The 57,671-nt window shown below is 43.2% G+C and carries 48 protein-coding genes (2 of these 48 cut by a window edge); 28 read left to right on the top strand and 20 right to left on the bottom strand.

Translation table 11 applies throughout. From position 1 onward, the window contains the following. Both DCO56_RS18180 and DCO56_RS18185 read right to left on the bottom strand, forming a co-directional pair. Positions 1-832 carry the 5' portion of a helix-turn-helix domain-containing protein gene (locus DCO56_RS18180; RefSeq protein ID WP_108635184.1) on the bottom strand. Its footprint begins 2 nt before the window's first position, so only the first 832 of its 834 coding nucleotides appear in the window; the start codon lies at positions 830-832; the stop codon is cut by the window's left edge — 1 of its three bases falls inside, at position 1. Continuing rightward, complete coding sequence (locus DCO56_RS18185; protein ID WP_108635185.1) at positions 819-1,262, bottom strand: response regulator; 444 nt, start codon at positions 1,260-1,262, stop codon at positions 819-821. Before DCO56_RS18185 ends, DCO56_RS18180 begins: the two co-directional genes overlap by 14 nt. Positions 1,263-1,793: 531 nt before the next feature. Here DCO56_RS18185 and DCO56_RS18190 point away from each other — a divergent pair. Beyond that, positions 1,794-3,035, top strand: coding sequence for a tyrosine-type recombinase/integrase (locus tag DCO56_RS18190; RefSeq protein WP_108635186.1), 1,242 nt, complete (start codon positions 1,794-1,796; stop codon positions 3,033-3,035). Positions 3,036-3,156: 121 nt separating this feature from the next. Here DCO56_RS18190 and DCO56_RS18195 read toward each other — a convergent pair whose 3' ends face one another. Together DCO56_RS18195 and DCO56_RS18200 are read right to left on the bottom strand one after the other, a co-directional pair. Beyond that, positions 3,157-3,945, bottom strand: a complete 789-nt coding sequence (locus tag DCO56_RS18195) for an HAEPLYID family protein (protein ID WP_108635187.1) — start codon at positions 3,943-3,945, stop codon at positions 3,157-3,159. Between the two features lie 48 nt (positions 3,946-3,993). Then, positions 3,994-4,446 (bottom strand): hypothetical protein, encoded by a 453-nt coding sequence (locus DCO56_RS18200; RefSeq protein ID WP_108635188.1) that lies wholly within the window; start codon positions 4,444-4,446, stop codon positions 3,994-3,996. A gap of 188 nt (positions 4,447-4,634) precedes the next feature. On the opposite strand from DCO56_RS18200, the gene DCO56_RS18205 reads away from it, so the two are divergent. From DCO56_RS18205 to DCO56_RS18220, 4 genes are all read left to right on the top strand, one after another. Next, positions 4,635-5,303: a hypothetical protein gene (locus DCO56_RS18205; protein WP_108635189.1), complete on the top strand. Its 669-nt coding sequence runs from the start codon at positions 4,635-4,637 to the stop codon at positions 5,301-5,303. A gap of 70 nt (positions 5,304-5,373) precedes the next feature. After that, complete coding sequence (locus DCO56_RS18210; RefSeq protein WP_108635190.1) at positions 5,374-5,847, top strand: lipocalin-like domain-containing protein; 474 nt, start codon at positions 5,374-5,376, stop codon at positions 5,845-5,847. Positions 5,848-6,134: 287 nt separating this feature from the next. Next, complete coding sequence (locus tag DCO56_RS18215) at positions 6,135-6,899, top strand: LuxR C-terminal-related transcriptional regulator (RefSeq protein WP_108635191.1); 765 nt, start codon at positions 6,135-6,137, stop codon at positions 6,897-6,899. A 55-nt stretch (positions 6,900-6,954) separates the two neighbouring features. Continuing rightward, entirely contained in the window at positions 6,955-7,770 is an 816-nt protein-coding gene (locus DCO56_RS18220; protein WP_108635192.1) for a LuxR C-terminal-related transcriptional regulator, read from the top strand. Between the two features lie 144 nt (positions 7,771-7,914). Here the strand turns inward: DCO56_RS18220 and DCO56_RS18225 are convergent, their stop codons facing one another. From DCO56_RS18225 to DCO56_RS18235, 3 genes are all read right to left on the bottom strand, one after another. Further along, on the bottom strand, positions 7,915-10,251 hold the full coding sequence (locus DCO56_RS18225) for an Ig-like domain-containing protein (protein WP_146191079.1): 2,337 nt from the start codon (positions 10,249-10,251) through the stop codon (positions 7,915-7,917). Positions 10,252-10,382: 131 nt separating this feature from the next. After that, on the bottom strand, positions 10,383-11,570 hold the full coding sequence (locus tag DCO56_RS18230; RefSeq protein ID WP_108635194.1) for a C1 family peptidase: 1,188 nt from the start codon (positions 11,568-11,570) through the stop codon (positions 10,383-10,385). A gap of 9 nt (positions 11,571-11,579) precedes the next feature. Continuing rightward, positions 11,580-12,707 carry an acyltransferase family protein gene (locus DCO56_RS18235; RefSeq protein ID WP_219929417.1) on the bottom strand — a complete coding sequence of 376 codons (1,128 nt, stop codon included), beginning with the start codon at positions 12,705-12,707 and terminating at the stop codon, positions 11,580-11,582. 297 nt (positions 12,708-13,004) lie between these two features. On the opposite strand from DCO56_RS18235, the gene DCO56_RS18240 reads away from it, so the two are divergent. Continuing rightward, the gene (locus tag DCO56_RS18240) at positions 13,005-15,326 is read left to right on the top strand and encodes a TonB-dependent receptor (protein ID WP_108635195.1); all 2,322 of its coding nucleotides are present in this window, start codon (positions 13,005-13,007) and stop codon (positions 15,324-15,326) included. Between the two features lie 5 nt (positions 15,327-15,331). Next, entirely contained in the window at positions 15,332-16,114 is a 783-nt protein-coding gene (locus DCO56_RS18245) for a DUF4249 domain-containing protein (RefSeq protein ID WP_108635196.1), read from the top strand. 25 nt (positions 16,115-16,139) lie between these two features. On the opposite strand, the gene DCO56_RS18250 is transcribed toward DCO56_RS18245, so the two are convergent. Both DCO56_RS18250 and DCO56_RS18255 read right to left on the bottom strand, forming a co-directional pair. Next, complete coding sequence (locus DCO56_RS18250) at positions 16,140-17,210, bottom strand: endonuclease/exonuclease/phosphatase family protein (protein ID WP_108635197.1); 1,071 nt, start codon at positions 17,208-17,210, stop codon at positions 16,140-16,142. A 91-nt stretch (positions 17,211-17,301) separates the two neighbouring features. Next, the gene (locus tag DCO56_RS18255; RefSeq protein WP_108635198.1) at positions 17,302-18,381 is read right to left on the bottom strand and encodes a mechanosensitive ion channel family protein; all 1,080 of its coding nucleotides are present in this window, start codon (positions 18,379-18,381) and stop codon (positions 17,302-17,304) included. Between the two features lie 305 nt (positions 18,382-18,686). Here DCO56_RS18255 and porL point away from each other — a divergent pair, with 305 nt between their 5' ends. From porL to DCO56_RS18325, 14 genes are all read left to right on the top strand, one after another. Continuing rightward, complete coding sequence (gene porL, locus DCO56_RS18260) at positions 18,687-19,499, top strand: type IX secretion system motor protein PorL/GldL (RefSeq protein WP_108635199.1); 813 nt, start codon at positions 18,687-18,689, stop codon at positions 19,497-19,499. Positions 19,500-19,529: 30 nt separating this feature from the next. Beyond that, positions 19,530-21,065 (top strand): type IX secretion system motor protein PorM/GldM, encoded by a 1,536-nt coding sequence (gene porM, locus DCO56_RS18265; RefSeq protein ID WP_108635200.1) that lies wholly within the window; start codon positions 19,530-19,532, stop codon positions 21,063-21,065. A 262-nt stretch (positions 21,066-21,327) separates the two neighbouring features. Next, positions 21,328-24,522, top strand: coding sequence for a SusC/RagA family TonB-linked outer membrane protein (locus DCO56_RS18270; protein WP_108635201.1), 3,195 nt, complete (start codon positions 21,328-21,330; stop codon positions 24,520-24,522). A gap of 11 nt (positions 24,523-24,533) precedes the next feature. Then, positions 24,534-26,396, top strand: a complete 1,863-nt coding sequence (locus DCO56_RS18275; protein WP_108635202.1) for a RagB/SusD family nutrient uptake outer membrane protein — start codon at positions 24,534-24,536, stop codon at positions 26,394-26,396. Positions 26,397-26,398: 2 nt separating this feature from the next. Continuing rightward, on the top strand, positions 26,399-27,370 hold the full coding sequence (locus tag DCO56_RS18280; RefSeq protein WP_108635203.1) for a hypothetical protein: 972 nt from the start codon (positions 26,399-26,401) through the stop codon (positions 27,368-27,370). A gap of 185 nt (positions 27,371-27,555) precedes the next feature. Continuing rightward, a complete protein-coding gene (locus DCO56_RS30100) occupies positions 27,556-27,861 on the top strand; it encodes a helix-turn-helix domain-containing protein (protein WP_108635204.1) in 306 nt (101 codons plus the stop codon). 1 nt (position 27,862) lies between these two features. Next, entirely contained in the window at positions 27,863-29,020 is a 1,158-nt protein-coding gene (locus tag DCO56_RS18290) for a homing endonuclease associated repeat-containing protein (protein WP_108635205.1), read from the top strand. A 175-nt stretch (positions 29,021-29,195) separates the two neighbouring features. Continuing rightward, on the top strand, positions 29,196-30,194 hold the full coding sequence (locus DCO56_RS18295; protein WP_108635206.1) for an OmpA family protein: 999 nt from the start codon (positions 29,196-29,198) through the stop codon (positions 30,192-30,194). Positions 30,195-31,206: 1,012 nt separating this feature from the next. Continuing rightward, the gene (locus DCO56_RS18300) at positions 31,207-32,385 is read left to right on the top strand and encodes a glycoside hydrolase family 88/105 protein (RefSeq protein ID WP_108635207.1); all 1,179 of its coding nucleotides are present in this window, start codon (positions 31,207-31,209) and stop codon (positions 32,383-32,385) included. Positions 32,386-32,443: 58 nt separating this feature from the next. Further along, the gene (locus DCO56_RS18305) at positions 32,444-33,835 is read left to right on the top strand and encodes an IPT/TIG domain-containing protein (RefSeq protein ID WP_108635208.1); all 1,392 of its coding nucleotides are present in this window, start codon (positions 32,444-32,446) and stop codon (positions 33,833-33,835) included. Between the two features lie 88 nt (positions 33,836-33,923). Then, positions 33,924-36,992, top strand: coding sequence for a SusC/RagA family TonB-linked outer membrane protein (locus DCO56_RS18310; RefSeq protein WP_108635209.1), 3,069 nt, complete (start codon positions 33,924-33,926; stop codon positions 36,990-36,992). Positions 36,993-37,003: 11 nt separating this feature from the next. Then, positions 37,004-39,022, top strand: coding sequence for a RagB/SusD family nutrient uptake outer membrane protein (locus DCO56_RS18315; RefSeq protein WP_108635210.1), 2,019 nt, complete (start codon positions 37,004-37,006; stop codon positions 39,020-39,022). 80 nt (positions 39,023-39,102) lie between these two features. Then, positions 39,103-40,104, top strand: a complete 1,002-nt coding sequence (locus DCO56_RS18320; RefSeq protein ID WP_108635211.1) for a DUF4973 domain-containing protein — start codon at positions 39,103-39,105, stop codon at positions 40,102-40,104. A 52-nt stretch (positions 40,105-40,156) separates the two neighbouring features. Then, complete coding sequence (locus DCO56_RS18325; RefSeq protein ID WP_206531852.1) at positions 40,157-41,695, top strand: family 43 glycosylhydrolase; 1,539 nt, start codon at positions 40,157-40,159, stop codon at positions 41,693-41,695. A 122-nt stretch (positions 41,696-41,817) separates the two neighbouring features. Here the strand turns inward: DCO56_RS18325 and DCO56_RS18330 are convergent, their stop codons facing one another. Next, positions 41,818-42,582: a response regulator transcription factor gene (locus tag DCO56_RS18330; protein WP_108635213.1), complete on the bottom strand. Its 765-nt coding sequence runs from the start codon at positions 42,580-42,582 to the stop codon at positions 41,818-41,820. A gap of 2 nt (positions 42,583-42,584) precedes the next feature. Then, positions 42,585-45,761 (bottom strand): ligand-binding sensor domain-containing protein, encoded by a 3,177-nt coding sequence (locus DCO56_RS18335; RefSeq protein WP_108635214.1) that lies wholly within the window; start codon positions 45,759-45,761, stop codon positions 42,585-42,587. A gap of 236 nt (positions 45,762-45,997) precedes the next feature. Between DCO56_RS18335 and DCO56_RS18340 the strand changes: the two genes are divergently transcribed. Both DCO56_RS18340 and DCO56_RS18345 read left to right on the top strand, forming a co-directional pair. Next, on the top strand, positions 45,998-47,068 hold the full coding sequence (locus tag DCO56_RS18340; protein WP_108635215.1) for a glycoside hydrolase family 43 protein: 1,071 nt from the start codon (positions 45,998-46,000) through the stop codon (positions 47,066-47,068). Between the two features lie 255 nt (positions 47,069-47,323). Further along, positions 47,324-47,989 (top strand): TetR/AcrR family transcriptional regulator, encoded by a 666-nt coding sequence (locus DCO56_RS18345; RefSeq protein WP_108635216.1) that lies wholly within the window; start codon positions 47,324-47,326, stop codon positions 47,987-47,989. Positions 47,990-48,099: 110 nt separating this feature from the next. On the opposite strand, the gene DCO56_RS18350 is transcribed toward DCO56_RS18345, so the two are convergent. From DCO56_RS18350 to DCO56_RS18385, 9 genes are all read right to left on the bottom strand, one after another. Further along, positions 48,100-49,413: an aminotransferase class I/II-fold pyridoxal phosphate-dependent enzyme gene (locus DCO56_RS18350; RefSeq protein ID WP_108635217.1), complete on the bottom strand. Its 1,314-nt coding sequence runs from the start codon at positions 49,411-49,413 to the stop codon at positions 48,100-48,102. Positions 49,414-49,670: 257 nt separating this feature from the next. Further along, positions 49,671-49,856 (bottom strand): CsbD family protein, encoded by a 186-nt coding sequence (locus DCO56_RS18355; protein WP_108635218.1) that lies wholly within the window; start codon positions 49,854-49,856, stop codon positions 49,671-49,673. A 108-nt stretch (positions 49,857-49,964) separates the two neighbouring features. Beyond that, positions 49,965-50,135: a hypothetical protein gene (locus DCO56_RS29335; RefSeq protein WP_181390601.1), complete on the bottom strand. Its 171-nt coding sequence runs from the start codon at positions 50,133-50,135 to the stop codon at positions 49,965-49,967. Further along, a complete protein-coding gene (locus DCO56_RS18360; protein WP_108635219.1) occupies positions 50,125-50,394 on the bottom strand; it encodes a hypothetical protein in 270 nt (89 codons plus the stop codon). The genes DCO56_RS29335 and DCO56_RS18360 overlap by 11 nt, the downstream gene beginning before the upstream one ends. Positions 50,395-50,410: 16 nt before the next feature. Continuing rightward, a complete protein-coding gene (locus DCO56_RS18365) occupies positions 50,411-50,899 on the bottom strand; it encodes a DUF5675 family protein (RefSeq protein ID WP_108635220.1) in 489 nt (162 codons plus the stop codon). Next, a complete protein-coding gene (locus tag DCO56_RS18370) occupies positions 50,899-51,555 on the bottom strand; it encodes a fibronectin type III domain-containing protein (RefSeq protein ID WP_146191080.1) in 657 nt (218 codons plus the stop codon). Before DCO56_RS18370 ends, DCO56_RS18365 begins: the two co-directional genes overlap by 1 nt. A 531-nt stretch (positions 51,556-52,086) precedes the next feature. Continuing rightward, positions 52,087-52,404: a hypothetical protein gene (locus DCO56_RS18375; protein WP_108635222.1), complete on the bottom strand. Its 318-nt coding sequence runs from the start codon at positions 52,402-52,404 to the stop codon at positions 52,087-52,089. A 147-nt stretch (positions 52,405-52,551) separates the two neighbouring features. Continuing rightward, positions 52,552-53,628 (bottom strand): histidine kinase, encoded by a 1,077-nt coding sequence (locus tag DCO56_RS18380; protein WP_108635223.1) that lies wholly within the window; start codon positions 53,626-53,628, stop codon positions 52,552-52,554. 4 nt (positions 53,629-53,632) lie between these two features. Then, positions 53,633-54,460 carry a LytR/AlgR family response regulator transcription factor gene (locus tag DCO56_RS18385; protein ID WP_181390602.1) on the bottom strand — a complete coding sequence of 276 codons (828 nt, stop codon included), beginning with the start codon at positions 54,458-54,460 and terminating at the stop codon, positions 53,633-53,635. A gap of 139 nt (positions 54,461-54,599) precedes the next feature. Between DCO56_RS18385 and DCO56_RS18390 the strand changes: the two genes are divergently transcribed. The 5 genes from DCO56_RS18390 to DCO56_RS18410 form a co-directional block, all read left to right on the top strand. Then, entirely contained in the window at positions 54,600-54,812 is a 213-nt protein-coding gene (locus tag DCO56_RS18390) for a hypothetical protein (protein ID WP_108635225.1), read from the top strand. Between the two features lie 22 nt (positions 54,813-54,834). Next, on the top strand, positions 54,835-55,338 hold the full coding sequence (locus DCO56_RS18395) for a hypothetical protein (protein ID WP_146191081.1): 504 nt from the start codon (positions 54,835-54,837) through the stop codon (positions 55,336-55,338). Further along, positions 55,319-56,290: a hypothetical protein gene (locus DCO56_RS18400; RefSeq protein ID WP_146191082.1), complete on the top strand. Its 972-nt coding sequence runs from the start codon at positions 55,319-55,321 to the stop codon at positions 56,288-56,290. The genes DCO56_RS18395 and DCO56_RS18400 overlap by 20 nt, the downstream gene beginning before the upstream one ends. A gap of 17 nt (positions 56,291-56,307) precedes the next feature. Beyond that, complete coding sequence (locus DCO56_RS18405) at positions 56,308-57,303, top strand: helix-turn-helix transcriptional regulator (protein ID WP_108635228.1); 996 nt, start codon at positions 56,308-56,310, stop codon at positions 57,301-57,303. A 194-nt stretch (positions 57,304-57,497) separates the two neighbouring features. Further along, positions 57,498-57,671, top strand: the beginning of a protein-coding gene (locus DCO56_RS18410) for a hypothetical protein (protein ID WP_108635229.1). Its footprint extends 240 nt past the window's final position; the window shows 174 of its 414 coding nt (coding positions 1-174); its start codon is at positions 57,498-57,500; its stop codon lies off the right edge, out of view.

A 57,671-nucleotide genomic window follows, 5' to 3' on the forward strand; every position in this document is an offset into this window, starting at 1 on the left:
AACTTTGCCTCAACGCACGTGGAATATGGCCTGTCTGCTTTTTCACAAAATTCCGGAAGTTGGATTCATCGTTGAACCCCATTTCATAGGATATCTGTGAAATAGATAGACTGGTATGCTTGATATATTTTACAGCCTGCTGAACTAAAACGGACAAAATCAACGATTTGGCGGTTTTGCCAGTCACCGATAAACATATATCTGTTAGCTTGCGCGCAGTAACGTGAAGCTGATCTGCATAGAATTGTACATAGGTATGTTCCCTGCAATGTTTATGAATCAACATCGAAAAATGATTTACCAGCGCAATATCGCTTGCGCTCTTTAGCTGCGACATGTGATCGCCTGCCGCTATATCATGATACGCATCCAATAAAAGCGATTCCACACAGTGGTGTGCAACACGATCAAATATATGCCCCTGCATACGCACCCTAAAGAGGCGGCTCGTAATCTGTTGATTAAAAACCTGTTCGCCAAAGCGAGAGTCATGATACAGAACCGGGCTTTCTCCAAAAAATAATGGTGAATGAATTGTAGCGGTATCTTCGAGTGAACGTTCATAAAATGCGGCAGTGAAACAAAGCAGATAACCTTTGCCCAAACGCACATTTGACATGTCAATAAACCTACCGGGACCAACAAAAATCATCTGATTTGTGGCAAGACGATACTTTTCTTTCTCAACTACGATATCAATCGGCTCGAAAGTCTTGATTATCGTAAAAAAATCCCGTCTGTTCTGTCCGAAGTCCTGATCAGGAATACTCCGAAAACTAAAAAACTCAAAGCCGCCAGTCGTAATATCGCCAAGTTTATCAGGAGTTGTCATACGAAACGATTGAAATGTTTTTTCTAATAATTACGGGCCGCTCATATTGTATCCCCATCTTTCCATAACCGAAAATTGCCTCCAACATCTGTTTCGGATTGCGTTTTGAAAAAATCTGCAGCGCTCCATTACGTCTGAAATCATTTACTTCAATCAGACAATCAGTAGCCGTATACCCGAATACTTTAATGGATGGAAATCGACTGCTCATTTCACGCACGGTATCTATCCCATTCATCACAGGCATGTGCAGATCCAAAATACAGATCTGGGGAAGTATTTTGCAAGAAGAAAGATGCCGAAGCAATTCGCTCCCGTTATCCGCCGTAAATTGCAGGTCAAACAGATCAAGCTGCGCTGAAAGCAGCTCAATAATCTTTTGCTGGAGCCTGCAGTCATCTGCAAAGATCAACTTAATCTTGTTTTCCATGTATGCTTATTTTTCATTAAACTATAGTACCCCATCAGCAAACCATCAAAAGATTAAGACGGAAGTATTTTCGTTTCCAACAATTTAATTTTCGAGACTTTGTTACAATCATGTTTTATTTTTTCCCCGTCTATCTCAGGAGAAATTTTATCGAAAGAATTCTCCGATTCGACAAGTATTACCTCAACTTTTGGTTGTATATAATTACGTTTCGATTTCATCATTATGCTATGATTAGTTTTTTAAACATTTTCTAAATAACCACTTGGGGTAATAATGTTAGTCTAATTCAGACTAGAAAAAATATATTAACATCTGATTTTCAGCTATATAAATTTTATCTATTTTAATACGATACGCATTCAGCTATTAATTTGGTATTTTTTTAATTCCATGGTTATTTTAGCATAATGGTTTGCACGCTTTTAAAATAAAAATGGTATATTTGAGTAAGTGAAATTGTAGTCTGAATTAGACTAATTCGTATATACTATTATCTTTATACTCAGATATTAGTAAAAAGTGTACGCGATGATTTTCAATTTTACCCTGTTGAGTACAGGCTCGACATCCCTGATTGCCCTAAAATTTATCGATGAACAACAAAAAGAGTTTGTCGTAAAAACATCCTTAAAAATCATTCCTAACCGTTGGAATCAAGACAAACAGCGTCCGGACAACATTTATTTAAAAATTTATAAAAAGCTTAACGCAAAATTAGACGCGATCAAAATTGCCATATCAAATTACCTGAAGGAGGTAGCATTTAAACAACGTAAATTCTCACTCAATGTTTTAACCCAGCTCATAAAAAAATGCTGCATTTTAAAAGAAAGCCCTTTCGAAGCCGGAAGTCTATTGGAAGCGACAGACAACTTTATCCAGAGCCGTCTGCACCTCATTTCCGACAATACACATCGGCGGTACAAAGTCTTTTTTAATATGTTAAGGCGTTTCGAAGGTTTCCAGCGTAAAAATCTGATGATCAATGAAGTAAACAGCGACTTTGTAAAAGAATTTATAAAATTCGGAGAATTGGAAGCCTATAGTTCAAGCACCATTTATCGCACCATATATTTTGTTCGTACTGTCCTCAATTTCTTGGAAAAAAGAGGGATACGTACTTTAGTTTATGAACTGGAACTTCCAAAAATCAAAAAACACAACCGTGTCATCAGCCTCACCGAAGACGAACTCATTCGAATAAAAGATACTGTTGTCCCTCCAGAACTGAAGGCAGCCAAAGACTGGTTGGTCATTAGCTGCTATACGGGTCAACGCGTTTCGGATTTTATGAATTTTAATCTTGATATGGTGGAAATCCTCGACGGAAAACCCTGTCTTTCGTTTACGCAGCAGAAGACACAAAAGACAATACTGCTACCCTTGCATCCGACAGCCATAAACATTATGTCTGACAATGGAAACAACTTCCCTTCAAAACTCTCTGCTCAGAAATACAATGAACAGATTAAGGAAATCGCACGCCTTGCCGGTATAAATAGCCTGATCAAAGTTCGTACCCGAAGTGGTTTCAGATCGACAGAAAAGCTGATACAGAAGTGGGAAGCGATTACCAGCCATATCGGCCGACGTAGCTTTGCCTCTAATTTCTACGGCAAGATCCCAACACCGTTGCTTATGCAAGCAACAGGGCATAGTACTGAGCTGATGTTTCAGCGCTATATTAGCAATACGGATACCGAACGGACACGCTCACTTGGGGTTTATCTTGATGAACTGTACAAAAGTAAATTTTTAGTATCCGGATAAATTTAAATTTTTATTTCATGAATTATTGCGCCATAAAAGCTCAAACAAAACAATTGTATCAACAACTAAAACAAGAAAATTAGCACATTACGAATGCTTTTTCTTCGAATTAAAAGCATTTTTAAAGTTGGTAAATCAGGCGGAAAAATGAGCTGATCGCGTTTTCCTTCCCTCCAATCGGAAAGCCGACGGCCATTCCAACAGCTAATTTATCATTCAGCCCCAATTTCACCTGTGGCCGCAATGTTGTTTCCAATAGGCCACGGGCAACTTCCTGATTTACCTCCAGTCCGATAAAATGATCAGTCTGTGGTAATGTATAGTGAAAGGATGTATTGATTTGCCAATTCATTTTGGTGGTATGTGATTTATAATGATAGGCAATTTCCGGCCCGGTATAAATTAATGTATGCCAGTTGGTATGCCAACTCTTTGCAGCGACGAAAAAGGGATTGAACGCTGTCCCCCCCGCAATGAAATTAAATAGCTGTGTATACCCCACCGCTAATGTTGTCGCCTGTTTTTTTGAGACATAAAAAGAATATTGTGACGACAGTCGCAAGCGTTCGAGTTCATTGCTTGACTTTACATGCTCCATTTTACTTTTTGAATACATAAAATCGGTTTCCACTTCCAGCCCCAGACGGTCAATGGGCGCGAACTCATACTCCATTAAATATCCGTATTCATCCACGCTACGCATTCTTTTAATATCTGCCCCCACATTAAACTCCTTCTCCCCCTTTCTTGCACCGAGGTCCCGAACAAGATCATTGTATAACGGTTCCGCATGATGTACTTTATCGGGTAGGACTTTATTTTCTTGTGCATTGACCGAAAAAGAACACAGCAGGATACAAATTGTAAAGACTGTACCTAAAAGCTTTAGAAGTGATTTGTTGTTTTTCATACGACAAACCTCCAAGCGAATTATGGAAACAATTGGGAATTTTATCTCTTATCCCATTTTTTTTATTACCCAGATAAAAGCAATCATCTGCCCTAAAAAACAACTTAGCCAAAGCGGTAATAAAGCCAAATACCACTGGCATTTCTTTCGTCCCCGACTGTAAGCTTCAGACCAAAATACAATAGACTTAAACGCAACAAAAATGGTTGTAAAGACAAAGCCCAAGATTGCAATTACTACCCCAATCCACAAAATATCAGCAGAAAGATAGTTCCCAAAGAATTCGTCTGTTAGACAAGAATTTATAACCAGTACTGCAATAGCAGTAAACATAATTATATAGCAAATGAGCACTCTTTCCAATAGCAATTTTGTATTGAACGTATATTTAGCTGCAGGTACACGGCCAAACCAATATATCCCCATTCCCAATCCAACAAGGGTGGTGATCATGCTTGGCAAATAAAATAAAAACAATATATAGTCTGTGTCAAATAACATTACTTTTCATTTCATAGGTTATTTTGGAACGCCCTTAAATAATATGGAACGAAGAGCATATCAATATCCAAAGTAAAGCTATACAAAATGGGAATCGTGTAAAATACCCCAAACGCGGTATTTTATTATCCTTTGGGAGGGGCTAGTTTTGGAAAAGTATATTACAACAACTTATTATCCCAAAAGCTATGAAAAAAGTATTACTATTATTTGCCTGTTTCAGTTTGCTGTATTACACAGCGGATGCTCAATCCAAACCTGGAAAAAAATATCTGAACATTGGTTATGTTTCTCAACATCTTAAAGCTGTAGATGACCTTGATGGTGAATCCAAGATCAAAAGTAAGTTTGGCGCCTCACTCAGCAGTGGCCGTACATTCTTCCTGAATCAGGAACCGATTGCCAAAGTGCTCTATTTTGGCATCGACTGGACTTATCTTGATTTAAATTATGCCCAATTTAAACAAACTGAGACCTATTCCATTGAAGACGGAAATGGCGGCATGATTACCGAGACAGATAACTATGTTACCCATAAAGGAGAAATCGGCATGCAGGTTGGTCCATCCGTCCATGTAGGTCTGACAGATGGGTTTACAGTATCAGCTCATGTCCGCTATGCTCCCTCCTACTCTTTACTTTATGCTGATGAAGAATTTTCCGGTGGGTTTGGCAACTTTTTCACGACAGGCCTATCAGCCAACTATGGTGCATTTGGACTAGGTTTTGAAACACGCTGGGGATCAGCTAAACATAGTTTCAATATTGACATTGACGAGCTTGAAGAACAGGAAGTAACCGTAAAAGAGAAAATAAAACTGAACGGAAGCCGTATATTTTTGGCATTCAGATTTTAAACTTTCTAGAAAAACAGCAATAATGGCAGATATAATTTCTGCTATATAAACCTTGTAAAAGAGAAATATTATGAAAACACTTCACGTAAAACATAAACCTCATTCCCTGTGGTTGACAATGTGCTTCTTCATCCTGTTATTTACAGGATGTAGTAAAGACAATGACTTCATTGATGAAAACGATGCAAAAAAAACGGCGGAAAGCATTGTTGGCAAATGGAACCTGGAAAAATTAGTCAATCAGGAAATACCAGGAACCACTGACACCTATACTGGTAAAAATGGCGAATGGGCCGAGTTTAAAAAAGACGGAACTGGATCCCAGCGCTGGGATGAAGGTGATGGGAGTTTCGATCTCGAACCCTTTACCTGGAAGGTAAGAGCGGATAAGTTAATCTTTAAAGAAAATGGTGATGATGATGAAGAAGCATTCACCATTATCAAACTGACAACACAGGAGCTGGTATTCAAAGGCGAAGGAACATATAAAAATGGAGATGGGAAGGATATCAAATGGATCGAAACATACTATCTCAAAAAGTAACATTTACACCTCCAAATACGCTGGTAGCCTCAAGACTGAGGCTGCCTTTTTTTGATTTATGCAAGGTCCAACAATGAAAGACCAGAAACTCTTTTCTTATCTCATAAATTAACTCCGTTATTAGTAGCGATTTTGTACAGTTTCCTTCCCACCTTATTTGACATTTTACCATTTTTTCACTATTTTTAGGGGATCTCAGCCGTATATGAAAAACAAGGATACCTAGCCAGTATCATTGTACACGTTCTTGCTATTTTCTAGTAACAGTATATTTAACCGATTGGAAGATGAAAAAACAGCAACATCTACTCTCTAACCTTTGGGACAGTTATCCTGATGCCATTTCTAATCAATACTCAATTCCCAAAAAAGTGAACATTGGTCGATTTTTAACCGAGCTTTTGGCCATTGGCCCTTTTTATTATTATGTTATCAATATCGCAGATAATAGCCTGTATCATATTCATGAGAATCTACTTTCTTTACATGGCTCAAAAACTTACCCAAGCGCCGTGCAGGAAATTATTGACTATATCCATCCAGATGATCTCAACTTTGTTTTTGAAGCTGAAAAGACCACTTTGGATAAAATGGAAGAAATGGGATTCGGTAAAGGTGTGTTTTACCGCACATCTTATTGCTTTAGAATGAAAGTAGCGGATGGAACGTATCACCTTTTTCATCATCAAGGGATTCATTTGAGCCAAGATCAAGAAGGGCGTTTTACGACAGCATTGAATATTCATACAGACATCAATCACATTACCACCATTAACAACCATATTGTTCTTGTAAAAGCCGTAGGTGATCGCAATTACTGTCAACTAGATCTCTCAGCAGGACCGCCCGAACTTAACCTGCCAAAACTTTCTAAACGTGAAATGGAAGTACTCCGTTTATTAACGCAGGGACTGTCGAGCCAACAGATTGCTGACAAACTTTTTATTTCCCCATTGACCGTTCGTGTACACCGGAAAAACCTTCTTAAAAAGACGGCATGTTCCAATAGTGGTTGCTTGATTAAAAAATGTATTGAACTTGGCTTAATCTAAAAATACTCCAAATGGGGTATTTTCCCCTAACGGTCCTATTGCTAATATTGTAAGGATGAAAAACAAGGAACATAGCCTGATTCCTATTTGGGAAAAATATCCGGAGATCTTTTCTTCAGAAGATACCGTTATAGATGCTGCGGCTATCGTTGAATTAATTTCAGAAATATTTATTACAGGTGATTATTACTACTATCTTATTGATATACTCAAACAGCAGCTCAGTCATCAACATCCACAGCTCTGTATTATACACGGTTTGGCAACAGTACCAAGCCACTTGCAGGAGATTATAGACCTAATCCACTCTGATGATCTTCCCTTTGTCCTTGAAGCCGAAGAACATTGTTACTATAAAGTATTGGAAATAGGTATTGAGCATATTAAAGACCTCAAGACCTGTTATTGTTTTCGCATGCGTGTCGCAGACGGTTCTTACCGCCTGTTTCATCATCAAGCTATAGCCTTGATCACAGATAAAGAAAATAAAATAGTCCGTAGTCTCAATATTCATACCGATATTTCCCATCTGACGCGGACCAATAATTATATTGCGACAGTGATGGGCATTAATGGCCGCACTGACTTCTATCAAATAGACCTATCGGCCAAACCAAAAAAGGATTATAGCAACTGCCCATTGACCAAACGTGAACTTGAGCTGCTGCCATTTATCGCCCAAGGGATGTCGAGCATTGAAATTGCAAAACAACTTGAAATATCCCAGTTGACGGTGCGCGTACACCGGAAAAATATACTCCGCAAAACCAATACCTGCAACAGCAGCTCACTCATCAAACGCTGTATAGAATTGGGCCTTCTTCTGCATGCACAGATTATCAATCTCCCTCTTCCTGACGTACTATTCTAGCTCAAGTTTCATTGCAAAGAAAACATGCATTGCAAATTAGCTGTTATACTATTCAAAAAAAAGACTATTCATGCGAATAGCCTTTCTACTTATTTAAATTAAATGGAAATATATCGTTCCTAAACAAAACATATTAACATTTCCTTATTGGAGCTTTATACTACTCCAAAACTGATTAAATGTACAGGCGTCAAAACCTGTCATCATCGTATTGGGCCTAATGGTACCATCAGCAAATAAAATGAAGGTGGCACTCATGCCGTACACCATCGGCGGTTGAGCAGGCGATGTAATCACGCCAATTACCCGTTTCATGGTATAAGGAATAACACTATTTTTATCTGGGCAACCATAGACCGGCGTATAACTATTAATATGAGCTGTTTCAAAAGTTGTTATAACACCATTTTTCGGATATTTGACACTTTTCATATCTACTTTACCATCGCTCCTATAAGTAAACGTCAGCACTTCATCGCTATTCCCATTTATTGGGTCTCCACCTCCTTCTATCTGGAGCGTCTTGCCCACAAATGTTCTATAAAGTTGATTGCTGATCGTTAGATCTATAACAATACTATCCATGCGTCCAGTAACAGGATCGGAGAATTTCACCGCCCAATTTTTTAAAACAATATCATTGGATTGAAATGTCCGGTTGGCATATCTTGAAGTAGCAATCAGACCTTTCGTAGATTGTATAAAATGCGCTATGGATCCATCTGAATAATTCAACAGCTTCCCATCTTCCTTAATATTAAACGTAATCAGTTCATTTTCCATTATTGTAACCGCATCGCCGTTTTTCCATTCCCGCATCACACTTACTTTAGTCATATCAGAATTATCCGTCTCATGTTTCATCTGGACAAGAGTAAAATTCCTACGTTTCTGCTTATAGCTAAATATTGTTTCCACCTTTGGGACAGGCTGTCCATTGCTGCCAATTACCTGTACCTTTACCGTTTCGGGTTTCTCCTGCTGCTTTCCGACCGTATAATAAGTCTTCGCTAATCCCTGATCATCTGTCTGCAGTTGTGTCTCGCTCAATGTGCCCACGATGATCCCCCAGGAGACCGACTGCACCGTCCAGCTGACACCAATATTCTTTAGCGGCTGTCCCGCTTTGTTGGTCACTTTTACAACCAATGGTGCTTTCAGTTTTTCTTCCCAGTCCACTTCTTGCCCCGCACCACTGACAATGGTAATCCGCGCAGGCTCCCGGTCAGCGATAGCAACTTCCTGTTTCGCAAAAACAGTCCCTTCATGCGCACTGAACCTATAAAACACATTTAACTTACTTCCAAGCTTGGGTTTCACCATCGCCTGATGCAGATTATATACAAGTTCCACGATCCCTTTTTCTTTATCCGAGCTCAGGGTTTGTTCTGATAAAACATGAACTTTTCCTTCCTGCTCCAATTCCACCCTGAAGTCAACAAACACCGGATTTCCAATCAACGCTTTCTTGTTCTTGTCCTCTACCTGCATGACTAGTTTTAACCGTCCCGCCAGATCGGTCTCATCGTATACTAGCGTGGAGTTTTTCAATAGAGGTATCAACTGTATATTTTTTAGGTTGACTGCAGCCTGTCCTTGGCCAAAATACCAGTTGAAAGTCGACAAAGGATCGGTTTTGTCTAAAGGATCTGTATGAAAAGAACCAAATAACAGGCCTGCCTTCGCGAGCATTGTACTCATCGTCCCCATATCATACCATAGTGCGCTAAAGGCATCCGCTGTTACGGAAGATTGCTCCAGCTTACTTGATAAGGTTCCCATACCTTCATTGGAAAGATCGACCAATGGTCCCAATACCGTATTTACATACTGTAAAACTACGCCAGTTGTCGCAGTGACTGAGGACTGTTTTGCAGGCCTTTTTATCCCCGGGAAACCTAATGTGTCTTTAGCAGTGGTATCGGTCGCTCTATTGGCTGCACGGGCAGCCATTTTGTATGTTCCCACAGGTTTACCATTCCGCAGATAAACGCTATTAACGAGTTCCTCTACTTTTTTATCCCAATCGACCCGATAAAGCTGGAATTCAAATTCCTTCAGGCTGTGCTGGCTGATTTTCAATATAATCGGTAAACGCTTCCCTTCACGTTCAGTATACATACGTAAGATTTGATGCTCTTCATCCATCTCTACGATACATTGATCACCTTTATTTGCACTGAAAACGATGCGATGATCCGACCCGAGATCACTGGCCGACTCTGGAGAAATATAATACGCAAGGTATCCATTTTGATAGTCAGCTTTAGCGTATAACTCCTGCTTACTACCCGCTCCAGCACTTCCTGACACATACACATTACCAATTCCTGGCATTTGTTTGCTGTTGTAGGCCGCCCGCTCTTTTTTTTCTAGCTGTCCGGTATTATCTTCATCTATTTCGCGTTCTTTTTTCGCACAGCTAATGGCTAAAAAATATCCCATGCACAGCATAAGAATATATAGGCTTATTCTTTTCATAATTTCACCCCTTTCTTTAGGCGTAAAATTAATGGAGCATCTTAATCTATAAAATACCTCATTTGGGGTATTTTACAACTATTTCTATTGAATTACAGGAAAGAACAAACCTTTCTGCCTTTATACTAGACTTACAACGCTTTCAAATTAATCTTAGCCGACAGTACTGGATTAAGCGCCGCCTTATGTAACATCAGGGAAATCGTTTTGTATTTCACGAATTCTTTGGTTACGTACATATACCCTTTAAAATCGTTGGCCTTTCCCCATGAATTTTTAACAAGGTAGTATTCCTTATGCAGCTGATCCCTGGCCAGCCCGACGATATGCATCGCATGATCATCGGTGGTCTCCCAATTGTCGAAAGCCATCTGCCGCTCTTCGGCAGTAACTTTCCTTTCGGGCATCGGTTTGACAAACATGGCTTTTTTCTCTTCGCTGGACATGCTATCAAAAGGCTTTTCGGGAACATAAGCAATACCATAAGGCCATGAGAACCCCTTCTCAGACACATCCGTTGTCCAGGCAATGGTAAAGCCCTGCTGCAATGCCGTATCAATAATCCCGGTTAGCTCTTGCATCGGTACATTATAAAAACGATCAAAAGACCAATTGTCTGGCACCATTAGCACAAAAGGCTTATAGTACGGCTGATCTGTTACAGAAGCAAAACCAATGTAATCATCAGGATCGATGCCGATCACCTGATCCGCAAATGATCGTGCCGTATAGGTTTTGCCCTTAAAGTCAAATTTTTCAGGCACCTTCCCAAGATGAGCATCAAGTGCAGCGCGGTAAGCCTGTTCCCAATTGGGCGTCAGTGGCCTGTTTTTCACAAGCACTTTGAGCATGCTGTTCAGCATGGGTGTCATTTTTTTAAAATCATTGTAGGTCTGGTTGCCGCGCAAGCCTGTGTAAACAGCCCCGGGCATCGCACCGTACTTGCGAAATACATTGAGCACATCATGTAATTGCCCCCCTTCGCCCATCGTCAGTCCTCCGTGGAGACGCACAAAATTATGCGCTTTGTCCACATAGGCCTGTCGGGCTGTATAAACCTGTGAAATTTCAACAGGCTCTTTTCCCATGCGGATCATCTCCGACTCCAAAAATGAATTGCCGGTATAGGACCAACAGGTATTCGATGCGCCCTGTTGTTTCACCGGAGTACAGCCAAGATTGATGACATCTGTAAATACATATTCCGTCCGGATCCGCTTGTACTTGTTTTTAATCAGTATTTTGCGGCCATAGTTGACCAGCAATGCCCCGATAACCAGTACAAGTAGAATAATGACAGGCCTTTTATATCTTTTCATAATTTCTTGTTAACGTCCGCCACTGACAATTGCCGTAAACCGAGGCCATAACTGCTTAAAAAAACTGTAAATCATCAGACCAAAAACAATGATAATAACGGGACAGAGAAAATACAGGAACAGCAATAAGACTTCAGACTGTGGCTTGAGCAACTTAAATAAAAATTTAATAACAAACACCAAAGGTAAACGATGGTAGGCAAAAATAAAAAAGCTGCCGTTGGCCAGGAACAGATTTGGGCGCCAGCTTTCTTTTCCTATAAAGTGAGCAACGACTGACACCGTAGCAATAAGACCTATGCTAATTCCCGCACAGTATAAATCAACCCACCAGCTTTTGTTCAGAAATAATAACTGTGCCACAACAAGCAGGACATACAATGGTAAAGCTATCGATAGCATCGGCCGCATACCACTGACAAAGTTTTTATTGTTGATACTAAAATACGCCCCTGCAGTGAAGAAAAAGAAAGAAACCGTACTCAGCCCCGGCAAATAAAAAAAGGGATTAAACATCCAGAGCAATCCCAATATAATCACGGCATAGGTCCGCAGTTTTTTGATCAGGATATAGACTATTGGTGAAAACAGCACGACAACCATCAGATCACGGATAAACCAAAAGGGTGAATTAACAGGTAACGATTTCTTTGAATGCGGGTTAATTTGAGAGGTATCCCAAAAGGACCAGAACCAGTCCAGCAGGCTATAATCCGTTATTAATTTGTTCCTTCCCGAAACTAAGCTGCCCGACAAAAATGTCTGTGCAAGCAAAAGGAATATGATGACCAACAGATTCCAGAAAACATAAGGAACCAACAGCGACCGGACCCGATTTTTCAACTTCTGCAGGTAGATTTCCATAGAAAAACCGGCTGTTTTATAGAAGAATAAAAAACCTGAAATAAAAAAGAAAAGCGGTACACAAACCTCGAAAATAACTTTGGAAAATAAGAAAAAGGTATGCGAGAACAAGGGATAGTTAACAAAGCTGATTTGCTTTACGCCCTTCATAACGATATCTGAAAAATCCGTATGGATAAATACCACACCCACAATCAGTGGGAATCGCAAAAAATCAATGGTCTTCGACTGCAATTCATCGCCAGACATTTTATAATGATAATCTTTACCCATTAGTTAGATTTACAGTATACATTTGTGCCATTAAATTACACATTTCAAAGTAAAAATCAGGCATTTGGTTTTCGGTTAGACAAATCTACCCGCTGATCAAAAGCAAATCTAACATTCAAATAACGCATTTAAGACAATATTCCATGTACCAAAAGCGTTACATAATAACTAAACCACATCAATAAAGTAGACTACTATGCAGCTAAAATCACTTAAACTATAGCAATAAATATTAATAAAGGATTAATACGTCATTCCGTTTTTTATTGTTCAGAAATCAACCAGACCAGCGTTAAAATGAGCTCGATTATTTCCTATTTTCTTCCGATTTCAATTGTGCTATCCCCTTTCCTTGCCTCCGCACAAGACGCACTCCTAAGTGGCTCCATTCGCGATTCCGTTAGTCAAACACCGCTTCGCGGAGCCATTATTACCATAAAGGACGGCATAGGCACGACCACCGACCTGCACGGACATTATCAGATCACAGTTCCTAAAGGTATTCACCTGGTAACTGTAAGTTATACGGGCTATCGGCAACAGGTCGCAACGGTCGAATTACGGCAGGCACTTAAAAAAAACTTTGCGTTACAGCCCCTAACCAAGCGAATTGACGAGGTCGTCGTATCAGCCAAGGAAAAGGGCGAAGCCATTGATGATCCACAGATGAGCACGGTTCATCTCCATATGAAAGATATTAAAGATGTCCCTGTCATCTTTGGCGAGAAAGACCTCGTTAAAACCATACAGTTGCTGCCCGGTGTACAAAGCGGCGGTGAAGGCTCTACCAATTTTCATGTGCGTGGTGGTGACGGTGGGCAAAACTTGATTCTCCTTGATCAGGCTACTGTATATAATGCATCGCATCTCCTCGGATTTTTCTCTACCTTTAATTCGGATGCGATCAAGGACGTACAGCTCTATAAGGGCGGCATACCGGCCCAGTTTAACGGCCGGATATCCTCCGTACTAGATATCTCCATGTTGGACGGTAACAAAAAGCAGTTCTCCGGCGAAGGCGGCCTGGGTATAGTTGCTTCGCGGCTCAAACTTGAGGGCCCCATTGTAAAAGATAAGAGCTCCTTTCTATTCAGTGCCCGCCGTTCCTATGCGGATTCATTTTTAAAACTGGCGAAAAGTAAAGATATGGATAAGAATAGCCTGTATTTTTATGATCTGAATGCCAAGCTCAGTTTTAGTCTGGGGAAGAAAACCAACCTATACCTATCGGGCTATCATGGCAAAGACAGATTAAAGTACAATGACCTATTTCATCTTTTTTGGGGGAATACCACAGCGACGGCACGCTTGAACCACCGCTTTAACAATAAAATATCCAGCAACACCTCACTTATCTACAGTGGATTCAATTATCAGGCCGGTGTTTCCAGCGAGCAAATCGATTTTCAGGTGGCCTCCAACATCCGGAACGTCAATGCCAAGCAGGATTTTTCCTATTATGCGAATGTCAATCATACCATCCGGTTGGGGGTAAGCGCACTGGCACAGTCCATCCGGCCAGCTAATCTCGCTTCGGGCAAAAATCAGTCTATCAATCCGACGGCCATTGAAAGCCAGCGCGGAGTTGATCTTGGTGGTTATATCTCCCACGAATGGAAAGCTACCAACAGGCTGTCGTTACAGTACGGCATCCATGTCCATGATTTTATGGTCCTGGGCAAACGGACCTTTTATCAATTTGACAAAAATGGAATGCCTATTTCCGAAAAACGGGATAACAGCCGGATTGCCAAACACTATATCAATCTGGAACCACGTCTGTCCGCCAGTCTAATGCTTGATGAACGCAGCAGCTTAAAAGCTTCTTACAATCGCATCGTGCAGAACCTGCATCAATTGACCAATACTACCGCCAGCCTGCCCACCGATCAGTATGTACTCAGTAGTCTCCGTATCAAGCCACAGCGTGTAGACCAGGCTGTCCTTGGTTACTTTCGTACTTTTTCGGACAAGCAATACAATTTTTCGGCCGAGGTCTATTATAAACGTCTGGGCAATCAGATCGATGTACGTAATGGGGCCACCTTACAGGCAGATGCCTATTTCGAAGGGGAGCTGCTCTTTGGCATCGGGCGGGCTTACGGACTGGAGGGGCACTTGCGTAAGAACAGCGGTCGTCTTAAAGGCTGGATCAGCTATACCCTTTCCAAAAGCCGACGTAAATTTAACGGGATCAATGACGGAAAATGGTTCAATGCACGACAGGATCGTACACACGACCTCGCAATTGTGGCCAATTACGTCCTTTCGGACAGCTGGACAGTCAGCGGGACATTTGTCTTCAATACCGGAAATGCCGTTACCTTTCCGAGCGGAAAATACCTTGTCAACGGCAAATCCATGTTCTACTACACCGAGCGGAACGGTTACCGCATGCCTGATTATCACCGCCTGGACCTGTCAGCGACTTACGCCCCCAATAAAACCGGCAAACGCTTTCATTCAAGCTGGACAATTGGCATATACAATGCCTACAACCGCAAAAATGCTTATACCATTGACTTTCGGGAAAACAAGGACAATCCCAATCTGACCGAAGCTTATAAAATTGTTTTATTCGGAATCATTCCTTCCGTCACCTGGAACTTTAAATTTTAGACCTTATGAATGCTAAACTGTCTTTTATCCTATCCAGTCTGTTGTTGCTGATTTCTTCCTGTGAAGAAAAAGTGGACCTTAATCTCAATGACGCTACGGCACGCATTGTTATTGATGCCCAGCTATCCGATGCCAGTCCAGTCCAGCGAATACGCATTTCACGATCCGTCGGATTCGACGATCCCATCAATACTTCCGGGATTAAAGGTGCAACGGTATGGGTCAAAGACAATGAAAATAGAAACTACTCTTTTCAATATGAGAAAGATGGCTATTATATCCATCGTACCTTTAAGCCCCTTTCCGGCCGGACCTATACGTTGCATGTTGACGTCCAAAAGCAGCAATATGGTTCTACCTGCCGGATGCCCGCTTATGTTGCCGTGGAGTCAACCCATATTTCCGAAAAAAATCTCGGCGGAGAAAATTATTTTTTTGCGGCACTGACCTTTAAAGATCCCGCTAAAATTTCCAATTATTATATTTATACCCTCTCCACCAATGGCGGCCCCTTTCGTTTTGCACGAGCAGAGTCCGACCAATTTAACGACGGACTGAAAGTAACCCATTATATCACCGACCAGGAGAAAGACCTATCCCCCGGTGACACAATTACTGTACGCCGCTATTGTGTGGACCAGAAAACCTATCAATATTGGAACGAGTACCAAAGCAACAATCTCAGCAACGCCGCACCCGGGAATCCGAAATCCAATATTTCCAATAATGCGCTGGGCTATTTCTCAGTAGCTCCGGTCATGGAATATAAGCTGAAGATCACACAATGACCAAGGAGCCCATCGCATGCGCAGACTATTCACGGTTGTCACTCTCCTCCTTACGTCCCTCCGCGATCAGTTCATTAACTTCGTTCATTTCTCCCTTTTCAAGCTCTTCGATATCTTCCGCCTGCTCATCCGAATAGCGGTCTATAAAGAAGGTACAGCCCATGGGAAAGTGATCAGAACCTACCGAAGGATAAATAAAAAGCTTGTCTATAAATACATTTGGGCTATGAAAAAGCAGATCCAGCGGAACCCTGAAAAACCAATAATTGGCATGAAAGGTCGATAAGATGCCACGCCCGATCCGTGCATCGATCAGCTTGCTTGTTTTTTTAAACAGGACCGAAGATCTTGCCCAGGCCACATTGTTAAAATCACCCGTCACCACCACCGGCATTTTATAATCGCGTACTTTTTTTGCCACACTGAGCAGATCACCATCCCGTTCTTTGGAATTTTCTTCCTCCGTAGGACTTGGAGGCGGTGGATGCACCGCAAAAAATTTAAAACGGTGACCGTCTTCTGTCTCCAATTCAGCCTCGATACTCGGAATGTCATCAGCCACAAAGTAATGTACCTGACTTTTATTGACCTTGAGCTTGGTGTAAAAATGCATGCCGTAGGTATTATCCAAGGTCACTTTGACCACATTTGGATAGTCTGATTCCAATTCCCGCAGGGCATTTTCCCAAACCGCATCGCTTTCCATTGTCAAAAAAATCTGCGGCTGCTCTTTCCGGATCAGCTCTATAAAACGGTCGTGCTCTTTATTGAACTGCAAGACATTACAGGAGATAATTTTGATGCTATCCGAGGCATCTTTTCCCTTTTCATATATTTCTTTCCGCCAAAATTTAGTATAGCGGACCAAGATAAATACATGATAGCCAATCAATAGCGCCTGAAGGATCTGTATGCTCCATATCCAGGGAGCATCCGCAACCAGGTAAAAGCCCCAGGCCAACAATGGCACCTGAAAGACCAGCAGCTGCAGCTTCACAAACTCAGCCACACGAAACACCCAGTGCTGGCACCTGATAAAAGGCAGCAGACTAAGGACAATCAAGAGCCCCGATAAAACAAAAAATAAAATCTGCATATTGCTTTCAAAATTACTTCACAAAGATATGGCTTGAACAAGACATTTCCGTATCCAATCACTGACTGGCAGGAAGATCCCCTAAAAAGGGTTACGCTTTAATTTCTTTCGCAGTATAATCAACTCGTGTTTTGGACAGGGCATCCGGAAAATTGAACTTGATATAATCGATCATCTGTTCACGTATGTAACAGCGGAGATCAAAAGCCTGCCCTGAATTACGGCAGCTCATCAAACAGCGTATCTCCATGGTATGCTCCTTAAGATCAGTGACCTGCAATACATTTACTTGACCATCCCATAGGGGATGTCCAGTGAGTAAATCCGTCAGCTTTTCCCGAAGCTGCTGCACGGGGATGGTAAAATCGGTGTAGATAAAAACCGTTCCCAATATCTCTGCTGTAGTCCGCGTCCAGTTCTGAAAAGGTTTCTCGATAAAATAGGTAATCGGCAGTACCAGACGACGCTTGTCCCAGATATTGACCACCACATAAGTGAGGTTGATTTCCTCAACCTTTCCCCACTCCCCCTCTACCACCAGCACATCGTCCATTCGTATGGGCTGTGTAAATGCGATCTGAAAACCCGCCAGCAGATTCCCTAGTGATTTCTGTGCCGCAAAGCCAATGATAATACCGCCGACACCCACACCGGTCAGCAATCCTGCACCGATCTTTTGCATGCTTTCAAAACTTAATAATACAATCGCCAGTGCGACCACAATAATGATGGTCACCACCACTTTGCGGATAAAAACGATTTGTGTCCTGACCTTCCGCTCACGTAAGTTATTCTCCTTGTTGACATCAAATCGATGGTACAGATAATCTTCAAATACTTTGATCGCCTGAATCAAAGCCAAGGCGAAAAAGCTGACTAACAATATCTCGTTGATTTTGGTCACCACCTGTAATGTTCTGGCATTAAAATGCGCAAAAGGAAGTAAACTGTTAAAGACCAGCAATGGAATAAAAATACTCAATATCCTGTTAAATCGGCGAATGAATGAACGAAACAGGGAATAAGAAGACTGCTCGATCGCCTGCCTTCGCAACAGGGGTATAAACAATATTTTTATGAGCATACCAATCAGGAATGAAAATAGGATTAATGCCATATTCCAGAGCCACGCAGGCCAGTTCTGTGAAAGTTGGATTAATACTTCGGTCATAAAGTTATTTTTCTATTGCACTACATATAAATTACTACTATGTATAACTGTTGGGCAGAGCTAACGTTTGTTTTATTTTGAGAAAATACTATTTGCTATCACAAATGGATCACCTAAGAGCATAAAATTAGATCAAGATTCATCTTTGGTATATTTTTTGAACAAAGCTGGTCGTTTCAACTAGACACTAAATCCGCTTGCGATATACGGCAAGTATATACTATTAAACAGACAAATCCGTTTTATACAAAAAACTGAATTAAAACTATCCAAAAATAGAATTAAACCAAACACACATAAAAACTATGAGCAAGAAAAAAGACAATTCAAGATGGCTAAATGTGGCCATATCCTGGGGCGCGAGTATCGTCATCATCGGGGTACTGTTCAAGATCCTTCACATTGGCGGCAGCACAGCCAACTACATGATCGGTATCGGACTTGGTGTTGAGGCACTTCTCTTCTTTCTGATGGGTTTCAATCCCCCACCGCCTGAGCCTGACTGGAGCAGGGTCTACCCTGAATTGGACGATAATTTCAATGGCGAGCTTCCTGTTCGTGGTAAAACAGTGGTTGCACAGCCCGCAGGCCCATCGGCGACAGCCGCCTTAGACAAAATGTTTGCCGACGCCCATATTGAGCCTGCAAGCATCGAAAACCTCGGCCGTGGATTACGTGATTTCAGCGAAAAAGTATCTGCTATCAACAAATTGTCTGATGTCTCGCTAGCGACAGATGAATTCACACAAAAATTGCGGACAGCAACCTCCAAGTTTGACAACTTAAGCTTAGCCTTTGAAAAAGCATCACAAAACCTCGTAGCGATGTCAAATACCTCCGGTGATACGGCAAACTACCACGACCAGGTGAAAAATCTGACCACTAATCTTGGTCAGCTCAATGCCATGTATGAGCGTGAATTACGAGACTCTGCATCACACCTGCAGTCCATGAATAAGTTTTATGAGAACTTAAGCTATACCATGCAAAACTTCAACGAATCACTGGATGACTCCAAAGCATTTAAAGAAGAAGTGGGCAAACTGGCGAAAAATCTGAATGCATTAAATGCCATTTACGGTAATATGCTCAGTGCCATGAACCAGCCTCGCGTATAATTTATCCTTGTATTACTTAAATTAGAAAAAATGGCATTAGGAAGAGAAACGCCAAGACAGCGGATGATCGGCATCCTCTATCTGGTCTTGCTTGCTTTACTGGCACTCAATGTACCGGATTCAATCTTGGATGCATTCAAAAATATCAACAACAGTCTCGAAACATCCAAGTCAAATGTCAACACGGCTGTACAACAGCTATTCGCTGCATTTGAAAACACCAAATTAAAGGAGGAGCCCGCAAGGGCCAAACCCATTTACGATAAAGCAAAAAAAGCACAGGCTATTATTGGCGAGCTCGATAAATATATTCTGTCCCTGAAAGAAGAGTTTGTCAAACAGGGCGGTGGATACGATGAAGAAAAGGGAGATCTTGTCAAACGGGAAAATGAAGATATCTCTCCCAATCTGATGATCAATGAGAAAAAAGGAACGATTCTAAAGGACAAGATTAATGAAACCCGGTCCAAGTTATTGGCATTATTGACACCTGAAGAGCAAAAAATGGTTTCTTTTTCCCTTGAAGCCAAGAATCCGGAGAAGTCGGTGAATGGCAAAAGATCCTGGGAAGAGATCAATTTCGGCAGTGGCACGCCATTGACCGCGGCGATGACCATTCTGACAAAGATCCAGACCGATGCACAAAATGCAGAGTCTGATGTGGTGAAGATCATTCTGGGCAAAATGGATCAGGCCGTGGTCAATCTGGACAAGTTTGCTGCAGTAGCCGTTGCTCCCACGTCCTACTTGGTACAGGGACAACCTTACAAAGCAGAAGTCTTTTTAACTGCATCCGATTCCAAGTCCGAGCCGGCGATCTCTGTCAACGGTTCAGCATTACAGATTGTGGACGGTAAAGGTGTATACTCCGTACCGACCAACCGGGAAGGTATTTTTAGCTGGACTGGCGTGATTAAAGTCAAACAGACTGATGGATCCTTTAAGGAATATCGCACACCCCAGCAGACCTATCAGGTGGCCCGTCCTTCGGCCGTGGTATCACCGGATAAAATGAATGTCCTGTATATCGGCGTCAATAATCCGATTTCCGTTTCAGCTCCAGGCACACCTACCGATAAAGTCCGTGTAAGCATGAGTGGCGGGAGCATATCCAGTGCCGGCGGTGGCAAATATAATGTACGCGTAAGTTCACCGGGAACTGCCCGCATTGCCGTATCCGCCGAAGTGGCACCAGGCAAGACACAAACCTTGAGTTCGACCGAATTCCGTGTCAAAAGAATCCCGGATCCGATTGCCAAATTTGCCGGTAAAACAGGCGGTTCCATGGCGACAGTAGCGCTGAAAGCACAAAATGCGCTATTTGCGAAACTGGATAACTTTGACTTTGACGCTACCTTTAAAGTGACCAAGTTTACGATGATTATTGCCAAACCCCGTGCAGACGCAATCGTACTGTCCACTTCGGGCGGCCAGTTAAGTTCAAGCATGGCATCTGCTTTAAATGGCATTGTTCCGGGTACACGCGTGATCTTCGACAATATCGTTGCTGTCGGTCCTGACGGGACGTCCAGACAACTCAATGCCGTCGCATTAACGGCAAACTAGCAAAAAAAATCACCCCTACTTTTATACATAAGGCCTTCTCCTTTGCTGGAGAAGGCTTTTTTTGTGTGTTACCAACAGTTCAGGACAGTGGAATAAAAGTTTAATTGCATTATTGCAACGTAGTTCTTTCAGATCCCATTTTCTGCCTAAGATTACCTATCCATCACATGGATCATGCCGTAACCTGAAAGAGTCTGCTAACCAATAACTAAAGTAATTATTTACTTTTCTTGAAACACCAATTATTAAACAATTGAACTGTATGAATTACCAATTTTTCACGAGAACACTACTGAAAAGTAGTATTAAGTTACTTTGTCCTTTGATGGCGCTCGCCCCCATCTCGCTTTATCCCCACAGCTTAACCGAAAGGCCTATTTTATTGACCACAAAATTTGCGGGTATAACCGGACGTGTATTAGACCCCGACGGGAAACCGGTCCATGGTGCGACCATCCTGGTCAAAGGCAGTAAAGCCGGGGTCAAGACCGGCGAAGATGGGGTATTCCACATCAATCTCCCTACCGATAATCAAGTCATTATTGTCAGCTACATCGGTTATAAAGTGCAGGAGATAGACATGACCGGAAAAACAAGCATCACCATTCGGCTTGAATCCAATACAAGTATTGATGAAGTCGTCGTCGTGGGTTATGGTACAAAAAAACGCGGTGAAGTACTGGGTGCTGTGGCTTCGGTCGATCCCAAAGAAATCCAGGATATTCCCGCAGCAAATATTGCTGCAGCCCTACGTGACCGTGTCGCGGGCCTAGGTGTCAGCGAATCATCCGGCCGACCAGGTGCCGCCGTTACCCTCAATGTCCGGAATGCCTTTGCCTCAGATCAGGCAAAATTACAGGGTGTTACCAACGAGCCGCTATATGTCATTGATGGGATCATCTCTACTTCGGATGTATTTGAAAACCTAGACGCTTCTATGGTCGAAAATATATCGATCTTAAAAGATGCTTCAGCAGCTATTTATGGAGCTTCGGGCGCAAAGGGAGTTATCCTTGTCACGACCAAGAGAGGACAAGCCGGCAAGCCCCAATTGAGCTACAACGGCTATATCGGTATTTCAGATGCCACCGTCAAACCCAAAATGCTCTCAGCCTATCAGCATGCCAAATTGTTGAATGAAACCTATGCATTGAACAATGCGCAGCCCACTTCGTTCTTTTCGGATGAAGATCTTGCCTACCTCAAAACCAATCCCTACAAAAGCTGGTATGACGAACTGTGGAAATCCTCCAAAATGGAAAGGCATAATCTATCTATTTCCGGAGGGAGTGAAAAAGTCACCTTTTTTGCCGGCGGCAGTTACCAAAAAGAAGATGGCAATTATGCAGGCATGAACCAGCAAAAATATTCATTCCGATCGGGCTTCAATGCCGAAATCATCGATGGACTGAAGGCAGATGTAGCTTTTAACGTCAATAATACCAAAACCAACAGCCAAAATAGTCTGTCCGATGACCGCGACCAGAATTTCTACCAGACCCTGATTACCACCCCGCAATGGGTACCTATCCAGATCGATGGTCTGCCTGTCAACTTTAACAACATCAATGCCAATAGTAACACCAATCCATTGGCCATTATAAATTCAGGTTATTATCAAAAGCAAAACAATTCAAACTATAGCATCAATGCTTCGCTAAATTATGCCCCAAAAGCACTGAAAGGTTTTAATGCACGTATCCAAGTGTCACATTCCGGCACATCATCCAGTGGTCAGGAATACCTTCCAGCCTATGATCTATACGACTTTGTACGCAGGGGCAATAACAACTTACTCTATACCAATACTGTCAACAGCACCTTTCGTATGGATGGCAACAAAACAAAAATTGCTCCGTCACTGGGCAAGGGAAGCAGTTACCAAGGTAATCTTGTGTTACAATATGCCAATACCTTTGGCGATCACAATATGGCTGTGATGCTTGGCGCTGAGCAATCGGCATCCAATTCCGAGGGCTTATCGGCCTATTGGACCAACCAACAGCTATTGAATTTGGATGAATATTGGGCTTTCGACCAATCTACTTTTACGAATAATGGCCGCAGTATTGAAGAGGCCGTAAAACGATCTGTCTTCGGCCGCTTCAATTATGACTATAAGAAAAAATACCTCGTGGAGGTGATCACCCGTCTGGACGCATCCTCCCGCTTTGCCAAGGGCAATATCTGGGGCTTGTTTCCCACAGTCGCGACAGGCTGGGTAGTCAGCGAAGAAAACTTCTTTAAAGAGCTGAACTATATCAGCTATCTAAAAGTGCGGGCCAACTACGGTCTTGTGGGCGAGGATCGCGTCAACGCCCGTCTTTGGCAGGACCGCTTTAGTGTAGACCTGGTCAATACTGGTTACCTCTATGGCGAGACCCCAGTGGCATCCCTCAACCCGACAATTATTGCAAATCCAGATATCTCCTGGGAAAAACACCGTACGTTTAACTTTGGTATTGAATCGCGTTGGTTTGATAATGAATTGAGTTTCGGATTCGAGTATTACTTCCGTGATTCTTACGATGTATTTGACAAAGGCAATGATGAAAATTTCCCCATGTATGCCGGATTCAAAGCACCGGTGGTAAATTACCAAAAACGCAAAGGCTGGGGGACTGAATTCTCCCTGGGTTACCAAAATACATTTTCCAACGGGCTTAAGCTATCCACCAACATGAACTTTGGCTACTCGGGCAGCTATACCACACAGATGTTTTTCAACAAATTCCAGCTCTATGATTTCTCCTATCCCGACTGGAAGGTCGAAATGGGTACCGACTCCCGCAAATACAATACCGGCAATTATGGACTGATCTATGTGGATATGCTGCGTACACAGCAGGATGTGGATAATTTTCTGGCTAAAAACCCCAACTATACCATCGATGGTAAAGTGCCACAGGTTGGCTGGACAGTATACGAAGATACCAATGGCGACGGAAAAATTACCGAGAAAGATCTCACCACCATGTTTGAGAATACATCGCCTATTTTCTCTACGGGTGTTACCATTGGTTTAGCCTATAAATCTTTTTCATTGAACACCAACTTCCGAGCAGTTTTTGGCGGCAAAGCATTTTATGAATCACAGGCCATGACTGCCCCTACCGATAAAGTCAATGTACCCAGCTTCTGGGAAGACCATTGGTCATTGGATAATCCCGATGGCAGATTCCCCCGTTACGATGATGCAGCCATGATGAGAAAATGGAACTCGACATTCTGGGCGAAGGACGGGACGACGATCCGGATCAACAATATGGTGTTTAACTGGAGTGTACCCAAAAATTTTACCGATAAGATCAATGTACGTTCACTCAAGCTGATGCTATCCGGCAATAACTTATGGACGATCGTAGCCCCCTTTAAACACCGAGATCCCTATTCCTCATCCTTATATAACTATCCGACCATCCGGACGATATCCTTTGGTTTAAACTTTGGCATTTAATATACAAAGACATGAAAAGACATTTTAATTATATCATAGCCCTACTCATGGCATCCAGTACCGTCCTTATGACCCAAAGCTGTAAAGATGATTTTTTTGAACTGGTCGATCACGGAGGTCTTGACGCCCGTATCTGGGACAACGAAGGCGCAATAGAATTTTATCTGGCGGGCACTTATGCCATGATTATGCCGACCCATCCCCATGAGATCACCACCAATGACATGCAGATGCACTATGCCAGTGACGAAAACTATTTCTCGGGAACCAATGGCCCTAGCAAAAAAGTATTGGGATTAAGTGGTGAAATTATGCTCAATGATGTCAAATACATTGCAAGCAAATATCAGGGTACCAATGTCGGTGACAACCGCTATTTTGACATCGCCCGTTGCAACAATGCCATTGCGTATATCCCAACAGGCACGCTTACGACTGATGTAAAGAAAAAATTTTTAGGCCAGTTTTATGCGCTACGTGCTATGGTTTATTTTGAGCTCACCCGGCTGTACGGCGGTGTACCTTTGGTTCTTGAACCTCAAAATCCCGATAACCTGAAACTGGAGGGCCGAGCTTCGGCAAAGGCTTGCTTTGGGCAGATCGTAAACGATCTGGATTCGGCCATGGTCAATCTCGATGGTGTGTTGTGGGACGATGCCACAGGTCGCGGAAAAATAACAAAAGCCGCGGCGGCAGCACTGAAAGCCAAAGCACTATTGTACTGGGCAAGCCCGCAGTTCAATCCTACGGATAACCCCACGCACCCCTATGAGGCGCAACGTTGGGAGACAGCGCTGCAGGCAAGCAAAGAAGCCTATGAGCTATGCAAAACCGCCGGCCATGCACTGCTGCCCAATTATAACGAGATCTTTCTAAAAGAAGGCATTGCAAATACCGAGGCCGTGATTGTCCGTTCCTATTCAGCGACATCACCAAAGCGGTTCACGGTTGTTGAGCGCGCTTCACGTCCTGCATCCGAGGGCGGGTCACCAGCGGATTATTATGTCCCTACGACCCTATTGTTAGGCGCTTACCCCATGCAGGACGGCACCCCGGCCAACAGCAGCAATACAAGCTATGACGACGCACTGTTTTGGAAAAACCGCGATCCCAGATTTAAACATACCATTGTCTATAACGGTGCCGAATGGCCTTTAAGTGGTAAGAGTGGAAGAAAACAATGGAATTACAGTAATGCCGAAGATGAATTCTCCATTAAATCTTTTTATTGTAAAAAATTTGTCAATCCGGCACTTTCGTCTGCAGCTGTTGGGATTGCCAACGATATGGGCGGCAATGGCATGGACTGGATCGAAATCCGTTTTGCTGAGGTAATGTTGAATTATGCTGAATCAGCCAATGAAACGGGCAACCTCTCCCTTGCCAAGGAACTTGTCCGCAGCATCCGCCAGCGCGCCGGAATAGCACAGGGAAACTTTGACTATGGCTTATCGCTGGCATCCAACAAAGAGCAGATGCGCGATCTTATGATGAACGAGCGGCAGATTGAATTTGCCTTTGAAGGCAAACGCTATCACGACCTACGCCGGACACGGCGTATGCATACCTTGCAGGGGACTATTCAGACTTATTTATTTGAAGCAAAATCTGGGGCAGCAAAAACGTATCTCGAATCGGTAAACGCGGCGGCCGGTATCCGCCATCGCGAAAGTCTGGATATGAACAACCGCGATACGGTACTGACCTATTTTAAATATCCTTACAACCTGCGTGCAGAGAGTTCCAATGGTGCCTTTGCCTTCCGTGACTATTATTATTTCTATCCCCTTCCCAATACCTTTATGAACTCCTCCCCTTTGTTGGAGCAGACTATCGGATATGAAGGCGGTACATTTGACCCTTTAAATGATTAGTTATGAATCGTTCCTATTTAACAGCTATTATACCTCATTATTTACAGATGAAAGCAAACTATTTATTCGTTGTGCTCCTATTGGGTACATTACTTTCCTGTAAACGTGAAGGCGACAATATTTTCAATCTATTTGAAGATGTATCCGTCACGCTTCATATGGAAAACGAACACAATATCGGCACCTATAAGGATGTTGCCGTAGGTGACTCCATCTTCGTTGATTTTACCATCAGCTCCAAATCCAAAGATATGCACCAGGTCTGGATCTTTTATAATGGAGCCGGTGCCGCTGTCCTAAAAATACCATTAGGGGAACCAGAAAAAAGAAGTTTTCGCTATGTATACAAGATCCGAGCCGATAAAGTCGGCGAAAGCACCTTCCGGATTATGGCCGTTGACAGAGAAGGAGTGTTTATGGGGGATGGCTCTACCTCCGTTACCTACAATGTACTGTCCGATTACGTTCATCTCAACAACCGCGTGCTCTATATGCCTGATAGCGTAAACCGGAGCAGCGCCTGCTTTATCGACCTAATGGAAGGTAAAACCTATACCTATGCCGAGGCCAAACTACATCCGGAGAAAATAGATCTAGGTATGTACCGGACGTACACCGTGGAACCCAATGGAAGTCTCACCTTTAAATACAACATCTATTCGCTTCAGGCTAGTCCCATTCCATTTGGTGCCTTTGATTTTACCGATCTTGCAGGTAAAGGCCGCGCAACCTATTTTTCGGGCATCCAAAACAATCAGACCAGTGCATTTTTAAATACATTGACCTCAGGTGAAGCCATAAAAACGAATGCGATCTCACGTAAGACAGCTAACCTCAAATTAGAAGACCTGAAGGTGGGAAGCCTATTTTATTTTAAGACTCCGGACGAAAAATATGGTGTCGTTATCGTCAATGCCCTGAGTGGTTTTGACAACAACCGTTACCTGAACATCAGTATCAAACGTCAAAATTAATCTTGTCCCTTTTTTCCCTTAATACCTGGGGTACCACAGCCTTGTGCGTACCCCTTTCTTACTTTCAAAGTAAGCAATAGCAAGCGAGGCACTATACGGCGCGTAAAATTAAAGAAAAATTATTACCTTTATATTAACAGTCATTTTATCTTGTTTTATAGTAAACCTAAGTCAAGCATATTAGCATGGTAAAAACAGCTAAAAAAAACGAACTTTCTAAGTCGGTATCAGGTCGTATCGATGAGATTTTGCGCTTCACAAAACTTCCTATACAGGAGTTAGCCCATATGACGGGCATTAATATTCGATCATTAAAGGGTTACCAGATAGGCAGTATTCCTATTACACTGGAATCGGTTCTCAAAATATGCACAGCATTATCAATCGATTTCCATGACTTCTGTGATTTTAACAAAAGGTTAAGTCAAAAGAAATTTATGGTTACAATTGGCTCGGCAATAGTATCATCGTATAGGAAGGAGGAGAAATAATTTGAAACAAACACAGGAAGATATTATTGCCCATGCATTTTCTAAAGTGCGTGAATTTCACGCCAAACATGGCCGAACTCCGGTCCGGCGGGAGATGGAAGACATCAATACGATCGCACGCCGATATTTTGGCGCCTGGAACAAATTTATTCTTGCGGCGGGATTAAAGCCTAATACCAGAACAAAAGAAGAGATAACAGCCAAACTATTGGCCCTGGTAAGCGATTTTTATGAAATGAACGGCCGGATTCCCATGCGCAGGGAATTTTCTGCACAATCATCTACTATAAATAACTATTTTGGATCCTGGAACAAGTTTATTTCAGCAGCCGGATTTGCGCCCAATGACCGTAGAATTCCTTCCATTGGAAAGCTAAAAAATTCACTGGTCAAATTTTACCTTAAACATGGGCGATCGCCGAATATATCAGATTGCACAAGGAAAAACGGACTCTACAATCCATTATCCTATTACCGGCATCTAAATGTCAACAGCTGGGCCGATGTACTGGAGTACGTCAAGTTAAAGTCTCACTTTCGGGTCACCACGATGACGGTAGATGAAGCCAAAGAGAAAGTGATCAAGCTGATCAAAAAGCACCGTATCAAATATTATAAAGACTACAAACGGCTAAAACCTGACAATTATCCCTCGGTTTGGTACCTGAAGGAAAAATTTGGCTGGAACAACTTATGTTATCTCGCCGGTACTAAAATACCCGTAACCAAGTTTAGCATCAAAGACTATTACCTCAGTCTCGCCAAAGAACTCGGCAGGGCACCGACGACAAAAGAACTGGAAGCCAAAATGGGTGTCACATCGGGTGCTATGGTCTGGAAAACCGGGCAACGCTTAAATCGTTTTATTGAATCTTTTGGTCAAAAGCCGGCTCATAGTACGCGTGAGCGCTGCAGGCTCAGCAAAAAGCAGCTTGCTGAACTCTATAAATCCAAAAGCATCGAGCATGGTTATCCTCAGGGAATGCCACGCAGCAAACTGATGGAGCTTACCGGTTACTCCAGGGATGTATATGAACTTCGTTTTTTTTCGATGAATGGACTGCGGCTTGTCTGTGGATTCAAATTGCTCCATAGTGGCGATAAGCGCTACACGGAGGAGGAGTTACGTAATATCTTGAAGATGCCGCGTTATAGGTAAGAACATACAAATATTCAGGTCAAGATCAAAAGAAAGAGCCATTTCCCAATGGAAATGTTTTTTTAATAAAGGTGAGCGGTCACAACTACAGCATGCTTTGTTTTATAATAAATCAGCCTGTTATTTGCCCTTTAGGCACAAAATTTGTCATTGCAAAAAAAGAAAAGAACAGATCATGAAAAGAACAGCACTATTATTTGCACTTGCAGCAGTTATGGTTTCCTGTAATCAAAAACCAAAAGAAACCGCAGCGCCACCCGTTCCGCAAGACACAACAGCGACGGAGGAGCCTGCTAAAATTGACACATCGGCAACGCTCGAGCTTGCGAGCATCCCCTATTCGGATGCAGATATCGGTGTATTCCCCTTTTTTACCCCACCAAAAGGCTATAAGGAGATGAACCAACCCATCAATAAGGACTTTGATGTTTGCTATTTCGCGATTAATGGCATCATGAAACCCTACGAGGGAAGGCTGTATAAAGCAAATATTACCAATGAGCAGGGTACGCAGTTTTCACAACGCTATTTTGAAAAGAGTATGGAAGATTACTTAGCATCAATAGGTGCTGTTAAAGTTTTCGATGGCACCATCACGCGCGAAGAATACGAACGGTACCATAAACAAGACCCCTATAAAGGTGACGAGGGTGATATTGGCTATGCGGATGAACAGATCCGTGTATACGTCATCCGTAGTAAAAATCAGGGCAATATCTTTATTCAATATACAGCAAATAATGCTGGTGCCAAGCTGAATATACTGCAGGAAAACAACTTTAAACAAACCATCCAAAAAATCACGGCAGACGACATCAGCAAGGATCTATCGGAGACCGGAAAATCAATTGTTTACATCACGTTCGACACCGATAAGTCCAGCATAACCACAGCGGGCACTGATCTGGTTATTCAGATTGCCGAAGCGCTAAAAAATGACCCCTCCCTTAAAATCGCCATTGAAGGGCATACGGACAATACAGGTGATGCGGCACATAATAAAAAACTATCTGATGATAGAGCGCACGCGGTGATGACTGCTTTAGTAGGGCAAAAAATAGACAAGTCACGCCTATCAGCCAAAGGTTACGGCGCCGAGCGACCGCTTGTAGCCAACGACTCCGAAGAAAACAAAGCAAAAAATCGCCGTGTCGAGCTGGTTAAGATCAAATAAACCTTACTTTTTGTAGCCCTATGCCGCTTTCGATACGAGAAGGCGCCATAGGGGCAAATAAGTGTTAGATACCTTTGTTATAAGCAGCGGGAGCCGGGCAACCTTCTCGTCTCAGTGCTGCTATTGGTACAGCGATTTCCTGCTTCCCAATGACCTTCCGGGTCACCTGACTGACAACAGACAGTATAAATAGGCCTTAATACAGTTTTTGACACAATTAGATCGCATCATATTTTCATATATCTTATCAACAAGTTCGCAATAGAAAAAGTTTAATAACATATTTTTAAAAAAGTAGCAATTAGAGGAATAAGAAAACAAGATTTAATCAAAAAAAACAGCAGTTACCCATACTAAAAACACTATTATTCATTAAAAACAAAAGAAATACAGAACAAAAGCAATAAAAACAAGAAAAAACTCAATTAAAACCTATTAAGCATCAATAAAATAGTAAAAAAAATAATAAATGGCATTTTTTTAACAAAAAATTGAAAAATAAAACAAAAATAACGATATTTACAGCACCTTATTAGGTTTATAATTGGTTATTGAAAGGTTTTCATTCTCCCAGCTTGAAAACCTTTTTTATTTTACCAAAAATCAGCCATATTTTCTTCCGATCAACATCCAATAGCAAGAAATACAGATTATTTTCTCCAATTAGAGACCTATCCCCTACCTCTGCCTTCGGCATTCCATTATCTTCTAAATAATTACTATACTTTTACTTGTCTTTTCACTATAGATCGCAAGATAATTCTGCTCGCTCTGTTTGGCATATCTTACCGCGTTGGAAAACAGATTAAAAAAAATCTGAGACAAATCAACAAAAGAATGAATGAATTGATATTGTACATAACCCGAAATTAGCAGTATTAGATAAAACCAAGTTATAAACCCAAATTCACGATTACTTTTTATTCCGGCTTAATGGGCACGCGAATTTCAAGAAAATCAAACCTATACTTCGCGTAGTTTGAAGATCGTCAGAATTTAACCGAATTAAATTATGAACATCATCGCTCAACTTTTCAGCTTCTTTTTACCAAAAGAAAGCAATTTTTCCCGCCTTACGAACATCCTCCTATATTGCCTGATCGTATGGACAAGTGTTCCGTCGGCTTATGCGCAAAAGCAATCTGATCAATTTAAATTCGAAGGAAACTATAGCCCTCATCTGATCGGTAAAAGAATCGCTGCCCGATTTGTCCATGCAAAGCATGCGCTCCATGCCGGAAAATGGATAAGTTACCCCGAAACATTTTATTGGGCTGGCGCCCTTAAGTTTGCCGCTATCAGCAAAGATGAACAGTTACTTGAGCAAGTGCAACAAAAATTTGAAAAGTTGCTTTCCACAGAGAAACAATTCCTTCCTCCGATGAATCACGTCGATTTAAACATGTTTGGAAGCTTGCCTCTTGCGTTTTACCAACATCATCCTAGATCCGATTACAAAGATCTGGGAATGCGCTATGCGGACAGCCAATGGCAAGTACCGGCAGATGCCACACAGCAGGAAAAAGATTGGGCCACGAAAGGATACTCTTGGCAAACAAGGTTATGGATCGACGACATGTACATGATTACGATCGTGCAGACCCAAGCCTACAAAGTAAGTCGAGATATCAAATATTTGGATCGCGCAGCCAAAGAAATGGTACGCTACCTGGATGAATTGCAACGCCCGAACGGCCTTTTCTATCATGCCCCGGATGTACCCTTCTACTGGAGCCGGGGCAATGGATGGATGGCCGCCGGAATGACCGAGCTGCTATTAAATCTCCCCAAATCCCATCAGGATTATCCACGGATCATGACCGGATACCTCAAGATGATGAAAAGCCTCAAGCGGTATCAACAGTCCAATGGATTGTGGAACCAGCTGATCGACGAAAAAGATTTTTGGGCCGAGACTTCCGGTTCAGCGATGTTTACCTACGCCTTCATCAACGGAGTAAAGCAAGGCTGGCTTGGAAAAGATTACAAAAAAGCCATAGAAAAGGCATGGCCTGCACTCGTTGACAAAGTAAGCGCCGAGGGAGCGGTATCCGATGTCTGTGTTGGTACCAATAAAAAGAATGACAAGCAATATTATTATGATCGTCCGCGCCATACCGGTGACTTTCATGGGCAGGCGCCCTACCTCTGGTGTGTCAACGTCCTCCTGGCAAGCGGCCGGGATAATTAGCCCTTGCCAGAAACCATACAACACAGATCTTATTTCACCTATTTAACCAAAATTTATAATGAAAAAGTGTAGAAAGAACTTCATACACCTCAGCATAGCTGTGATTTTCGGTATCCTTTTTTATTCTTGTAAGGAAAAAGACGGTGCCAGCGAAACCACGGCCGATGCCCCTGCCGGCCCGGTCCTTTTTAACGACTTTGCCCCAAAAAAAGGGGCGGTACGCACTAGGCTGTATATCGAAGGAAGTAATTTTGGCAACGATGTCAACAAAATTAAAGTCTTTATCGGCGAGCAGGAACTCAAAGTTGTCGGATCAAACGGCAAACAGATCTACTGCATGATCCCGCGGTACACCAGTTCGGGAAAAGTAAAAGTTGTGATCAGCCGCAGCTCCGGAGAATCGGTGGAACACATTTTCCCCGATGAATTCCAGTATGCCAAAAGTACCGCCGTAGGCACTCTCGCCGGGAATGTGGATGAAAACGGCAATTCATCCATTATAGATGGTAATTTTGATGAGGCAAGATTTGCCTATCCAGCCTATATCACCTACGAACCTGAAAGCAATGCGCTCTTCGTCACCGAATTGGACAGGGCGGTGCGCCGGGTAGACCTGGAAACGAAAACAGTCTCGACACTCATTACCAACGGACAGGCCGGATTTACAAAAATGCAGACCACGACATTAAGTGCAAATACAGATACCTTATTCCTCACTGACGACAACCAGAATCTGACTGCCAGAACCAAGGTCGCGATCGCCTACTCCCTTCGCTCCGAAAACTATCGCCGGGTACACCCTTATCTGTATGATCCTGCGGCCTACTCTTGCGCCCCACACCCCATTCACAACAATATGTTCTACAATGGCTATGCAGGTATCGCCATCAAAAAGGCTGTGTTTGATCCATTCCTTAATGAGCTCGGACCCAAGGAACTGTTTAAGATCGGCGGCAACACCAATAACAGTTCGCTGATCTTTTTTCATCCAACAGGCAATTACGCCTACATCGTTTCCTACGGATGTATTTACAAGAGCCTATATGACTGGACGACCCGGGAACTGCAACCTCCCATTATCTTTGCCGGCAGCCCGACGGCCAAAGGTGACGTCGATGCCATCGGCACCTCCGCCAGAATTGAGCGCGCTTATCAAGGTGTATTTGTCAAGAACCCCAACTATGCAGGCCAGGCCGACGAATATGATTTTTACTTTTGCGACCAGTACAACCAGAGTATCCGTACGTTAGCTCCCACAGGTGTGGTGAGCACGTTTGCAGGCAAGGGCAGCCCCACGCCCGATGGCAGTAAAAGCGGCTACATTGACGGCGACCCGCGCAAGGAAGCCCGGTTTGCTGATCCGACCGGAATTGCCTATGATGAACAACGCAAGATATTTTATATCGCCGAGCGCAACAATAAACGCATACGGACCATATCTATTGAATAAAGCAATTCAGAAGCATACATAAAGATCCCTTAAAACGCTGTGATCAAAAGATAGCGTCCGAAGGGCCATATTGACCAATAATAAACCGATGAAAAAAAGAATTCTAATTCTCCTACTGGCTTTGATGACCGTTACGCTCAACTATGCACAGAACGGTTCGCGTGTACCGGTAACCATTACAGGAAGTGTGATCAACAAGGCAAAGGAACCGCTGAGCGGGGTCACGGTAACCATAAAAGACCAACCGGGACTGGGAACAGCGTCTGACAACAAAGGAAACTATACGATTAAAGCATCAAAATACCAATGGCTGGTGTTTGCTATGCTCGGTTACGAAAAACAGGAAGTACTGATAAAAGACGATCTAAAAATAGACGTTATCCTAAAGGAGGCAGACCATAGAGCCATGGACGAGGTCATTATCACAGCGCTTGGACCACAAAAGAAAGCCACGGTAACGGGTGCTGTCACCACGGTTGATCTCTCCCAGCTAAAGACACCGACCTCAAGTATCACCAACGCCCTGGCGGGCAATGTTGCGGGTGTAATGGCTATGCAGTCCAGCGGTCAGCCCGGAAGCAACATGTCCGAATTTTGGATACGTGGTATTTCCACATTTGGTGCAGGCACTTCCGCACTCATCCTCGTCGACGGATTCGAACGTAGCCTGAATGAGATCAGTATTGAAGATATCGAATCATTTTCCATCCTTAAAGATGCCTCCACGACCGCTATCTATGGTTCACGGGGCGCCAACGGTGTTGTGTTGATCACGACAAAGAAAGGAAAAACAGATCGTGTGAGCATCAATGGCAAACATGAGACCTCCTACAATACACGAACATTTACGCCCCGGTATGTTGATGGACACACCTATGCAAGCCTCATGAACGAATCACGCATCACCCGCAACGAAGAACCCTTTTACACCCCCGAGGAGCTCTTTCTCATAAAAAATCGACTCGATCCCGATCTTTATCCCGACATCAACTGGATGGATATGTTTTTAAAGGACGGTGCCTTTACACAACGTAGCTCGCTCAACTTCGACGGCGGAGGCTCACTGGCTCGCTACTTTGTATCCGGAAGTTACATCAATGAAGGCGGGATGTACGAAACCGACGAGAACCTCAAGAATTATAATACCAATGCCAATTATAAAAGATGGAATTACCGCGCCAATATTGATATGAACCTCACCAAATCCACATTGTTGAGAGTGGGTATCAGCGGGTCGCTGGGCAAGCAAAATCTCCCGGGCGGCACCTATGATGAAATCTGGGCTTCGCTTATGGGCCAGAATCCGATTTCTATCCCAATTAAATATAGCGATGGCCGTGTCGCCTCCAGAGGAGGGGCCGAGAAGCAGAATCCATGGGTACTGATCACACAGCAGGGATATATCGAAAACTGGGAAAACAAACTGCAGACCAATGTCACATTGGAGCAAAACCTCGATGTGCTGACCAAAGGATTACGTTTTGTAGGACGTTTTGGATATGACATTAACAACAACAATAATATCCGCAGAATGAAATGGCCAGAAGGCTGGATGGCCGAACGGCTACGCAACTCAGATGGCGATCTTGTACTCAAGCGAACAATTACCGAGCAGCTGCTGACCCAGCGTTCCAATGCCACTGGTGACCGCTTTGAAACGATGCAAGGTGAACTGCATTACAACAAACGCATCAAAGACCATAGCCTAGGTGGAGTAATACAGTATACCCAGGAAAAGCGCGTCAATACCTCCAATTATGGTGAAGATATCATGCAAGGCATAGAACGCCGAAATCAGCGACTTGCAGGCCGGTTTACCTACGGTTATCAATCACGTTACTTCTTCGACTTCAATTTCGGATACAATGGGTCAGAGAATTTTGCCAAAGGCCATCAGTTTGATCTCTTTCCGGCAGTTTCCGCCGCGTGGAACATAGCGGAAGAAAAATTCATCAAAGAACAGCTTACCTGGATGAACATGTTCAAGATCAGATATTCCTTTGGTAAGGTAGGCAATGACGCCATGCCCGTACGCTTCCCGTATCTAGCTTCTTTCAGCACCGATGAAAATCTCGGCTACAATTGGGGCGATATCGAAAGCAAAAATCTCTACCCTGGACTCACTTATTCGCGTATAGCCTCCAACTCCATTACTTGGGAAATTGCCACCAAACACGACCTCGGGCTCGACTTTTCTTTTTTCAATGACAAATTTGGCGGACAGCTTGACTACTTTCATGAACAGCGTGACGGAATATACATGGAACGTAAATATATTCCTTTTGTGGTAGGCCTACAGGGGCAGGATCCCCGGGCCAACGTGGGATCTACCCTCTCCAAAGGCTTTGATGGACAGATGCGGTTTACCCAAAAAATCAATCAGCTCAGTTTAACTGCACGTGGCACAATGACGTACAGTAAAAACAAGATCCTGGAAGCCGATGATCAGTTTAGCAACTATCCCTACACCACCCTTTCGGGGTTTCGGGTTAATCAGAATAAAGGGCTTATTGCCTTGGGACTATTTAAAGACTATGAAGATATCCGTAGCAGCGCCACCCAAAGTTTTGGACGCACAGCACCCGGGGATATCAAATACAAGGATATTAATGGTGACGGTAAGATTGACGATACCGATATCGTACCGATCGGCGCTACACGTTACCCCAACCTGATCTATGGCTTTGGCATATCAGCAAATTACAAGTCTTTTGATGCGAGCGTGCATTTTCAAGGTGCCGGAAAATCTTCCTTCTTTATCAATGGTTACACGGTATACCCATTCAGTCAGGGGGACTGGGGAAATATTCTGACCGATGTGGTCGAATCCAACCGCTGGATACTCGGAGTCAACGAAGATGTAAATGCCCAATATCCAAGGCTCAGTTATGGGGGCAGCGCAAATAACTACCGCGCTTCAACCTATTGGCTTAGGGAGAGTTCGTACCTGCGGCTCAAAACCCTGGATATAGGCTATGCCATACCCAATGGATTCACAAAAAGAGTTGGCGTCAAATCGGCACGCCTATATGCCATGGGCACGAACTTGCTGACCTTCTCCAAATTTAAATTATGGGATCCCGAGATGAATAGCTCCAATGGCCAGGCCTACCCACTGGCCAAAACAATCACCCTCGGACTTACCATCAACCTCTAACGATAGCAATCATGAAGAAAATACACCTATTCACACCCCTACTGATCAGTGCCATTGTATGCCTATCCATTAGCTCCTGCTCCAAATACCTGGATGTCGAACATTTTTTTGATGACCGACAAAGTGAAGAACGCATTTTTAAAAGCAAGGATTATACCGAGCAATGGCTAGGAAACTGTTACAACAAACTATTGGATTACAACCTCGAAATGGGCCACCGAAATTATACCATCTCCAATTACTCGGACGATATGTTCTATAATGAATCCGGAGGAGGCAACGGCGATGAGTACCGGCGATTTAAATTTGGGGAGTACGATTATACCTGGCAGCGCCAATCGTGGGCACAGTCCTATGGCGGAATCCGCCAGGCCTCAGTCATGATCCATAGCATGGCCGAAGGCGGAGCTTTCACGCCCAAACAGGTAGCAGATTACAAGGCGCAGGCACGCTTTATCCGCGCCTACCTTTATTGGCTGCTCCTACGCAAATATGGTCCAGTACCGATTATGCCGGACAAAGGTGTAGACTACGACGAAAGCTACGACAAACTTGCCTACCCGCGCAACACCTACGATGAAGTAGCCACCTTTATTGCCGAAGAAATGGCCCTGGCAGCGCAAGATCTACCTTTGAAACGTGACAACCGCAATATCGCCCGTCCGACCCGTGGAGCGGCATTGGCAACACGCGCCAAAGCATTATTATATGCTGCAAGCCCCCTTGCCAACGGTAACGCCGAGATGAGCGACTTTACTGACGATAAAGGCCGAATGCTGATTTCGGCACAATACAACGAAGAAAAATGGGCACGTGCAGCTGCTGCGACCAAAGATGTGATCGATTTAAATACCTACAAGCTATACACCGCCGATTTTAAAGTCAAAGGCACAGCAGACTATCCCGCCACCATCGCCCCTCCTCATCATCCTGAATACTCCGAAAAGAACTTTCCGGAGGGATGGGCGAATATCGACCCTTTCGAATCCTATCGTGCCGTATTTAACGGTGACCTATATGCTGCCGAAAATCCAGAAATGATCTTTACCAGAGGAGAAAATCAAACCGATGAGAACCATGGCATTATCGCACTGACCAGACACCAGATGCCGCAGGTGGGCGGTGGATATAACTGCCATGGCATTACCTTAAAACAGTGTGATGCCTATGCCATGAATGACGGAACAGTATTTAACAGGCAAGAAATCCGTCAGAAATATGGGGCAAATATGTTTGTTCAAAAGGCCGAACTTGATCAGTTCAAACCACTCATGGAAAACGCCTGGAAGGATTTTGCCCATCGTGAACCGCGATTTTACGCCTCAGTGGCTTTTAGTGGCGCACTGTGGACTATGTCTAGCGCTACCTCCAACCTGTCCAATGTCACCAACAAACAGATCTTTTACTATCGGGGCGAAAATGAGGGCATGATCAATGGTGACCGCTGGCTACCCACTGGAATTGGTATGATGAAATTTGTCAACCCAAAAGATAATGCTACGGGCAATGGCGGCAAGATATACCCCAAGGTGGAGATTGCCATACGCTATGCCGATCTGCTGCTCATGTATGCTGAAGCACTCAATGAGATCAACGGTTCTTATATGATCGCAAGCTGGGACGGCAAGACCACCCACCAGATCAGTAGAAATATAGATCAGATGAAAAACAGTATCGGTATGGTCCGTATACGGGCGGGCGTCCCCAATTATGAAACAACCATATATACCGACCGGACAGCATTACGCCGTAAAATAAAAAGTGAACGACAAATCGAATTGCTGGGCGAAAATCAGCGGTACTACGATTTGCGCAGATGGAAAGATGCTCCTGTAGACGAGGCGGAGCAGATCTACGGCTACAACGTGTATATGACCAAAGACAATGCAGATCTATTTTATACACCTGTGCGCGTACCGCAACTCCAGACAATATTTTCTAAAAAAATGTATTTCTGGCCCGTAGACTGGGATGAGCTCCGCAAAAATAGACGCATGACACAAGCGCCGGGATGGCCTTCTTTCGATTGATGCTACAATTTTGAGAAAATTAACAGAAAACACCGCAATACGTATTGCATTATCTTTTAAGCATTAGAAATAAACAACAGATGAAAAAGCTTCATATCTATATTTTAACAATGGCGTTGGCCCTGTTTCAAACTGGATGTAATGATGAGTGGGAAGAAGAACTCTATACACAAATGGTATCTTTTAAAGCACCGATCGGAAGTGAGGGTGTGTCCGAGGTCTATCTGCGCTATAACAAGACCGGCGAAGTCACCTATAAATTGCCAATTATTCTCAGCGGCTCCAGGGAAAACGACAAAGACATCTACGTCAAGGTGGATGTGGATAGTGATACCCTGGCAACTTTTAATCAGGAAAAATATCAATACCGTAAAGATTTGTATTTTAAACAGCTTCCCAGGCAGTTTTTTGCGCTGCCCAATGAAAGCTGTCTGATTCCGAAAGGAGCACATACTGAAAATTATCCGATCAGATTTAAGTTTGACAACCTTGATCTGGTCGAGCGCTATGTGCTTCCGTTGTCGATTCAGGAAGACCCTACCTATGTGACCAATAATCGCAAGGGATGGCGCAAGGCCTTACTTTACGTCAAACCGTTTAATAATTATTCGGGCAATTATTCAGCCACATCGATGAATGTATATGCCGACGGGCAGACTAAAAACCCACTTGTATCCAGCGTGCGGACATCCTGGGTGGTAGACGAAAAAGCGGTGTTTTTTTATGCCGGCGTTTTGGAAGAGAAGTCAGAAGACCGGGGGCGTTACAAGATCATCATGGAATTTATGGAACCTTCGGAGGATGTTAACGGAATAAAATCAGGCACATTACATGTATACGCTGCTGACAAGTCCATCAACTTTGAGATGCTTGGGCAGCCGACCTATCAGCTACGGGAGATCGCAGACGCCACCAAAAAATATTTGGTCAAACAATATTGCACGGTCTATCTAAAATACAAATATGACGATATCACCACCATGCCCAGTGTACCCATGCGCTACCGTGCCGAAGGAAGCATGACCATGGAGCGCTCCCGCAATACCCTAATTCCCGATGAAGACCAGGCAATACAATGGTAACATGAGATTTGAGGCTCAGCAATAACAAAAAATTAATCAAACAACTACATCCATGAAAAGAATGACAGTGACCTTTTACTTTATGATGAGCAGCATGTTATGGGTATCTGCTTGTCAAAAGACCAAACACGTAAGCGATTTCGATCCCATCCCGCAAAGTAGTGAGGAGCCGATAGACCACTCTACGGACGATACCGTAGTTGTGGACAGCACCTTCTCCAATCCGCTGCTGTCTGGTGGTCCTGATCCCTGGGTAATACAAAAAGACGATACTTATTATTATACCTATACCCAGGGCAGCAAGCTTGTGATCCTCGAAACCAAGAGCATGTCCGAACTCGCTTCCGCTCGTAGATATGAAGTCTACATACCTCCGGCAGATCAGCCCTTTTCAAAGAATTTATGGGCGCCGGAACTGCATGAAATAAATGGCAAATGGTACTTCTATTTTGCTGCAGATAATGGCAGTAATGCTAACCACAGGATGTATGTACTTGAAAATTCTTCTGCTACCCCCGTAGAGGGCAACTGGGAGATGAAAGGCAAAATTTCTGACAGTACAAATGAATGGGCCATTGACGGTACCATTTTGCGGCACGGCGCAAAAATGTATATGATCTGGTCAGGAGGCGATGCCGGCGCTCCACCCCAAAATATCTATATTGCTCCCATGAGCAATCCATGGACCATCTCCGGACCAAAGGTCATGATTACCTCCCCAACCTATTCCTGGGAGAAAAACGGAAATCCGATCAACGAAGGCCCTCAGGTTTTGATCAATCCCCAGGGTAAAGTCTACATCGTTTATTCTGGCAGCGGCTACTGGTCTGACGGTTATTGCCTCGGCCTGCTCTCTTTAAAAGAAGGCGGAGATCCACTACAGGCAACAGATTGGACCAAACGCAACCATCCCGTATTTTCCATGAGACCCGAAAGTAGCATTTATGGTCCCGGTCACAACGGATTTTTTAAATCTCCTGACGGAAAGGAAGACTGGATGATTTATCACGCACGCAGTGTGGCCAACGATGGCAATGCCATACGTCGTCCCTATATTCAGCAATTTTCGTGGCATGTAGATGGATCACCCAATTTTGGACTACCATCCAATGCTGCACTCAAACAAAGGCGTCCATCGGGAGAAAAATGGCGAAAAATCTATAACAAGAGCGGTTGGACTGTCGCTGGTTTTAGTTCCGAGGAGCCGAATAATAACCGATTGGCTGCCGCAGTGATCGATGACAATGTCAATTCCATCTGGATAACACGCTATTCAGTCAATCCCACGCAGTATCCCGACCATTACATAACCATCGACATCGGATCCGTTCAATCGGTAGACGGTTTTGTGATCCATCAGAAAGACGGCGACAGAAAGATCAGGGAACTGGAGATCCATGTCGGCAACGACAATCAAAACTGGGAAAATCTGGGCACCTTTTCGTTGAGTGATGTCAATCTCCTAAGACAGTTTATCGACCTGAGGCAAACCAAGCAATTCCGGTATTTTAAACTCGTACCCAAATCAGGTTACGACAACCAACAACAGCCCGGGCTGGCTGAAGTGGGTATATTCCGCAATAGTGGCTAGCTTGCATGTAGCGATCACCATTTTAAAAATAGCCTGATCATATATATCGGTTAATTTCGTAAAGGCATAAGCAGGGTTGCCGGCTTATGCCTATTTTTTTACGCTCAAATCAGCCCGTCAATTTAGGCCTTGGGCATTGATTTAAGATAAGTCGACGGAGATACCTTATAATATTTGTGGAAGTTTTTATTAAAAATACTTTGTGAACTATAGCCTACCATCGTAGCGATCTGCTGTAGGCTAAATTCATTTTGAGCCATTAACTCGGTCGCTTTCTTTAAGCGTATTTTATCGACAAGCTCCTTGGGCGAAAGCGCGGAGAGCTGCTTTATTTTGCGATAAAATGTTGGTCGACTCATTAACATATGTTCAGCAAGCTGATCTATGCCAAGTTCGGGATATTTAAAGTTTTTTTTGATATAAGCATCCAGTTTTTGTAAAAACTCGGCATCCAGTTTTGAGGGCGCCAGCATACGTACATCTTCAAAAGGTGCATGCGCAAAGTGTGTTTTTATATTCACCCTGTTTTTTAGCAGATTGTCCACCTGCAACAGTAAAAGTTCCAAAGGAAAAGGTTTTTGTACGTAAGCATCGGCGCCGACTTCAAGTCCTTCAATATGTGCGGCATAGCTGTTTTTGGAGGTAAGCAATAGTACCGGTATATGGCAATAGTTCAGATCAGATTTGATGAATTTACAGAGTTCAAAACCATCGATTCCGGGCATCATAATATCCGAGATCACCAGATCTATAATTTCGTTATCCAGGATCTGTTTTGCACTTTCACCATTTTCGGCGGTGTGTGTATGGTAATTTTCGTCCAATTCTTCGGACAGGAACTCTAGAATTTCAAGATTGTCGTCTATAATAAGTATGTGTTGTCTCATAATCAATTTATTTTTTTCCAACTGCTGAGTTCAAACTCCCTATCCTGCCGTAGTGGCAGAACCAATTCAAATACTACGATCTTACCCCCGTTTTCGACAAGCAGTAGTGTACCGTTATGCAGCTCGCTGAGTGACTTTGCGAGCGAAAGGCCGATCCCGGTTCCAAAACCAGAGCTGTTGTCGATCCTAAAAAAAGGCTCAAAAATCTTTTTTGCAAATTTTTCAGGAATGGGCCGGCTATCATTTTCAACCCGGACGCTAAATCTATTGTTTTCCGTATCAGGATCTGCCAGCTTCACATCCACGTATGTGAGGCCATATTTTATAGCGTTTGAGAGCAGATTGCTCAATATTTTGATCGTAGCTTCCCGGTCGACAAAGGCGATGACATCATCCTTGGGGTATGTATAGCTCAATAGGATATTTTTTTGGTCCGCCATCTGTTCAAAGGAGGAGACCAATTCCTTTAATAAGTCAACAATATTCGTTTTTACAAAGTTGAGCCCAAACTGATGTAATTCTGTTTTTCGAAAATCCAAAAGTTCTGCTGTCAGTTCGGTCAGTCTTAATGCATTTTTCTCCACCTGGAATAAGTTTTTTCTGACTGTATCACTATCAGTGAACTTTCGTAGCATGCGCTGTACGCGTCCCAGGATCAGCGTCAACGGGGTTTGTATTTCATGGGTAATATGCGTAAAAAACTCTATTTTAGCAGCGTAGATTTCTCGTTCCTTTTCACGCTCAAAGCGCATGAGCTTTACTGCGTTTTTTCGAAGTGTCCATCGATGGTAATAAAAACAGATCAGCGCCAGAAACAAAAGAACCAATAACGTATATAGGCAATAGGCGGAAAATGTTCTCCAGAATGGCGGGTTTATGATAATGACAAGCCTGCGTTCAATACTTGACCAGCTCCCTGTATTGCTTTTGGCCCTAACAGTGAAAATATATTCTCCGGGCTGGATATCAGTAAAGTAAGCCTTTCTATTGCTAGCAAGAATTGTTCGTTTCTGGGCTAATCCTTCCAGTATATATTCATATCTGGTGACCTCTGGAGATGCATAATTGAGCGCGGCAAATTCGACACTAAAATTATTTTGGTTATAATCTAAACAGATACTGTCGAGGTAAACTACAGCGCGTTTAATCGGGCTGTTATCTACTCGGGGATGGACCGCTTTATTGTCTATCTCAAGGCCTGTAATAAATAAAGGCGGGGGCGGTCCTGTTTTTAAAAAATCTTTGGGGTCAAAGGCGATCATCCCTTTTACTGATCCAAAGTACAAGATGCCCGTGCGGTCTTTGTAGGCCGAACTAAAATTAAACTGATCGGTGATCAATCCATTGGCTTGCTGATAATTTTTAAAAGTTCCGGTTTTGATATCCAGGCACAAAAGCCCCTTCAAGGAACTTATCCAAAGGTGCTGAAAATCATCTTCGAGCAAACTAAAATACACATTGGTTGGAAATCCCGTAGATGTATCATATCTTTTTGTTGTTGTTCGATCTTGGGCTAAACGGATCAGGCCGCCCCCTTCTGTGGCAAACCAGATTGCCCCCTGGCTATCTTCATGGATACCGTATACCGGAAATTCGGTGATGCGACCTGTTTTAACCGAGCTCCCGAATCGAATATTTCCTTGTACGCCTGACTTTGGGTGATAGTAATAGACACCATTCGACATAGTGCCCACCCAGATATACCCTTTTCTATCCTCGCGGATGGTCAGCACATAAGGCCGATCAGGAATATAGTTGATACGATCAAAAGTTTTTCTCTTGAGGTCATAGCTGAACAGTCCGGCATTTTCGTCATAAGCCGTACCGACTAATATCGTGCTATCACTTGTCTGAAAGACACTCAGAACAAAGTCGTTACCAGATTCGGCGGGTTGGCCGACAGACCTGTGCTGCTGAGCAATTAGCCCATTTCGGATATCCATAATTTCCAAGCCCCGATGAAAAGGACCTACAAGAAGGTGATCTCCGGCAGCGAGCAGACCATGGATATTGGGATAGGACAGCGCTTGTTTACCGGTCATTGGATAGCGCATAAAAAGTTGCCTCTGGGTATCATACTTATTGAGACCTGCATCTTCAGTTCCGATCCATAGATTACCCCGGTGGTCAGGAACAATCTCACGAACAGCATATCCGGATATCGAGTTTTGTCCTGCAATGGGGTAGAATTTCCTGAAACGCGCATTTTCAAGGGAGCAATAGTTGAGTCCACCAAAGAATGTGGCCAGCCAGAGCCCGCCACTTTTATCTTTGCAAATTTTATAAACTGCATTATCCGTCAGGGCATAAGGGTCATCGGCACGCTTGGCAAGATGCCGACAGCTTTTGGTATCGGGATTATAGATATACACGCCCGATTCGGTTGCGATCCAATATTCTCCATTATTTCCCTTACAGATATCCCTAACAAATAGATCGCTGTCGTCCTTTCCGTTAAGTGAAATTTTCGTTGTCGTCCGTTTATCCAGATCATAGTGTTTGAGTCCAGCCCCAAAGCAACCAATGAGCACGCCGGAATCATCAAGCGGAAAAATAGCGCTTATGGTGTTGATATTCGACTGCTTGATCGCGTTCACCGTTTTCATGGTTTTTAGAGGTGTCCCTTGAGAATCGAAAATATGCATTTCTCCCTGTTTATTTCCCGTCCACAGATTTTTAGCACTATCCAGAAATAAGGCGGTAGTCTGCATCTGATAGTTTGTGACCTTTCTTTTTTTTATGCTATATCGCCATAGCGAGGAATTGGCAATAAACCAGAGTTCATCACCATTGGCAATCACCTGTTCGATATACACCCGGGGGATCAGCTCAACTGGTGAGATCAGGTCACGAACGGTATCGTAATGGTACATCCCTTTTCCTGTACCGACCCATAGTATCCCGGACTTCCCTTCTGTCAAGGTATTGATTACGTTATTGCCGATGTTATTAAAAGGATCATTTTTATTCTCACAAAGCTTAAAATTATAGCCATCAAATCTGCATAGGCCAGCACGTGTGCCTACCCACATAAAGCCTTTGCTATCCTGTAAGATCGAGCGAACAGCATGGTGAGGAAGTCCATCCTGTGTCTGATAGTGCTTGAAATAATATTGACCATGGCAAACTACTACGCTAAACTGCAGGATCAGCCAAACTAAAAAAATAGGATAAGACATAATCTGTGTTGGCAATCGGTTCTTTCAAATATAATCAAATGTACCAAAAAATGCCAAGAGGACATGTGAGGGCATTTCCGACAGCCATAGTCTATTGAGACAAAAAAAAGGCACAGCGCGATCTAAATCAGGAATATATTGTCTAAAGTGGTGTATTTTGAGACAAAAAGACAAAAGATTGAGCTAAAAAGGAATAAAATTTTCACTTCTTTTGGAGTATTTAACATCCATTATACATGATAAAGAGAATACCCTCCGCCTTATTGTTATTCACCTTACTAATGTCCTTTGTCTTAAAGGGACAAGTTTTGATAAAGAATCCTTTACCCATAGCTTTCGGTGATCCTTTTGTATTGACAGATTCCGATGGAACATATTATATGTACGGTACCGGCGGGGATGTGGTCAAAGGCTTCGGAGCCTATTCATCCACCAACCTGCACGACTGGACTTTTGAAGGTCAGGTTTATCATCACGACAATAAAAATGGCTGGGGATCAGATGCCTTTTGGGCTCCTGAGGTTTACCAAAGGGACGGACGCTACTATATGCTGTATAGTGCTCAATGGAAAGATAATCCGAACCAAGAACTGGAGAATTTCAGGATCGGTGTTGCGGTATCGGATAAGCCCACCGGGCCATTTATTGACCTCTATGACCGGCCCATTTTTGACCCCGGCTATCCAATTATTGATGCCAATCTATGGTTTGAGGACGGCCGTGTCTACCTCTATTATTCAAGATGCTGCTACAAACACCCGGTACAAAGTGAGGTGGCCACCTGGGCAAAAAATAAAGGCTGGTATGATGAGGTTGAAGAAAGCTGGGTATATGGAGTAGAAGTTAAATCCGATTTTTCGGGTATCATTGGCGAGCCTAAATTACTTTTGCGTCCGCCACTGACAATGGGTGTTTCGGACGATTGGGAGAGCAGGTCTGTCACCAGCAGGGAAGTAAATCGGAGATGGACAGAAGGTTCTTATCTCTTTAAAGAAGGCCATACCTATTATATGATGTATTCGGCGAATAATTTTGATGGTAAGAATTATGCGATCGGTTATGCGACCTCGGACAGTCCTTTAGGTCCTTTTGAAAAATTCGAAAATAATCCCATTTTACAAAAAAATGGCTCCGTGACGGGGACAGGTCACAATAGTATTGCCTATTCGCGGGATGGCAAGTATCGTTATTGCGTTTACCATGGCCGAACGGAAGCGACCGGGCATCAACGGTTGGTATTTATAGACCTTATGGAGATCGATGCCGATGGTAAACTTATTGTACATGGCCCGACATTAAAAAATTGAGATAGCATATTATCATTACAATCCGTTCAGCCAGCTATTCACCTTGTCCCGAGTTTAACCAATGCATGTAGCCGTATTGAGGGCAGGTCGCAAGAAATTCCATCAATAATTTCTGCAGCTTTTTAAAAAGCATATCAATTTTTTATAACCAAAAATTTAAATAATTTACAACTCTTTAGCTAATTAACTGGACGCTAAGTTGATTTTTTATATATTTGATATTGATCTTTAAATCTTTCGGTTTCAAGCAATATTATGACCAATAAACAACAGTCAAGAAAAAAATATCAGGGCGAGAAAAATAATAAAGAACGGACCATGGGGAAGTTAATTACTTCCGTTGGCAAAGTACTTGAAGAAAAAGGTTATTCCGGACTTACGATAGCTAATATTTCAAAGGTGGCCGGTGTCGACCGTAAGCTCATCGGTCTATACTTTGGGACGCTCGACAACTTGGTAGAAACTTACATCAGGGGCAAAGACTATTGGCTTTCTGCAACGATGAACGCTGTTGGATATTTTGGAAATGCGCCCGAGGTGGGGTCACGGGGGTTTTTAGAATCTTTATTATTAAATCAACTGGAAGATTTTCTTACCAATACCGAAATGCAAAAGATTTTGGCCTGGCAGATCTGCGAGGAATCTGCACTAATGTCTGAGATTTCGCAGGAACGGGAAAAGATGAGTGCTCTTTTCTTTGCCTTTGCAGATAAAGAACTTCAAGGTAAGGATCTCGACCTCAGGGCTGTTGTTACTATTCTGGTTGCAGGCATCTATTATATTGTTCTCCACTCGGCACATACCAAAAGTACCGTCTGTGAAATCGATATCTCCACCCCTGAAGGGCTGAACAGGATCAAAGCTTCGATCAAGAACATTTTAGGGTGGGCCTATAACTCGGTCGAAGAGCCTGCCGGATAAGCAAACCGTATATTCTCAGCATAATTCCAGAAATTCATAAGAGGACATCGCTCGTTTATAAGATCTATGCCCTCCAACTTTTCTCTTTAGCAGAAATGGCATTGTATATGCTAGTCTTTTTCAGCGCTATACTCGCTAATGAATTCGCCGGTTGCACGATCCTCCAGACGGGCGACAACCTTGAATGCGCTATAAATCTGATCGACGGAATATTGATGCTCGCCTAAAGTTTCAAAAAATACTTCGTTCAGCGTTTTTATCATTCTTTCTATCTGATCATAGGACTGCAGTGTTGTCATTGTAAATCTTATGCCTGAATGGTTTTTGGATACAGCGGGAAATACTCCGATGTTCAACAAAAATCCGCGCTTGATCATTTTTTCCATAATACTATATGCCAGCTCGGCCCTTGAAGTACCAACGAAGAATATCCCCGAATCAAAATTCGAAATTAATGGCAATGAGGTGGCTTTAAATAATGAGTTTGCGTATTTTATCCTATTTGCCAGTTCAGTTTGCAGCACATATATTTCGTCCGTTAAATGGATTTTTGCAGCGGCAACCGCAGCACCTAAGGTCGCTGGCTGCAAAGGACCGGAGGAATTGAACGGCGCCCCGCAGGCGCGCACCCTCCTGGCGATTTCCTTATTCGGGAAAACCAAAATACCTCCACCTGTAGCAAAGGCTTTGGCCATCGATGAGGCTACAATCATCCGCTCGTGTATAGTATGGTTACTAAGTATATATCCTTTTCCGTTTTTGCCCAATATACTCATACTGTGCGCATCGTCGATATACGTATGAAATGCGGGAAAGGAGTCCAACAAATTAAAGATCTCATTTGCAGGACAGCGATCACCGAACATGGAATACACCCCATCGGCAAAATACCAAACCCTTTTATACGTTTTTTGCAGTGCTTCGATGCGTTCTTTCAAGACATCTAAACGATTATGGCGAAGGACTTCAAAGTGGATTGGCCAATTTGCCTTAAATACATTTATACCGCTCAATACTGAATTATGAAGTTGCTGATCAGCGATGACCGCATCTTCTGGATCCAGGATTACAGGGATTGCAGACAAATGCGCGAGTGTCGTCGTAGGAGCAACAATAGTGGGAGCTTCAAAAATCTCACTCATCAACTGCTCCAATTCCCGGTATAAATCGATGGACACATATGCTCTCGATTCAGAAAATTGTACACCATATTTTTCTACCGCTGCTATCGCAGCACTTTTTAGACGTTCATCGTGTTCCAGTCCCAGATAGCTACAAGAAGTAAAGTTCACTAATTCGGAGCCATTAATTTGGATCAAATTGTCGGTTGCGAGATTGCCCTCTTGGGTCAGATGAAGTATACCTCTCCTAACGCCTTCAGAAATGCTCTGATCAATGGCGCTCATAAAATTATGATGGTTCATGCCTTCGGATTTTGTATTTAAGTTATTTATTAAAGTTATCAAATTTCTCTTAAATAGCAGAGCGGTTTCTCGTTATTTGATAAAGATATTATGTGAACATCAACATTCTATTGCCGGCGATACAGAATCACTGCACTGAATTAAGTTTTTGTAGATAACAGCAACATCGAACCGTTTTACTTCTCCAGGCTTATTTCAAAAAAAACGGATAACATTCCTGCTATCCGTTTTTCCTTATCACAAAAAAACACTTGTTTCTACAAACCGTTCAACCAATTATTCACCTCATCCTGTGTCTTTCCAGTCTTTTTTTGCAGCTTACCGACCAACTCATCTTCTTTGCCTTCTGCATACAGTAAATCATCATCCGTAAGATCTGCATACTGCTGTTTTACTTTGCCTTTGATTTCATTCCAACGGCCTTTCCAAGTTAATTCGCTCATAAATATTTTCCTTTCGTTGTTTATGAATAGAACAGCCTGAAACCAGAATCGTTTAAAAGAAATTGTTATAAAATGTTAAATTAGATAAGCAGCGCATTTGCAGTCATTTTATTGTTTGCGCTTAAATATCCAGTTTAAAATACGGCTTAACGAGAAACTCACAAGCGTTCCGACCAATGCCGTCAATGCGCCGTTAATCAGGTCGCCTACTGAAAAAGAAACCCAGATACCACAGAGTGTACCACCGATCGCCGATAGTCTTATATCACTAAGTTTCATTGATCGCTCCTTTCTCTGTCGGGTTCGCCCTTTGCCTATCTTGCGCCTGTTCCCCTTTCTGCCCCTTCTTATCTTCCGAGCCTGTTTCATCCGTCTCCCCTTCACTTATCAGCTGATCATCTTCGTTGATGACCGATTCGATGATCCCCAGCCCTAGCGCAAGATACCGTACTATATTCAATGCCTTTCCGGGCAGCTTTATCGGTGCTGCGAGTATTAGTCCCAGCACCTTTCCTATTTTATTGACTATTTTTTTCATCTGTATAAATTATTTATTAGTTCATTTTCCAGGCATTAGTCATGTTTCCTCCAGTCAGCCTATTTTCGATGGACAGGATGACCTTGCCGCTTTTTACATGGTCGATCAACACTTGATATAAATTCAGGTAAGCCTCCTGTGATTTATATACTTCATAGTCCTCGCAGCTCTTGTCTCTATGGAAGTAAGTCCCCACCAACAGGCAGCCAGCCGTATCCGCATGCGTATTGCCAATATGGATATAGATATTGCTGAAAGCTGGGACATCCCGTATCTCGATCATCCCTTGATGCATATCCGGGAAACGCCTCTTATAAGTGGTATTCATCCCGCCCCAATAGTTAACACCCAGTCGATACCTCCCGGCCGGAATACAAGTCTGTCCTTTGATTTTATGATCACGAATTCTGTCTTCGAGGACATAACATTGAAACAGGCCATCTATATACAATTCAGACAGGGTACTATTTTTCCCCTGTCTGACTCTTTTGAGCAGCATATTCATTAGCGCACCAGGATATTGGCGGAATCACTCCAGTCACCTACCCCTTGGGTATTGATCGCGCGCACCTGCACTTCGTAGAATTTGCCCACTTCCAGCGGAGCGATAATATTGCTCCGGGATGAAGTGGTCGTAAACCGATCTCCCCATTCGACCGGAATATCCGTTCGTATGCGATAGCGATATTCGTAGATGGTCGCTATCTTTTGGGGCGCAAAATCCAGCTTCACCTGTCCGGACTGCCGTCCGTCCGAGAGCCGCACATTATCCACTTTGAGGGGCACCTGATTGGCAAAGGAGGTACTATTGGTCGGGAATCCCGAACTCAGTAAGGTAGAGAGATGACCTTGGGCCACCGAATTGACGTAGTATCCCAGCTGCTGCATCACCACAATAAGCGGGCTGCGGCTCTCATCTTTGCGGGCGGTATCTTCGGGCGAGCCACGCTTGCGTGCAACGGCCAGCTTGGCCGTGAAATCATCCAACATAATCTGTATATCCGCCAGTGCAGGCGTCGGTGCCGGGTACTTAGCGTTGTCGGTCATTGCACCGATAATTGTATTGCAGCTGATGACCAGTTCATCATCTTTCATTTTTCCAAATCCGATCAAGGCTTTCATTTTTGTTGCCATATTTGTTCTATTTATTGACCTGCACATGCTATTTGGCAGAGTCAGTTAAAAATCTGTTTATTAACGATTAAATATTCCTCGCGAGATCATTTAATGACACAAACATAGTATGGGAACGGACCGAAAATGAAGTTTTGACCTAGATTGAGCTTAATTGAGCCCATTTGAGCCAACCTGATCGGAAAGGAGTCAGAAAGTGATGATTTTGCGGTGTGACTGCTCAGTTTGGCGCAGTAAAATAGGGATTCCGTCACCCGGAATATTCGCATAATCCAATGACTGATCCGAACAGACCAGTGAAAAGTCCATTTGGCCAGGTGGGGAAATGAAACAGACCAGTGTTTGTTCAAACTTTCCGGGTGACTGAACAGCAAATTCCCCCGACTGCACCAACCAGTCAGGGGGAATTTCTATTCAGTCCACTGACTGTTCGTTTTCCCCAAGCGGAAAAAACAAACAGTCAACGATCTGTTTCACACTTTTATTCGGGAAGATCACAAAGTCACCGCGCGAAGTCACCGATCCTTAGCGCGAAATTCAACCGGCGCCGTCCTGAAGTTATATTTTCCCCTTGAGTCGGCTTCTTTCGAGCGCCTCGGTTAGATCTTCTTCAAAGTAGCGATCGTCCCCGGTCAGAGTCATCGGATTGAGCAATCCCTCCTGCACACGGCGCTTGTAGGTCGAGACGCTGATACCAAGGTATGCAGTCACCTCGGCATGCGTCCAGAGTTTACGCTCGCGCAGTGGCTTTTGTTCTACTTTCTTTACTTTAAGGATAATAATCAGGGTCGCCAGCAGGCGGTATATCGCCCCTAAAATTTCAATCAATTTTTCTATACGATCTATTAATGTATGTAAGAATATACTTAGGTTCATGGTCTATGGGTTTAAGGCCATCGACGCACAGGTAGGGTTATTTATTTCCATGGACAAAGAAATCTATTAATTTCATTTCAAGGTCTGCCAAGCCCTGCGAAAAAAGGGAAATACCCACGGATGGTGAAGGTTTATAATTACCTAAAGTTACACATTTTTCTGATCTATCTGCGTATTGTCCATGCTATGCTGATTAAAAGAGACCGAAACCGTAAATACGGATTCATCATTAGACACCGTAAGGACGGCATGCTGCGGATTCAGTAACCGCAGCTGGCGCTCAATTCGCTGTAGCGTTGTATTGTGGCTGACCTTACCAGCAACCGTTATTGCTGCGATCCGGTTGGAAACCAGAACGGTCACCATATTATCTTGTGATTTGGTGATCACTATTCGTATGGGATACTTCTTTATGGATGTCTCACCGTATTGCAATGCATTTTCGACCAGGTTGAACAACAGCATTTTGGGAATCCTATAAGCTCCGTCCGATAGATCCTCCACTTGTAGCGAAATTGAATGTCCCTTTATAAATTCATACATACTTACCAATTTATCGACCATTTCCATTTCCCTCCTTAAGTCTAACCATGTATCATGATTATTCATATATACGTTGGCTATTTTACCTAGTATACCTACAGCGAGCAATGCATTTGCTGGTGATTTGCGGATCAAAGCCCGGATCGTAGCCATACTATTTGTTATAAAATGAGGATTGAGATCTTTTGTCAGGGCAATTAATTCCCAATTTATGGCTAGATGTTCGATTTCATTCAGCCGCTGCTGCGCTTCTCGATAGGCTAACCACTTATCAACACCAAACTGCCAGCTATACATAAAGAAAGCTACCAGTACGGGCGGAATGATTAAAAATATCACGGGCCAGAAATTTTCAATCTCCCATTTTCCCGGTGTCCATTTCAATGCACCCGTAGACAGGCTAATCAAGATTGGAATAGAACAAAAAAACAGAAAAAGCAGCATGACGAAAGTCATCAGCAGCCAGGCATTATACCGGGACCATATAAATAGTCTGGGGAGTATCAGGTGCCTAACCACCACATATATTATACCGGTCAGGGCCAAGGCAGTCAATTGATCCCGCCAATCCTGAAATGCTGCAGGTATGATCAGGAAGATATAAGCCAGCGAAAAGACAATTGCAGTACTGAGTACGATATTTTTGAGCCAAGTAAGCATAAATTGTTTTCTTGCTGGCATGACCTTACAATTTGTGGCTAATATCCATCAGCATCAATCTTCTTTTGAGTTCATCAGCACGTGATTTTGAAACAGATAGAAATTTTGACCCGACAGAGACTCCTTCCAGGCCCACTTTTTTAACATAGTTTAAATTAATGAATACAGACTGATCCATCCGGACAAATCTCGGATCTTGCTGGAGTAGATCATCCATGTCCATCATCCTTTTGTTGAGCACCCCCAGCAAGACAAACTGATCATTTGGTCTAAGCGCGTAAAAATGAATGTAATTTCCTATTTTTTTCAAATAAGCAATTTCCGCAAGTGCGACCGGAACTTTTTCATATACCCTTTTATTTTCTGGATGCTTCCGCATTGGAGGACCATTCTTTCGTGCAAGATGCAATTCGCTTTTGGGGTCAACAAAATCCAGAAAGATCGTCGGTTCGGGCTTGAGGTCGCGATCAGTGCTACTGGTAGGGACTTTACTTTTTAAATGCTTTACTAAGTCAAGCAGTTCATCCGCTTCAACAGGTTTTGACAAAAGACCATCAACATGCACTTTGTGTCCGTCCAGCGCATATTCTTTCGCAAAACCGGTGACGAAAACAAAGTGCGAACAATAATTACGGAGCCTCTTAATCGCATCCAAGCCCGAACAGTCCGGCATCTCAATATCACAGAATATAATATAAACTTTCTCGTCCTTCTTAAAAAAATACACTTCTGCATCTCTTACCGAAGTAAATTTTCCTTTTATCTGAAATAAGCCAAGCTCTTCCAATACGGCGGCTGTATCCTCCAGCGCACCATATAGATCATCGATTATAACCACGGGAAATTTGCTCATAATAGGTTTATGTTGATTGATGACAAAAATAGTTATAGCCGTAAAATAAATAATTACAGCCGACATAAACAAATAGTTAACCCAAAGTTATCCCTTGATTTCACCAATTTAAAGAAATAAACAAAAAAATACTTACATCATGAAACCATTCAAGTTATCCATTTATCTACTTAGCGTAGGCCTGTTTTTTGCCATTGACCTTATCCCTACTTCCACCATGTCTGTGCAGGACAGATCCAGCACAAATTACATACACCTGAAAGCGGTGGACAGTCCCATTCAAGATGGACTATCTACCCGTTTATTTTTCCCCTCTTCACCCAAAGAACAGTTTATAAAACAATTAAAATAGCAGTTACTCCCTACTTAAACCTATGCTAAGACTGATTTTTGCCCTAGGCTGTGCCATACATATCTGTATGGCATCAGCCTACAACCTACAGATCATTTTTAAACTTCCTGATCATTTGCCAGAAAGATTCGGGTTCGCTTATCTATATCAGGACCTCGCAGGACTGAGTGGAGGCTATACTTTCTATGGCCCAAGCGTAGGCATGCAGATACAGCTTGAATATATCCAATATCAAGAGGGCAACGCAACGCTGCTGAGCGAACCGCGCATACAAAGTACTACCGGAATGCTCCGGCTCAACAGTTACCTGCAATTGGGTTCATCATTCGTTGACGGCAGTCAGTCTTATCTACAGGATCAGGCGCGTACATCAATCAGCAATCTAACAGGCGGTCTGTCCGATATTATGGCTGCCGACAGCATTTCATGTCGTTTAATAACGAAATATATACCAGCATTAGTCCAAAAAGGTGAGCCGCACTTTTCATCCAAGTACATTATTCTTTTTGAGTATATCAAAAATTAAGGTTATGAACAAGGAAGAACAGCTAAGCGCCGATACGATCCTGCCTATTATGTCCAGTGGACTGGGGCTGCTATTGGCCATAGACATGTGGCGGTTATGGCCAGACCTCAGTATGCTATTTGGTCAGGGTACTTTCCTTGACGAGCACAGCATTTCATCGCAGCAAAGGCCAGATACACTATCGATCCACACCCTGATTGCCAATTTACCGGAGTGCACACTAGCCAGCCTAGAATGGATCCATTTCTTTGGCCTGCTATACATCATCTGTGGGTTAGCCTTGTTTTTTGACCACTACCGCAAAGTCGCCATGCCAGGGCTCATAATATTGCATTATCTTTTTTTTATCGCCAACTATACCTGGAGCTACGGAGCAGATTATCTCGCCCAGACAGGCCTATTTTTCAGTGTCATTTTCTGCTTTTTCCGCAGCCGTTGGCTACCTAACGAAAAGTGGGCCGCGCTCGGTACAAAGCTCTTCCGGTGGCAGCTTACATTCGTGTATTTTTTTGCCGGCCTGGGCAAGGCCATTGGATCTAGTTGGTGGAATGGCGAAGCCGTCTGGAAAGCCATACAGCAACCCCTGAGCCCAGCATTGTTTACTATTCCCCAATCCGCTCAACAGTTTGCGACCATCTGGGCGGGACTAGGAATTGCCACATTGCTTTTAGAATTGGGATATGGATTGCTATGGATCAAGGGCCGAGTCCGTCTCTATATCAGTACCGGCATTATTTTAATGCATCTGGGTATCGCACTGACCATGGGCTTGATCCATTTTTCCTGTCTGATGATCTGGTACAACCTCTGTGCCTGGGATCATCCCCTTTTACATCGCATTGCCAAGCCAATAATAAAACCTCTTGAGACCACCGAGCCAACGTTACAGGTGCGAATGGCGACAGCGGATCTCGATACAAGGGAAGGAGGTAATAACAAACACGTTAAATAACCAACAGCCAATTATTTATGAAAAAAACATTCCATTTTAAGCTGCCGGAGGTCGGCACATTTTCTGATCAGGTAAAAGCCTTTTTGCCCAAGCTGGCCGATTCAGCGCTACAGCGGTATGAGGATTCAGGCATTCAGCTTGTCGAAGAATACATTGACTATCATAGCGTCATTTTTTACCGGTTGCAGGCCCATGTGCAAGTACCCCACAGGCTATCCATCGAAACGTGTAAAGCAGATTACCACCTGCTGTACAATCTCCATTCGCCTACCGAAATCATACTTGAGCAATCATCAGGTAACAGTCTCGCAAAGCTTCCCTCTGTATGCAGCAGCTATATCTATATTCCCAATGGGGCGCTCCATACCGACCTAGCCCCCGGCGAGTATCTGGTATATGGCGTTTTGGTCGACATAGGCTATATACGGCCCGTCCTATACCAGGAGCGCCATTTTCTATCAGCATTCAGATCCGCCCATTTACGGGATAAAGATCGATTTTATCAGAGTGCCATCTGGCCTATCAAAGAGCGGACCCGCTACCAGCTGTTCCGGATTGAAACGCGTTTTTTCAAGTATCATAAGGACAATGAAGCTCTGGCGGTCAAGCTCGTCTATGACCTGTACGATATTGCCATTTACAAAAATTTTGAGGGGCATGAAAAGATCAGTCCGGATGAGCTGCTGGCCGAACGCGCCCTACAGCTGATCAGCGATCAAGTACTGCAGACCTTTAGCTGCTGTTCGATCCGGGCCGTTGCCAATGCGCTGGAGACGGACATCAGTAAACTGGGCAAAGTCTACAAGTCGACGTACGGTGAAACGCCAAAGCAGACCTGGAATAAGCTCTTGATCCAAAAGGCCAAAGATTTGTTGCTCATGGGGTATTCTGTCAAAGAGGTTTCCAATTATTGTGGTTATGGGCATCAGCAAAATTTCTCGACTTTTTTCCAGAAGCAGACAGGAATCCCTCCGGGGGACTACGGTATTGATAAAAATGGGGGTGACCGATAGCTATTGATCGAAAAATCATACAATGGCCTACCGAAAAATCATACATCCATGGAAGATTGCTGCCCTAACTTTGGTACAAGATAACAGATCGGCTGAGCTCAGGTAGTATCAGTCGGTCACTAGGGAACAACTCCACGGCCGATTCAGGAGGATAATAAGGATAGGTAAATTTTTAAAATTATAAACATAGAAACATGAACAAAGTAGTAAAAAGAATCATCGGCACCATGAGCATTGGTGTTATGACATTAGGAATTTCGTTGGGTGCAAATGCCCAAAGTATTAAAAATGAAAAAGAGGTAAAAGGTGAGAAAGAGTCTATAATGGTGCGCGCAAATCAGGTGTGGTCCTACCACGGCACATCCTCA

The organism is Sphingobacterium athyrii (assembly GCF_003071065.1).
Taxonomy (GTDB): Bacteria; Bacteroidota; Bacteroidia; order Sphingobacteriales; family Sphingobacteriaceae; genus Sphingobacterium; species Sphingobacterium athyrii.

What these genes read in the sequence shown, in the direction of transcription:
- DCO56_RS18390 (WP_108635225.1), top strand. Translation starts at nt 54,600, where the DNA reads ATGAAACCATTCAAGTTATCCATTTATCTACTTAGCGTAGGCCTGTTT.
- DCO56_RS18230 (WP_108635194.1), bottom strand. Translation starts at nt 11,570, where the DNA reads ATGAAAAGATATAAAAGGCCTGTCATTATTCTACTTGTACTGGTTATC.
- DCO56_RS18345 (WP_108635216.1), top strand. Translation starts at nt 47,324, where the DNA reads ATGACCAATAAACAACAGTCAAGAAAAAAATATCAGGGCGAGAAAAAT.
- DCO56_RS18320 (WP_108635211.1), top strand. Translation starts at nt 39,103, where the DNA reads ATGAAAAAGCTTCATATCTATATTTTAACAATGGCGTTGGCCCTGTTT.
- DCO56_RS18255 (WP_108635198.1), bottom strand. Translation starts at nt 18,381, where the DNA reads ATGACCGAAGTATTAATCCAACTTTCACAGAACTGGCCTGCGTGGCTC.
- DCO56_RS18225 (WP_146191079.1), bottom strand. Translation starts at nt 10,251, where the DNA reads ATGAAAAGAATAAGCCTATATATTCTTATGCTGTGCATGGGATATTTT.
- DCO56_RS18190 (WP_108635186.1), top strand. Translation starts at nt 1,794, where the DNA reads ATGATTTTCAATTTTACCCTGTTGAGTACAGGCTCGACATCCCTGATT.
- DCO56_RS18185 (WP_108635185.1), bottom strand. Translation starts at nt 1,262, where the DNA reads ATGGAAAACAAGATTAAGTTGATCTTTGCAGATGACTGCAGGCTCCAG.
- DCO56_RS18330 (WP_108635213.1), bottom strand. Translation starts at nt 42,582, where the DNA reads ATGAGACAACACATACTTATTATAGACGACAATCTTGAAATTCTAGAG.
- DCO56_RS18280 (WP_108635203.1), top strand. Translation starts at nt 26,399, where the DNA reads ATGAATCGTTCCTATTTAACAGCTATTATACCTCATTATTTACAGATG.
- DCO56_RS18305 (WP_108635208.1), top strand. Translation starts at nt 32,444, where the DNA reads ATGAAAAAGTGTAGAAAGAACTTCATACACCTCAGCATAGCTGTGATT.
- DCO56_RS18355 (WP_108635218.1), bottom strand. Translation starts at nt 49,856, where the DNA reads ATGAGCGAATTAACTTGGAAAGGCCGTTGGAATGAAATCAAAGGCAAA.
- porL (WP_108635199.1), top strand. Translation starts at nt 18,687, where the DNA reads ATGAGCAAGAAAAAAGACAATTCAAGATGGCTAAATGTGGCCATATCC.
- DCO56_RS18310 (WP_108635209.1), top strand. Translation starts at nt 33,924, where the DNA reads ATGAAAAAAAGAATTCTAATTCTCCTACTGGCTTTGATGACCGTTACG.
- DCO56_RS18360 (WP_108635219.1), bottom strand. Translation starts at nt 50,394, where the DNA reads ATGAAAAAAATAGTCAATAAAATAGGAAAGGTGCTGGGACTAATACTC.
- DCO56_RS18220 (WP_108635192.1), top strand. Translation starts at nt 6,955, where the DNA reads ATGAAAAACAAGGAACATAGCCTGATTCCTATTTGGGAAAAATATCCG.
- DCO56_RS18300 (WP_108635207.1), top strand. Translation starts at nt 31,207, where the DNA reads ATGAACATCATCGCTCAACTTTTCAGCTTCTTTTTACCAAAAGAAAGC.
- DCO56_RS18385 (WP_181390602.1), bottom strand. Translation starts at nt 54,460, where the DNA reads ATGAGCAAATTTCCCGTGGTTATAATCGATGATCTATATGGTGCGCTG.
- DCO56_RS29335 (WP_181390601.1), bottom strand. Translation starts at nt 50,135, where the DNA reads ATGAAACTTAGTGATATAAGACTATCGGCGATCGGTGGTACACTCTGT.
- DCO56_RS18395 (WP_146191081.1), top strand. Translation starts at nt 54,835, where the DNA reads ATGCTAAGACTGATTTTTGCCCTAGGCTGTGCCATACATATCTGTATG.
- DCO56_RS18340 (WP_108635215.1), top strand. Translation starts at nt 45,998, where the DNA reads ATGATAAAGAGAATACCCTCCGCCTTATTGTTATTCACCTTACTAATG.
- DCO56_RS18375 (WP_108635222.1), bottom strand. Translation starts at nt 52,404, where the DNA reads ATGAACCTAAGTATATTCTTACATACATTAATAGATCGTATAGAAAAA.
- DCO56_RS18270 (WP_108635201.1), top strand. Translation starts at nt 21,328, where the DNA reads ATGAATTACCAATTTTTCACGAGAACACTACTGAAAAGTAGTATTAAG.
- DCO56_RS18250 (WP_108635197.1), bottom strand. Translation starts at nt 17,210, where the DNA reads ATGCAGATTTTATTTTTTGTTTTATCGGGGCTCTTGATTGTCCTTAGT.
- DCO56_RS18325 (WP_206531852.1), top strand. Translation starts at nt 40,157, where the DNA reads ATGAAAAGAATGACAGTGACCTTTTACTTTATGATGAGCAGCATGTTA.
- DCO56_RS18405 (WP_108635228.1), top strand. Translation starts at nt 56,308, where the DNA reads ATGAAAAAAACATTCCATTTTAAGCTGCCGGAGGTCGGCACATTTTCT.
- DCO56_RS18240 (WP_108635195.1), top strand. Translation starts at nt 13,005, where the DNA reads ATGAGCTCGATTATTTCCTATTTTCTTCCGATTTCAATTGTGCTATCC.
- DCO56_RS18365 (WP_108635220.1), bottom strand. Translation starts at nt 50,899, where the DNA reads ATGAATATGCTGCTCAAAAGAGTCAGACAGGGGAAAAATAGTACCCTG.
- DCO56_RS18195 (WP_108635187.1), bottom strand. Translation starts at nt 3,945, where the DNA reads ATGAAAAACAACAAATCACTTCTAAAGCTTTTAGGTACAGTCTTTACA.
- DCO56_RS18335 (WP_108635214.1), bottom strand. Translation starts at nt 45,761, where the DNA reads ATGTCTTATCCTATTTTTTTAGTTTGGCTGATCCTGCAGTTTAGCGTA.
- DCO56_RS18205 (WP_108635189.1), top strand. Translation starts at nt 4,635, where the DNA reads ATGAAAAAAGTATTACTATTATTTGCCTGTTTCAGTTTGCTGTATTAC.
- DCO56_RS18200 (WP_108635188.1), bottom strand. Translation starts at nt 4,446, where the DNA reads ATGTTATTTGACACAGACTATATATTGTTTTTATTTTATTTGCCAAGC.
- DCO56_RS18370 (WP_146191080.1), bottom strand. Translation starts at nt 51,555, where the DNA reads ATGTGCAGGTCAATAAATAGAACAAATATGGCAACAAAAATGAAAGCC.
- DCO56_RS18210 (WP_108635190.1), top strand. Translation starts at nt 5,374, where the DNA reads ATGAAAACACTTCACGTAAAACATAAACCTCATTCCCTGTGGTTGACA.
- DCO56_RS18315 (WP_108635210.1), top strand. Translation starts at nt 37,004, where the DNA reads ATGAAGAAAATACACCTATTCACACCCCTACTGATCAGTGCCATTGTA.
- DCO56_RS18275 (WP_108635202.1), top strand. Translation starts at nt 24,534, where the DNA reads ATGAAAAGACATTTTAATTATATCATAGCCCTACTCATGGCATCCAGT.
- DCO56_RS18295 (WP_108635206.1), top strand. Translation starts at nt 29,196, where the DNA reads ATGAAAAGAACAGCACTATTATTTGCACTTGCAGCAGTTATGGTTTCC.
- DCO56_RS18245 (WP_108635196.1), top strand. Translation starts at nt 15,332, where the DNA reads ATGAATGCTAAACTGTCTTTTATCCTATCCAGTCTGTTGTTGCTGATT.
- porM (WP_108635200.1), top strand. Translation starts at nt 19,530, where the DNA reads ATGGCATTAGGAAGAGAAACGCCAAGACAGCGGATGATCGGCATCCTC.
- DCO56_RS30100 (WP_108635204.1), top strand. Translation starts at nt 27,556, where the DNA reads ATGGTAAAAACAGCTAAAAAAAACGAACTTTCTAAGTCGGTATCAGGT.
- DCO56_RS18215 (WP_108635191.1), top strand. Translation starts at nt 6,135, where the DNA reads ATGAAAAAACAGCAACATCTACTCTCTAACCTTTGGGACAGTTATCCT.
- DCO56_RS18350 (WP_108635217.1), bottom strand. Translation starts at nt 49,413, where the DNA reads ATGAACCATCATAATTTTATGAGCGCCATTGATCAGAGCATTTCTGAA.
- DCO56_RS18235 (WP_219929417.1), bottom strand. Translation starts at nt 12,707, where the DNA reads ATGGGTAAAGATTATCATTATAAAATGTCTGGCGATGAATTGCAGTCG.
- DCO56_RS18380 (WP_108635223.1), bottom strand. Translation starts at nt 53,628, where the DNA reads ATGCCAGCAAGAAAACAATTTATGCTTACTTGGCTCAAAAATATCGTA.